This window comes from Caulobacter sp. DWP3-1-3b2, assembly GCF_049896325.1.
GTDB lineage: Bacteria > Pseudomonadota > Alphaproteobacteria > Caulobacterales > Caulobacteraceae > Caulobacter.
In genome coordinates, this window is sequence record NZ_JAFCUB010000006.1 from 1 (window position 1) to 44089 (window position 44089).

47 protein-coding genes and 3 pseudogenes are annotated in these 44089 nt (G+C 66.3%); 30 read left to right on the forward strand and 20 right to left on the reverse strand.

Annotated features, from left to right (window positions below):
• Nucleotides 1–201 precede the first annotated feature (201 nt).
• Complete coding sequence (locus tag ACP7AG_RS06055; RefSeq protein WP_426030158.1) at nucleotides 202–816, reverse strand: tyrosine-type recombinase/integrase; 615 nt, start codon at nucleotides 814–816, stop codon at nucleotides 202–204.
• Nucleotides 817–1127: 311 nt separating this feature from the next.
• Between ACP7AG_RS06055 and ACP7AG_RS06060 the strand changes: the two genes are divergently transcribed.
• Nucleotides 1128–1904, forward strand: a complete 777-nt coding sequence (locus ACP7AG_RS06060) for an alpha/beta fold hydrolase (RefSeq protein WP_426030159.1) — start codon at nucleotides 1128–1130, stop codon at nucleotides 1902–1904.
• 130 nt (nucleotides 1905–2034) lie between these two features.
• Here the strand turns inward: ACP7AG_RS06060 and ACP7AG_RS06065 are convergent.
• A pseudogene (locus ACP7AG_RS06065) lies at nucleotides 2035–2178 on the reverse strand (hypothetical protein); the annotation flags it as partial.
• A 17-nt stretch (nucleotides 2179–2195) separates the two neighbouring features.
• On the opposite strand from ACP7AG_RS06065, the gene ACP7AG_RS06070 reads away from it, so the two are divergent.
• From ACP7AG_RS06070 to ACP7AG_RS06105, 8 genes are all read left to right on the forward strand, one after another.
• Nucleotides 2196–2381 (forward strand): helix-turn-helix transcriptional regulator, encoded by a 186-nt coding sequence (locus tag ACP7AG_RS06070; protein WP_426030160.1) that lies wholly within the window; start codon nucleotides 2196–2198, stop codon nucleotides 2379–2381.
• A gap of 194 nt (nucleotides 2382–2575) precedes the next feature.
• Entirely contained in the window at nucleotides 2576–4408 is a 1833-nt protein-coding gene (locus tag ACP7AG_RS06075) for a copper resistance system multicopper oxidase (protein ID WP_426030161.1), read from the forward strand.
• Nucleotides 4405–5601, forward strand: coding sequence for a copper resistance protein B (locus tag ACP7AG_RS06080; protein ID WP_426030162.1), 1197 nt, complete (start codon nucleotides 4405–4407; stop codon nucleotides 5599–5601). Before ACP7AG_RS06075 ends, ACP7AG_RS06080 begins: the two co-directional genes overlap by 4 nt.
• 341 nt (nucleotides 5602–5942) lie before the next feature.
• A complete protein-coding gene (locus ACP7AG_RS06085; protein WP_426014974.1) occupies nucleotides 5943–6554 on the forward strand; it encodes a c-type cytochrome in 612 nt (203 codons plus the stop codon).
• A gap of 140 nt (nucleotides 6555–6694) precedes the next feature.
• Nucleotides 6695–7063, forward strand: coding sequence for a copper homeostasis periplasmic binding protein CopC (gene copC / locus ACP7AG_RS06090; RefSeq protein ID WP_426030163.1), 369 nt, complete (start codon nucleotides 6695–6697; stop codon nucleotides 7061–7063).
• A 4-nt stretch (nucleotides 7064–7067) separates the two neighbouring features.
• A complete protein-coding gene (gene copD / locus ACP7AG_RS06095; protein ID WP_426014978.1) occupies nucleotides 7068–7985 on the forward strand; it encodes a copper homeostasis membrane protein CopD in 918 nt (305 codons plus the stop codon).
• Between the two features lie 119 nt (nucleotides 7986–8104).
• Nucleotides 8105–9205: an acyltransferase family protein gene (locus ACP7AG_RS06100; protein ID WP_426030164.1), complete on the forward strand. Its 1101-nt coding sequence runs from the start codon at nucleotides 8105–8107 to the stop codon at nucleotides 9203–9205.
• Between the two features lie 187 nt (nucleotides 9206–9392).
• The gene (locus tag ACP7AG_RS06105; RefSeq protein WP_426030165.1) at nucleotides 9393–9860 is read left to right on the forward strand and encodes a hypothetical protein; all 468 of its coding nucleotides are present in this window, start codon (nucleotides 9393–9395) and stop codon (nucleotides 9858–9860) included.
• Between the two features lie 39 nt (nucleotides 9861–9899).
• Here the strand turns inward: ACP7AG_RS06105 and ACP7AG_RS06110 are convergent, their stop codons facing one another.
• Nucleotides 9900–10097 carry a heavy-metal-associated domain-containing protein gene (locus ACP7AG_RS06110; protein ID WP_426030166.1) on the reverse strand — a complete coding sequence of 66 codons (198 nt, stop codon included), beginning with the start codon at nucleotides 10095–10097 and terminating at the stop codon, nucleotides 9900–9902.
• Nucleotides 10098–10269: 172 nt separating this feature from the next.
• Between ACP7AG_RS06110 and ACP7AG_RS06115 the strand changes: the two genes are divergently transcribed.
• Nucleotides 10270–10611, forward strand: coding sequence for a copper-binding protein (locus ACP7AG_RS06115; RefSeq protein ID WP_426014984.1), 342 nt, complete (start codon nucleotides 10270–10272; stop codon nucleotides 10609–10611).
• Between the two features lie 90 nt (nucleotides 10612–10701).
• Here ACP7AG_RS06115 and ACP7AG_RS06120 read toward each other — a convergent pair whose 3' ends face one another.
• Genes ACP7AG_RS06120 through ACP7AG_RS06130 form a run of 3 tightly spaced genes read right to left on the reverse strand, consistent with a single transcriptional unit; the run spans nucleotide 10702 to nucleotide 13981 of the window.
• On the reverse strand, nucleotides 10702–11067 hold the full coding sequence (locus tag ACP7AG_RS06120; protein ID WP_426030167.1) for a hypothetical protein: 366 nt from the start codon (nucleotides 11065–11067) through the stop codon (nucleotides 10702–10704).
• A complete protein-coding gene (gene cueR, locus ACP7AG_RS06125; RefSeq protein WP_426014987.1) occupies nucleotides 11064–11495 on the reverse strand; it encodes a Cu(I)-responsive transcriptional regulator in 432 nt (143 codons plus the stop codon). Before cueR ends, ACP7AG_RS06120 begins: the two co-directional genes overlap by 4 nt.
• Nucleotides 11492–13981, reverse strand: coding sequence for a heavy metal translocating P-type ATPase (locus ACP7AG_RS06130; RefSeq protein WP_426030168.1), 2490 nt, complete (start codon nucleotides 13979–13981; stop codon nucleotides 11492–11494). Before ACP7AG_RS06130 ends, cueR begins: the two co-directional genes overlap by 4 nt.
• A 324-nt stretch (nucleotides 13982–14305) precedes the next feature.
• On the opposite strand from ACP7AG_RS06130, the gene ACP7AG_RS06135 reads away from it, so the two are divergent.
• The 4 genes from ACP7AG_RS06135 (at nucleotide 14306) to ACP7AG_RS06150 (ending at nucleotide 16239) form a co-directional block, all read left to right on the forward strand.
• On the forward strand, nucleotides 14306–14698 hold the full coding sequence (locus ACP7AG_RS06135) for a DUF305 domain-containing protein (protein ID WP_426030170.1): 393 nt from the start codon (nucleotides 14306–14308) through the stop codon (nucleotides 14696–14698).
• A gap of 238 nt (nucleotides 14699–14936) precedes the next feature.
• Nucleotides 14937–15230, forward strand: coding sequence for a hypothetical protein (locus ACP7AG_RS06140; RefSeq protein WP_426030172.1), 294 nt, complete (start codon nucleotides 14937–14939; stop codon nucleotides 15228–15230).
• The gene (locus ACP7AG_RS06145; protein WP_426030174.1) at nucleotides 15227–15667 is read left to right on the forward strand and encodes a Spy/CpxP family protein refolding chaperone; all 441 of its coding nucleotides are present in this window, start codon (nucleotides 15227–15229) and stop codon (nucleotides 15665–15667) included. The genes ACP7AG_RS06140 and ACP7AG_RS06145 overlap by 4 nt, the downstream gene beginning before the upstream one ends.
• Entirely contained in the window at nucleotides 15664–16239 is a 576-nt protein-coding gene (locus ACP7AG_RS06150; RefSeq protein ID WP_426014995.1) for an RNA polymerase sigma factor, read from the forward strand. Before ACP7AG_RS06145 ends, ACP7AG_RS06150 begins: the two co-directional genes overlap by 4 nt.
• A gap of 405 nt (nucleotides 16240–16644) precedes the next feature.
• On the opposite strand, the gene ACP7AG_RS06155 is transcribed toward ACP7AG_RS06150, so the two are convergent.
• On the reverse strand, nucleotides 16645–17586 hold the full coding sequence (locus ACP7AG_RS06155; RefSeq protein ID WP_426030176.1) for a class I SAM-dependent methyltransferase: 942 nt from the start codon (nucleotides 17584–17586) through the stop codon (nucleotides 16645–16647).
• Between the two features lie 191 nt (nucleotides 17587–17777).
• Here ACP7AG_RS06155 and ACP7AG_RS06160 point away from each other — a divergent pair, with 191 nt between their 5' ends.
• The 8 genes and pseudogenes from ACP7AG_RS06160 to ACP7AG_RS06195 all read left to right on the forward strand — a co-directional run bounded on the left by ACP7AG_RS06160 (nucleotide 17778) and on the right by ACP7AG_RS06195 (nucleotide 24586).
• On the forward strand, nucleotides 17778–18341 hold the full coding sequence (locus tag ACP7AG_RS06160; RefSeq protein WP_426030178.1) for a TetR/AcrR family transcriptional regulator: 564 nt from the start codon (nucleotides 17778–17780) through the stop codon (nucleotides 18339–18341).
• 74 nt (nucleotides 18342–18415) lie between these two features.
• Nucleotides 18416–18691 carry a metal-sensing transcriptional repressor gene (locus ACP7AG_RS06165; protein ID WP_426030180.1) on the forward strand — a complete coding sequence of 92 codons (276 nt, stop codon included), beginning with the start codon at nucleotides 18416–18418 and terminating at the stop codon, nucleotides 18689–18691.
• A gap of 7 nt (nucleotides 18692–18698) precedes the next feature.
• Entirely contained in the window at nucleotides 18699–19838 is a 1140-nt protein-coding gene (locus tag ACP7AG_RS06170; protein ID WP_426030182.1) for a nickel/cobalt efflux transporter, read from the forward strand.
• Nucleotides 19839–20228: 390 nt separating this feature from the next.
• Nucleotides 20229–21158, forward strand: a pseudogene (locus ACP7AG_RS06175) (histidinol dehydrogenase).
• Nucleotides 21159–21536: 378 nt separating this feature from the next.
• A complete protein-coding gene (locus ACP7AG_RS06180) occupies nucleotides 21537–21905 on the forward strand; it encodes a hypothetical protein (RefSeq protein ID WP_426030184.1) in 369 nt (122 codons plus the stop codon).
• Complete coding sequence (locus ACP7AG_RS06185; protein ID WP_426030186.1) at nucleotides 21902–22336, forward strand: hypothetical protein; 435 nt, start codon at nucleotides 21902–21904, stop codon at nucleotides 22334–22336. Before ACP7AG_RS06180 ends, ACP7AG_RS06185 begins: the two co-directional genes overlap by 4 nt.
• Nucleotides 22333–22692 (forward strand): efflux RND transporter permease subunit, encoded by a 360-nt coding sequence (locus ACP7AG_RS06190; RefSeq protein WP_426030188.1) that lies wholly within the window; start codon nucleotides 22333–22335, stop codon nucleotides 22690–22692. Before ACP7AG_RS06185 ends, ACP7AG_RS06190 begins: the two co-directional genes overlap by 4 nt.
• A 283-nt stretch (nucleotides 22693–22975) precedes the next feature.
• The gene (locus tag ACP7AG_RS06195; protein WP_426030190.1) at nucleotides 22976–24586 is read left to right on the forward strand and encodes an efflux RND transporter permease subunit; all 1611 of its coding nucleotides are present in this window, start codon (nucleotides 22976–22978) and stop codon (nucleotides 24584–24586) included.
• A 250-nt stretch (nucleotides 24587–24836) separates the two neighbouring features.
• Here the strand turns inward: ACP7AG_RS06195 and ACP7AG_RS06200 are convergent.
• The 7 genes and pseudogenes from ACP7AG_RS06200 to ACP7AG_RS06230 form a co-directional block, all read right to left on the reverse strand.
• A pseudogene (locus ACP7AG_RS06200) lies at nucleotides 24837–24998 on the reverse strand (HWE histidine kinase domain-containing protein); the annotation flags it as partial.
• Complete coding sequence (locus tag ACP7AG_RS06205; protein ID WP_426030192.1) at nucleotides 24995–25522, reverse strand: PAS domain S-box protein; 528 nt, start codon at nucleotides 25520–25522, stop codon at nucleotides 24995–24997. The pseudogene ACP7AG_RS06200 and the gene ACP7AG_RS06205, both read right to left, overlap by 4 nt.
• 481 nt (nucleotides 25523–26003) lie before the next feature.
• The gene (locus ACP7AG_RS06210) at nucleotides 26004–26663 is read right to left on the reverse strand and encodes a tetratricopeptide repeat protein (RefSeq protein ID WP_426015011.1); all 660 of its coding nucleotides are present in this window, start codon (nucleotides 26661–26663) and stop codon (nucleotides 26004–26006) included.
• Nucleotides 26664–26681: 18 nt separating this feature from the next.
• The gene (locus tag ACP7AG_RS06215) at nucleotides 26682–27434 is read right to left on the reverse strand and encodes an SDR family NAD(P)-dependent oxidoreductase (protein ID WP_426030193.1); all 753 of its coding nucleotides are present in this window, start codon (nucleotides 27432–27434) and stop codon (nucleotides 26682–26684) included.
• Nucleotides 27427–28089 carry a TenA family transcriptional regulator gene (locus ACP7AG_RS06220; protein WP_426030194.1) on the reverse strand — a complete coding sequence of 221 codons (663 nt, stop codon included), beginning with the start codon at nucleotides 28087–28089 and terminating at the stop codon, nucleotides 27427–27429. Before ACP7AG_RS06220 ends, ACP7AG_RS06215 begins: the two co-directional genes overlap by 8 nt.
• Before the next feature lie 15 nt (nucleotides 28090–28104).
• Nucleotides 28105–29553, reverse strand: a complete 1449-nt coding sequence (locus ACP7AG_RS06225; RefSeq protein WP_426030195.1) for an AMP-binding protein — start codon at nucleotides 29551–29553, stop codon at nucleotides 28105–28107.
• Complete coding sequence (locus tag ACP7AG_RS06230; protein ID WP_426030290.1) at nucleotides 29550–30263, reverse strand: thermostable hemolysin; 714 nt, start codon at nucleotides 30261–30263, stop codon at nucleotides 29550–29552. Before ACP7AG_RS06230 ends, ACP7AG_RS06225 begins: the two co-directional genes overlap by 4 nt.
• Before the next feature lie 187 nt (nucleotides 30264–30450).
• On the opposite strand from ACP7AG_RS06230, the gene ACP7AG_RS06235 reads away from it, so the two are divergent.
• From ACP7AG_RS06235 to ACP7AG_RS06250, 4 genes are all read left to right on the forward strand, one after another.
• Nucleotides 30451–30972, forward strand: a complete 522-nt coding sequence (locus ACP7AG_RS06235) for an RNA polymerase sigma factor (RefSeq protein ID WP_426030197.1) — start codon at nucleotides 30451–30453, stop codon at nucleotides 30970–30972.
• Nucleotides 30973–31072: 100 nt separating this feature from the next.
• Nucleotides 31073–32047, forward strand: a complete 975-nt coding sequence (locus ACP7AG_RS06240; protein WP_426030198.1) for a FecR family protein — start codon at nucleotides 31073–31075, stop codon at nucleotides 32045–32047.
• A 29-nt stretch (nucleotides 32048–32076) separates the two neighbouring features.
• Nucleotides 32077–34491, forward strand: a complete 2415-nt coding sequence (locus tag ACP7AG_RS06245) for a TonB-dependent receptor (RefSeq protein WP_426030199.1) — start codon at nucleotides 32077–32079, stop codon at nucleotides 34489–34491.
• Nucleotides 34492–34528: 37 nt separating this feature from the next.
• Nucleotides 34529–35230 carry a VIT1/CCC1 transporter family protein gene (locus ACP7AG_RS06250; RefSeq protein WP_426030200.1) on the forward strand — a complete coding sequence of 234 codons (702 nt, stop codon included), beginning with the start codon at nucleotides 34529–34531 and terminating at the stop codon, nucleotides 35228–35230.
• A gap of 623 nt (nucleotides 35231–35853) precedes the next feature.
• Here the strand turns inward: ACP7AG_RS06250 and ACP7AG_RS06255 are convergent.
• From ACP7AG_RS06255 to ACP7AG_RS06280, 6 genes are read right to left on the reverse strand one after another with little or no spacing between them, the layout of a single operon-like run.
• A complete protein-coding gene (locus ACP7AG_RS06255; protein ID WP_426015026.1) occupies nucleotides 35854–36477 on the reverse strand; it encodes a class I SAM-dependent methyltransferase in 624 nt (207 codons plus the stop codon).
• On the reverse strand, nucleotides 36474–36740 hold the full coding sequence (locus ACP7AG_RS06260; RefSeq protein ID WP_426030201.1) for an ArsR/SmtB family transcription factor: 267 nt from the start codon (nucleotides 36738–36740) through the stop codon (nucleotides 36474–36476). The genes ACP7AG_RS06255 and ACP7AG_RS06260 overlap by 4 nt, the downstream gene beginning before the upstream one ends.
• The gene (locus ACP7AG_RS06265; RefSeq protein ID WP_426030202.1) at nucleotides 36730–37986 is read right to left on the reverse strand and encodes a TolC family outer membrane protein; all 1257 of its coding nucleotides are present in this window, start codon (nucleotides 37984–37986) and stop codon (nucleotides 36730–36732) included. The genes ACP7AG_RS06260 and ACP7AG_RS06265 overlap by 11 nt, the downstream gene beginning before the upstream one ends.
• 5 nt (nucleotides 37987–37991) lie before the next feature.
• Nucleotides 37992–38195 (reverse strand): YgaP family membrane protein, encoded by a 204-nt coding sequence (locus ACP7AG_RS06270; RefSeq protein WP_426015031.1) that lies wholly within the window; start codon nucleotides 38193–38195, stop codon nucleotides 37992–37994.
• Between the two features lie 2 nt (nucleotides 38196–38197).
• Nucleotides 38198–38659 (reverse strand): thioredoxin domain-containing protein, encoded by a 462-nt coding sequence (locus tag ACP7AG_RS06275; RefSeq protein ID WP_426015034.1) that lies wholly within the window; start codon nucleotides 38657–38659, stop codon nucleotides 38198–38200.
• Nucleotides 38659–39957 (reverse strand): NAD(P)/FAD-dependent oxidoreductase, encoded by a 1299-nt coding sequence (locus ACP7AG_RS06280; RefSeq protein WP_426015036.1) that lies wholly within the window; start codon nucleotides 39955–39957, stop codon nucleotides 38659–38661. Before ACP7AG_RS06280 ends, ACP7AG_RS06275 begins: the two co-directional genes overlap by 1 nt.
• A gap of 157 nt (nucleotides 39958–40114) precedes the next feature.
• Here ACP7AG_RS06280 and ACP7AG_RS06285 point away from each other — a divergent pair, with 157 nt between their 5' ends.
• The 4 genes from ACP7AG_RS06285 to ACP7AG_RS06300 form a co-directional block, all read left to right on the forward strand.
• Complete coding sequence (locus ACP7AG_RS06285) at nucleotides 40115–40459, forward strand: ArsR/SmtB family transcription factor (RefSeq protein WP_426030204.1); 345 nt, start codon at nucleotides 40115–40117, stop codon at nucleotides 40457–40459.
• Entirely contained in the window at nucleotides 40459–40785 is a 327-nt protein-coding gene (locus tag ACP7AG_RS06290; RefSeq protein WP_426015040.1) for a rhodanese-like domain-containing protein, read from the forward strand. The genes ACP7AG_RS06285 and ACP7AG_RS06290 overlap by 1 nt, the downstream gene beginning before the upstream one ends.
• A 140-nt stretch (nucleotides 40786–40925) precedes the next feature.
• Entirely contained in the window at nucleotides 40926–41960 is a 1035-nt protein-coding gene (locus ACP7AG_RS06295; RefSeq protein ID WP_426030205.1) for an efflux RND transporter periplasmic adaptor subunit, read from the forward strand.
• Nucleotides 41957–44089 (forward strand): efflux RND transporter permease subunit (locus ACP7AG_RS06300; RefSeq protein ID WP_426030206.1); only part of this gene is annotated, 2133 nt, incomplete at its 3' end. The genes ACP7AG_RS06295 and ACP7AG_RS06300, both read left to right, overlap by 4 nt.

Consider the following 44089-nt stretch of genomic DNA (forward strand, 5'->3'; position numbering starts at 1 on the left):
CCGCTCCCGCAGATCCAAGGAATAACCACTCATGATGATCCACCTCCTGACCTAGGTGAATCATTATTCGCGCCCCCGGGGAATCCCTCGCGATTCACCTTTGGAGCGCGATGCTCTAGGCAGCGCTCCGCAGTGGTCAGAGCAACAGCCCCACGCACCCACGAACCTCATCCAAGCCGTGAAGGGACGTCAGAGGTCTATCTACTCTGACATCTCTAGCGCATCGTCCACCTCGATCCCAAGATAACGCACGGTACTTTCGAGCTTTCGATGGCCAAGCAGCAGTTGGCAAGCTCTGAGGTTTCCTGTCTTCTTGTAAATCAGCGCCACCTTGGTTCTGCGCAGGCTATGCGTGACGTAGGCGCAGGGCTCGAGGTCGATCACCGCCACCCAGTGATTTACAAGCCGAGCATATTGGCGGGTCGTGATGTGCTCGCCAGGCCGGGACCGGCTTGGAAAGAGCCAGTCGTCAGCTCGGCGACCGCGGCGCTGCAGCCAGGTGGCCAGAGAGTCTCGCGTCGGCTCGGTGATCTCGAACGGCACCGGCTGGCCCGCCTTCTGCTGGATGACCGTGGCGCGTGCGCGCAGCGAACCACCTGGGACCACATCGCAAATCCGCAGCTTGACCAGATCGCATCCGCGAAGCTTCGCATCGACCGCACAGTTGAATAGCGTAAGGTCACGAACACGCCCCGTGGTCTTCAATTGCTGCCTGATCCCCCAAACGTGCTTGGGCTGAAAAGGCGGCCTGGGGCCGATGAGCTTGCGATGGTTCCAAGGTTGCTTGGGCGAAAGAAAAAGGTCGAGCTGGGCCATGTCACGCCTCCAGCGCGCCAACGTCCCTCCTCTAAATTCTACACTCGTTTTCCGCGTTCAGTCAGCAGCGAAAGCTGTTACGCAAAAGTATTGCTGGTCACGGCCACGAGGCCTCCGGCAGTTGGAAGACGCTGTAGCGCTTTCGCCTCGCGAGAGGTGTGACATGATTAAACGTGTCCGGCTCACCTCAAAATCGAGGCGTGAAAACTCGGTTAGAAACACAGCGCCAAGAGAGGCCTATAGTTTCGCACATTTACTCAGAAGCCAGCGTGTTATGTTGAACCGCCGCAACCACGCGACGTTGTGTCAGCATGGCTTTGCATTTCGAGCGCATGGGCGTTGGCCCTCCCCTGCTGATGGTCCACGGCCTTGGCGGAAGCATACGGTCGTGGGACACCATCGCGCCGACGCTCAGCCTTTCGCGCGAGTTGATCCTGATCGACATGCCCGGACATGGTGAGTCGCCGCCGGTCCCGGGACGGCAAACCATGTCCGCCTTTGCCGACGCCCTGACAGACTTCATCGACCGTGAAAGACTTGGCGCGGTGGATCTGGTCGGCAGTTCTGTAGGCGCCCGCCTGGTCCTGGAGCTCTCGCGTCGGGGCGTCGGTCGCCACTGCGTCGCCTTGGACCCGGGCGGATTCTGGCGAGGCTGGGAGACGCGGTTCTTCCAGACCACCATCTTGGCATCTATTCGGCTTGTGCGAGGGCTCCAACCGGTGATGCCGTTCCTTTCGCGCCATTCTGGCACGCGGACACTCCTGCTGGCGCAGCTATCCGACCGACCGTGGGCGCTCGCGCCCGAGATCGTCCTGACTGAGATGCGGACCTTCGCCGCCACCCGGGTTTTCGACGAGGTGGTGCACGAGTTGGCAAGCGGCCCGTTACAAGCTGGAACGGCTTTCACGCCCGGACGCGTGACCATCGGCTGGGGCCGTCAGGATCGTCTTCTCCTACCCCGACAGGCCCACCGCGCTCAGGCCGCTTTCCCGAACGCCAAGCTGCACTTGTTTGACAGGTGCGGCCATTTTCCGCACTGGGATCAGCCCGAAGAAACAGCTCGGATCATAGTTCAGACCACTGACTAGAGCATTTCCCGACCTGACTGCGTCAGGCCGTGAGCTTTAATCTTCTGTCTTGACGCATTTTTCTTCACGCGAACCGAAACCACTTCGCTCGAAAAATGCTGCAATTGGCGGTCGGTATGAGGGTGCCTTCCATGATGCGCCTGCGCCGGGTCGCGTTGGTCTGGCGCTCGAGCATGTCCAAGCCGCCCGAGATCACCATCAGCAGGTTGTTGAAGTCATGCGCGACGCCGCCCGTCAACTGGTCGATCGCCTCGATCTTCTGGGCTTGTCGAAGCGTCTCATCAGACCGGTATGTCGCGCCACTTCAAATTTCCCCGCCGGTTTTCGCTGACCCGCCGCTGCGTCGTTTGGGATCTTGGCGAGATCGAAGCCTGGCTGGCGCAGCGCAAGCACGCCGCCCAAGACCCGTCGGCCAACCCCGCCGAAGGTCCCGATGTCCGGATCCGGCGGACGCGGCCGGTGCGGCGGCCTCGATAGGCGATCCTGCCCTCGTCCCGAGCGCCAAGTCGAACGATATTCGGCGTCGGCCCAGCGCCGCGCTGTCTCACGCGTTGTGCAATGAGACAAAAATTGGTCGGGGCGCCGAGGGCTAAGACAACCTCGGCACGTATTGCTCAGGACGAGATTGCTCTTGCAGCGTCTTGATCACCAGTCGTGCAGGATCGTGAACGATGAAGCAGTTTGACCGCCGGCAGCTCCTGCGGGGCGTAGCCGTCATCGGCGGAGGCTTGGCGACGGCCAGCCTCCTCCCGACCTGGGCGCAGAGCGCGACGCCGGGCCTGGTCTCGACCCTGCCCACGGTGTCCGGGCAGGACATCAAACTGACCATCGGCCATTCCGAGGTAACGATCGATGGCAAGATGAGCCACGCGGTGACCATCAACGGCACGGTGCCCGGGCCCCTGATCCGCCTGAAGGAAGGCCAGACCGTCCGGCTCTCGGTGACCAACACCCTGGACGAGGAGACCTCGATCCACTGGCACGGGCTGCTCGTGCCGTTCCAGATGGACGGCGTGCCGGGGGTCAGCTTCCCCGGCATTCCGCCTGGCGAAACCTTCGTCTACCAATTCCCGGTCAAACAGTCGGGCACTTACTGGTATCATAGCCATTCGGGCTTGCAGGAGGCCGAGGGCCACTACGGACCGCTCGTCATCGAGCCGGCCGAGCCCGATCCGATAGCCTATGATCGGGAGCATGTGATCGTGCTCTCCGATTTCGGCTTCATGCACCCCCACCTGATCTTCAAGCGCATGAAGCAGCAGGCCGGGGTGTTCAACTACCAGAAACAGACCCTCGCCAGCTTGATGGCGGGCAAGGACCAGACGCTCCGGGAACGGATGGACTGGGGCAAGATGCGGATGGACCCCACCGATATCTCCGACGTCACCGGCGCGGTCATGACCTTCCTGGTCAACGGCCATGGCCCGGCCGACAACTGGACCGGCCTGTTTACGCCGGGCGAGCGCGTGCGCCTGCGGTTCATCAACACCGCCGCCCAGATGATGTTCAACGTGCGGATTCCGGGGTTGAAGCTAACCGTGGTGGCGGCCGACGGCCAGACCGTGAAACCGGTCGAAGTCGACGAGTTCCAGATCGGCAACGCCGAGACCTACGACGTCATCGTCCAACCCACCGAAAACAAGGCCTTCACCTTGGTGGCCGAGGCGGTCGACCGCTCCGGCATGGCGCGCGCCACCCTGGCCCCACGGGCGGGCATGGTCGCGCCCGTTCCTCTGCTGCGCGAGCGGCCGCTGGCCACGATGAAGGACATGGGCATGGACATGGGAAACATGGACATGGGCGGCATGGACATGAGCCGCCCAGGCGCGATGCAGGGCATGGATCACGCCGCCATGGGTCACGACATGGCGGCCATGAGCCCGCCGCCTGGCATGGCCGCGCCCAAACCGCGCGGCTCGGACGCCATGGGCGACATGGGCGGCATGAAGATGTCGATGCGCGACGGCGCCAATGCGCCGCAGATCAAGCTGGGCCCAGGGGTTCAGACGATCGCGCCAATGCCGATGGATCGCACCGGGGAGCCGGGCCAGGGCCTGGAAAGCGTCGGCCATCGGGTGTTGGTTTATAAGGATCTCATCGCCCTGACGCCAAACTCGGACGTGCGCGCGCCAACCCGCGCCCTGGAAATCCGGCTGACCGGCAATATGGAACGCTTCATGTGGGGGTTCGATGGCCAGAAGTTCAGCGAAACCACCAAGCCCTACGCCTTCGAAAAGGGCGAACGGGTCAGGGTGACGCTGGTCAATGACACCATGATGGCCCACCCCATTCACCTGCACGGCCACTTCTTCGAACTGACCCACGCGCCGGTCGGCTTTGGCCCTCGAAAGCACACGGTCATCGTGCTGCCTGGAGGCAAGGTGTCCTGGGACTTCACCGCCGATCCGGGCGACTGGGCATTCCACTGCCACATGCTCTACCACATGCACGCGGGCATGTTTCAGGTGTTCAGCGTGCGGCCTCTCGAAGGAGCCGCAGCATGAAGCCCGCCGCTTTGATCAGTCTTTTGCCGTTGATGCTGGGCGCGCCCGTCCTGGCCCAAACCATGGACCATTCGATGATGCCGGGCATGCAGATGCCCGCGCCCTCGGCTAAGCCTGCAGCCAAGAACCCGCCAGCCACGAAGCCAGCCGTCAAGAAGAAAGCCGCCCGCAAGAAGGCGGCGGCGAAACCGATGACGGCCAACCCCGCCGCCAAGCCCGCCACGGACGTGATGGCAACGCCGTCGACGGCTAGCAGCGCAGCCGTGGACCCGCACGCAGGCCACGATATGGGCGCGATGACCATGCCCGCCACCTCGGCCGGCCAGGACCTGGGCGCGATGCCGATGCCCGCAACCTCCGTCGACCCGCATGCGGGTCACGACATGGGCTCAATGGCCATGCCGGGGATGAGCAAGGACCAGGCCACGGGCTCGATGACTGACATGGGCGAAATTCCCGACACACCGGCGCCGCCCGCGCCCACCGACCATGCAGCCGACAAGGTTTTCGATCGCGCCGGCATGGCCAGGGCGCGCGCGCAGTTGCGCAAGGAACACGGCGGCGGCGTCACCTCCATGGTGATGGCCAACATCGCTGAATGGGCGCCGCGATCGGGCGGGGACAGCTACCGCTGGGAGGGCGAAGCCTGGTTCGGGGGCGACATCAACCGCCTGACGTTCAAATCGGAAGGTGAAGGCGTCAGTGGCGATGGGTTGGACCGCGCCGAGCTTCAAGCCCTGTATTCGCGCAGCGTCGGGCCGTACTTCAATCTCCAGGCCGGCGTACGCCATGATTTCGAGCCCAGGCCTTCGCGGACCTATGCGACGATCGGTTTCGAAGGCCTTGCGCCCTATTGGTTCGAGGTCAGCGGCGCGGCGTTCCTGTCCAACAAAGGCGACATCTCGGCGCGTTTCGAAGGCTATTACGATCAGCGCCTAACCCAGCGCCTGATCCTCCAGCCGCGCGCCGAACTTAATCTCGCCGCTTCGAACGATCGAGCGACGGGCGTCGGCTCTGGCTTGTCGGACGTCGAGCTTGGCCTGCGCCTGCGATACGAGATCCGTCGCGAGTTCGCGCCCTACATCGGCGTCACCTATGACCGCAAGTTCGGCAAGACCGCCGACTACGCGCGCGCCGGCGGCGAGGATGTCGAAGACGTCCGTCTGGTGCTCGGCCTCCGCGCCTGGTTCTAGGGTTACCTCAAGGCCTCGTGGATTGGAGATTCCAATGAAACATTCCAGGTCGCTCTTGGCTGCGGCTTTGCTTCTCGCGGCCAGCGCACCGAGAGCAGCATGACCGGGACCTGTAACGGCAAGCCGGTGGACAGGCTGCCGGCTGAAACCATGGTGCTTCGGCATGGCCCCGGGGGACGGAAGATCGTTGACATCCATTGGTCCTCGCACGCCGCCAAGCCGAAATAGTTGGAAGCCGTCTCAGTGACGCCGAGGGATGGCCGGCAGCGGGCGCGTAGACGTACCGAGGATCAAATTCAAGATTGACGTCTTGGGCGTCGATCGGTTTGGGGCACTAAACAATGACCGAGAAAAAGCCTCTCGATTTCAAGCGGCACTTTCCGAGCCTGCCCTTTGTCGCGGTGGTGGCGCTGCTGGTCGGCGGGATCGTTGGGGCGGGTCTCTATGCCGGACTCTACAACATCGGCGCTGACATTCCGCACGCCAAGCCGACCTATTGGATGATCCAGAACCTTCGCGATCGCTCCATCGCCGTGCGCGCCGGAAACATCCAGGTCCCGGTCGATCTCAACGATCCCAAACGCATCGCCATCGGCGCGGGCCTCTACACCGGGATGTGCAGCGGCTGCCATCTGGGACCAGGGCTGGAAAAGACCGAGATCAGCCAGGGCCTCTACCCGCAAGCGCCCGAACTCTTCCGCACCTTGGGTCACACCCCGGCTCAGGAGTTCTGGATGATCAAGCATGGGGTGAAGATGACCGCCATGCCGGCCTGGGGCCGCACGCACAGCGACGATCTGATGTGGGACATGGTGGCCTTCGTGCGGCAACTGCCCTCGATGTCTCCCGAGCAGTACCAGGCGGCCATCAAGAGCGCTCCGGAAGATCACGACGCGATGATGCGTGACATGCCTGGGATGGCGAACATGCCGATGCCGGCCGAAAAGCCATAGGTAAAGGGGCGACGCGCGGCTTCGCCCGCCGTGGCTAGCCGATTTTGCGTTCGAGAATTCTCGCGCCGCGGCGAGGGCTTCGACGACAGCGGCGCGTATCATCAGCAGCGACCGGGGCGTCGCTTCCCGGAGAACTCGTCATGACCACCAAGACCACCTCGGACCTGCTAGCGACCATCGCCGCCAGCGCCATGCTCCTGGGCGCATCCCAGTCGCTCGCCCACGCCAAGCTGGTGACCGCCAATCCCGCGCCGAACGCCACGGTCGCCGCCCCAAAGGCGCTGAACCTGAAGTTCAACGAGAAGCTGGAGCCGAAATTCTCCGGCTTCGAGGTCGCCAACGCCGCCGGCGCCGCTGTCTCCGTCAAAACCAAGGTCGCAGCGGACGGCAGGGGCCTGGACGGCGCCTTGGCCGGCCCTTTGGCGCCTGGCGCCTATAAGGTCACCTGGCACGCGGTCACGGCCGATGCGCACCGCATGAACGGCGCCTACACCTTCACGGTGCGCTAGAACCATGATCGAACTGGCCGTCGTTCTGTCGCGTCTGGTCCAGTACATCGGAGCGGCGGTTCTGTTCGGATCGCCGCTCTTTTGTCTCTATGGCCTGGCCAGCGGAGGGCTCGCGGGGACCTGGCAGCGGCGCCTGGCCCTGTTCGGCGGCGTGATCGTGGTGGTCGGATCGGCTCTGGCGCTGCTGGCCCAGACCGCGATGATGGCCGGAAGCGCGGCCGACGCCTTCGTCCCAGCCACCCTGACCATGGTCGCCACCGGCACGCAATTTGGCCTGTCGCTGGTAGTCCGCCTGGCCGCAGGTCTTGTCGCGGTCATCGTCGTCGTGACCACTCGGCCTTCACCGCCGCTCTGGTGGGCGGCTTCGGGCCTGGGCGCCGTCGCCCTTGGCAGTTTCGCCTGGAGCGGACATGGCGCCGACGGCGCCGGGGTCATTGGCGCCTTCAAGCTTCTCGCCGACATTGTTCACCTGTTGGCGGCCGGCCTCTGGCTTGGCGCCCTGGCGGCGCTGGCCGCCCTGGTCTTTGGCGCGCGGGCGACGACCGAGGCGCAGCTGCGTCAATTGCACCAAGCGCTTGAGGGGTTTTCCGGCGTTGGCTCCCTGGTGGTCGCCCTGCTGGTGCTGACCGGCTTGGTCAATGTCTGGTTTCTCGTCGGACCGAGCCGATTTGGCTCAGCGGCCTCGACGGTTTGGGGCGAGGCGCTCGTAGCCAAGATCGTCGTGTTCGGCTTGATGCTCAGCTTGGCCGCGCTCAACCGTTTCATGCTGACGCCGCGACTGCGGCGGGACATGGCGAGCGGCAGGACGAGTTCCGCGCTCGCCGCCCTGCAGCGCAGCCTGGCGCTGGAGTCCGCCGCAGGATTCACCGTGCTGGCGCTGGTGAGCTGGCTGGGTACGCTGGTCCCGCCCGCCGCGCTGTAGAAACCTTCCCATGATGGATAAGGTCTTGAAACCGAAGGCGATTTGCGAGCCGTTAGGATATCGCGCGCTAGTCTTTCGACGATCATCGGCCTTGGGCCGCGACACCGGGCGATAAGACCATGCCGCTGAACCTCAAATCCCTCACCAGTCTTAGGTTCTTCGCCGCCATGTGGGTTGTGGCCTATCATTTCTGGCCCAACCTTGGCTTGCCCATGCCCGCCGTGATCGCCAAGGGCTATCTGGGCGTGGAGCTGTTCTTCGTGCTCTCCGGGTTCATCCTTTGCCACGTCTATCTGGAGGGCTTTGGCCAAGGCCGGTTTAACTACCGCGCGTTCCTCTGGGCCCGCTTGGCGCGGATCTATCCGGTTCACCTGGCGGTGCTGCTGGGCTTGATGCTGCTGATCGCGGCGGCCGCTCTGGTCGGGATTTCGGCCGGCGATAAAATGCTTGTCTGGTCCTCCCTGCCGGCCCAACTGACCCTCACCCAGGCTTGGGGCTTGTCGCCCCTGGGCGGTTGGAACCATCCCTCCTGGTCAATCTCGGCTGAATGGTTCGCCTATCTGACCTTCCCGATCTTCGCTTTCGTAGCCTGGCGTTTGGTCAATCGCCCAAGGATGGCCCTGGTCTTGGCGCTGGGCCTGGTCGTCGCGCTCAATATCGGTTTCCAGCACGCCGCTGGCTTCTCCCTGACGCAGGCGACCATCCTGTGGGGCGCCTTGCGGATCGTGCCGTGCTTCGCGCTCGGCTGCGCCGTCTGGCTGTCCTGGCGCGCCGATCTGATCGGCGGCAAGGTCGCGGGTCTGGGCCTTGCCCTCATGGCACTGGTCGGCGTTGTGGCCGCAGCGCTTCTGCACGCCCCCGACTATGTCGCGGTGGCGCTGTTTGGCGCCCTGATCTTGGGCCTCGCGGCGATCTCCACCTCAGGGTCGTCCTTACTGGCCCAGCCCCTGCTGGTCTATCTCGGCGAGGTCAGCTTCGCGGTCTACATGGTCTGCATCCCGTGGGAGTCGGTGTTCACCCAGGGCCTGGGCAAGGTCTTGGCCCTAGAGGCGAAACACATGCCCATCACCCTGTGGCTGGCTCTCTATATCGGGGTCATTCCCGTGGCCATGGTGCTGCACCACGCTGTCGAGCGGCCGATGCGCACGTTGATGCGCCGCCATGGTCCGCCGTTTGGCCGCGTCGAGGCCGCGCCGGCCCCCGCACCGGCCAATGCCTGATGACGCCGATCCGCGATCAGCCTGGTTCGTTAGGGTGAGCCGCAGTGATCTGTAGCCTGCGCAAAGCGAAACCCCTTGCGTTGTAGGCTCGACATGAACAGCGGCTGACGGCCGCTCTCATCCCACGCTCAGGGGCAGGTGATCTACTGGTGACGCGCTTTAAGGCGTTTCAGCAATGGATAGGTAGATGAAAAAGCTCTTTGGTGTTCTGCTGATGGCAGCCGCAATCGGCGCTGTCTCCAGTCCCGCCCTGGCCCACCCCGACGACGATGACAACGACAACGACAACGACGCTTACAGCCAGTATCTTGGCGGCTACCAGAACTTCGACGCCCTCTATCGGCATGACATCGAAGGCATACAACACAGCTTGAGCGACGGCTCCTATAGCCGAAGCGAGGCCCGCGATTTCGTCGTGCAACTGCGCGGCATCCGCCAACGCGAAGCCTATTTCCGCTCCCGAGACGGCTGGCTGAGCCCTCAGGAGGGTCGCGACATCCAGTTACGCTTAAAACGCTTGCACGAGGTGATGCACGAGGCTCACGAGGACGGCCATATCGCGCAAGACGATTGGAACGAGAACGGTTCGGCGTATCGCCGCTACAATGGCTACGATCAAGGCAGTGGCTATGGTGGCTACTATCGTCGGCACTAAGCCCGGCGGTGGGCGGACCGACGGGTCCGCCCACCGGCCCTAGACCGGCGTCAACCGGTAACCCGCCGCCGCGACGGCGGCGCGGATGGCCTCGGAGCTCGCGTTGGTGTCGATCTCCAAGCCTTGGCCTGGCACGTCGGCGCGAACGACCGCGCCGGCGTCAACCCCCTGGACGGCTTTGGTGACGGTCGTGACGCAATGGCCGCAGGTCATGTTTTCGATGGTGTAGCGAAGCATTTGACTCTTCCTTGTTCGACTTCGCTGCAACAGATGGGGCTTCCCATCATGGCAAGGTCAAGGGGCCGCAAGCGGGAAATCACGGCTGAGGGATTGGCCTGGGCTGGCGCGTATCTTCGTGGCGCAGGACGGCCCTCCCCCGGCCGATCCGCTCCGCCAGGAGAAAAAATCAATGAAGATCTTCCTCGCCGCCGGCGCCTTGGCCCTGGCGCTCACGGGGCCTGCCCTGGCTCAAGCCGATATGAAAATGGGCGAGATGGCGGGTATGAAGCATGACGCTCCCGTCGCGGCCAAGACGGCCGATGGCCAAGGGGTAATCAAGGGCATCGACGCGGCTGGCGGCACGGTCACCCTGCAGCACCAGCCGATCCCGGCGCTGAAGTGGCCAGCCATGACCATGAAGTTCAAGGCCGCTCCCGCCCTTCTGAAGCCCTTCAAGGTCGGTCAGGCGGTCACGTTCAAGCTCAAGCCGATGGGCGCTTCGGCCGAAGTCGTGGCGATGTCTGCAAAGTAAGCTTCAAACCCGTGCGGCCGCTCATCATCGCGGCGGGCGAACGGGTCCGTTGACCTTCGCCGGCGACGAGGTCCGCGCGGGATCGACGACCTAGAGGTTGACGATTGCGGCCTTGGTCGGTTCACCGGCGGGCAGAAGGGTGAAGGCCAGGACCCAGTCGCCGGTGGTGGGCAAATCGGCTCTAAATCGCAGCAAGCCATAATCGAGCGACGGCTTGAAAAAGGCCGGAAGCCGCGCCGCGGCGCGCCCCGAGGCGGGGCTTAAGGTGGCGTTGCGCGCCGAGAGCGAGGGCATGATGCGTCCCGGCTCTACGGGGCTGACCTTCACCAGAATAGTTGTCGCCACCCAGCGAGCCGGGCTCGGCGAAGCGGCCTTGAACCTGTAGTCGGCGGCCTGGACGGCGAGCGGCGCCGCGATCAGACAAACGCCCAACTGCAACACCGGCCGCCACCTCATCGAAAGCCCCGCGCCGGGGCCGGCTCGCGTCGGGGCGGTTGGCCGGAGCCAAGGTCGGCCAGGATCGGGCAGTCGGGCCGCTCGTCGCCCGCGCAGTCGCGCGACAACGCGCGCAATGTGTCGGCCATGGCCTGCATCTCCACGATCTTGGCCTCCAGGGTCTGGACATGCCCGTCCGCGATCGCTTTGACCTCGCGGCTGGGACGGACGCGGTCGCGCCACAGCGACAGCAGATGGGCGATCTCCTCGACCGAAAACCCGAGCGAACGCGCCCGACGGATAAACCGCAGCTCATTGACCTCGCGCTCGCTGAAGCTGCGATAGTTGCTGTCTGTGCGGCCAGCCGGCGTGATCAGTTTGATCTGCTCATAGTAGCGGATCATCTTGGCCGAGACCCCAGACGCCTTGGCCGCCTGCCCGATGTTCATGGGTGGGACATCCTTGGCTTGGCTGCGGGCAGAGGCGAGGTGAAGGCGCGCAGGCGCAGGGCGTTGAACAGCACGCTGACGCTGGACAAGGCCATCGCGCCGGCCGCCACCATCGGCGAGAGCGACAGGCCAAGGGCGGGCGCCAGCGCCCCCGCCGCCACCGGGATCAGGATCACATTGTAGCCAAAGGCCCAGACCAGATTCTGGCGGATGTTGCGCATGGTCGCGCGGCTGAGCGCCAGGGCGTTGACGACGCCGCGCAGGTCCCCGCCCATCAGCACGACGTCGGCGCTCTCGATGGCGATGTCGGTCCCTTGCCCCATGGCCAGGCCGACGTCGGCGCTGGCCAGGGCCGGCGCGTCGTTGACGCCATCGCCGACGAACGCCGTCGGGCCATACCGAGCGCGCAAGGCGGCGATCGCTTCGATCTTGCCCTGAGGCAGCACTTCGGCCACCACCTCGTCGATTCCCAGGATCCTGGCGACCGCGTCGGCGGTCCGCCGGTTGTCGCCGGTGATCATCGCCACCTTCAGGCCTTGGGCGTGCAGGGCGGCGATGGCGGCGGGCGCGGTGTCGCGAATGGGATCGGCCACCGCCAGGACCGCCGCCAGGCGCCCGTCGATCGCTACATAGAGCGGGCTCTCGCCGGCGTCGCCCAAACGGGCGGCTTCCTCGGCGAAGGGCTCGACGTCCAGCGCCAGGCGCAGCATGTAGCGATCCGCGCCGACCTCGACGCGGCGCCCCGCCACGATCCCTTGCGCGCCGAACCCCGGCGTCGAGGCAAAGTCACGCAACGCGCCAGGCGACACCCCTTCTGCCTTGGCCGCGCTGACGATGGCCTGAGCGATCGGATGCTCCGAGCGCGCCTCAACCGCCGCGGCCAGGCTCAAAACCTCGCCGCGGTCAAATCCGTCCGCGACGATCAGGTCGGTCAGTTCCGGACGCCCCTTGGTCAAGGTCCCGGTCTTGTCGAGCGCCACGACCTTCGCCTCCTGCAGGGCCTGCAGGGCTTCGCCACGGCGGAACAGGACGCCCAGTTCGGCGGCCCTGCCGGTCCCGACCATGATCGAGGTCGGCGTGGCCAGGCCCATGGCGCACGGACAGGCGATGATCAGCACCGCCACCGCATGGACCAGCGCCAGGCCCAGGGCGGGCGGTGAGCCGAACGCCAGCCAGGCCAGGAAGGTCGCGACGGCCACGGCGATGACTGCGGGCACGAACCAGGCCGTGATCTTATCGACGAGGGCCTGGATCGGGAGTTTGGAGCCCTGCGCGGCCTGCACCATGCGCACGATCTGGGCCAGCAGGGTGTCGCCGCCGACCTTGGTGGCCTTGAACTGCAAGGCGCCGGTGGTGTTCACCGTGCCGCCGACCACGCTCGCGCCGACCGTCTTTTCCACTGGGATCGGCTCGCCGGTAATCATCGCCTCATCGACGAACGAGATGCCTTCCTCGACGATCCCATCGACGGGGATCCGCTCGCCGGGACGGATCAGCACCAGGTCGCCGGGGACGACCTCGCCGATCGCGATCTCGACCGCCTGCCCGTCGCGTTCGACCCGCGCGGTCTTGGCTTGCAGGGTCATCAATCGCTTGATGGCCTGGCTCGTCGCGCCCTTGGCCCGGGCTTCGAACCAGCGCCCCACCAGGATCAAGGTGACGATGACGGCCGCGGCCTCGTAATAGACGCCGTCCGTGCCGGCCGGCAGCGCGCCGGGCGCGAAGGTGGCGACCAGCGAATAGGCGAAGGCGGCGCTCGCGCCGAGCACGACCAGGCTGTTCATGTCGGGTGTCAGGCGCAGCAGATTTGGAACGCCCTTGCGATAGAAGCGCAGGCCAGGCCCGAACAGGACGACGCCGGCCAGCACCAGGCTGATGAGCCTCCAGGCCTGTTCACCCAGCGTCGCGGCCAACAGATGGTGGGCCCCGGGAATGAAGTGACGGGCCATCTCGACCAGGAAGAGCGGCGAGGTGGTCACGGCGGCGATCACGACCGCAAGCTTGAGGTAGGCGACCTCCGCCCCGCGCGCCTGGGCCTCCTCGTCGACGGCGTCGGCGCCGGCTTCTTGCGCCAGGCTTGCCGCGTACCCCGCCTCGGCGACCGCTCTGATCAGCGCGTCGGGATCAAGCGTTCCGCGCGCGCCGCTGACGCTGGCTCGCTCGGTGGCCAGATTGACCACGGCGCGCTCGACGCCAGCGACCTTGAGCATGGCTTTTTCGACACGCGAGACGCAGGACGCGCAGGTCATGCCGTCGATGCGAAGTTCGATCGTCTGCGGGGCGAGATCATAACCGGCCTGGCGGATCGCCGCGCCGATTGCGAGGGGATCGCCGCCTTCGACATGGACGCGTTGCGTCGCGAGATTGACGGTGGCGGCGCGCACGCCCGGCGTCGCCAAGACCGCCTGTTCGACCCGACGCACGCACGACGCGCAGGTCATTCCGAGCACGGGCAGGTCGAGTGTCTTGAGAATTTGGTCGGGCATCGGCGTTCTCCTCCTGTCGATGCCCGGCCTTTTGCGGCTTCCCATCATGGCAAGGTCAAGGCTTTGTCGGCGGTCTCGTCGGAAAATACGCGCGGACCCAAGCCTTCCCCTCATCGGAAGGTTTTCGCCTGACACAGAGACATTTCGCGAAACAAATGATGAGTCACGTCAATTTTCAAGCCGTCATCGTTACAATGATTGGAACGCTGCTTGACCACACACCAATACGAAAGACGCAACGAATACGCGTGACTGCTGTTCTAGTCGGGCGACGAGCGTCACTTCTGGCGCGCAAGGTCGTCAACAATCTGAAGGGCAATAGAGATGCGCAAGATTTTGATCGCGGTGTGCGCGGTGACCCTGTTGAGCGCCGCCGGCGTCACGGGCGCTTCGGCTCAGTCCATGACCGGGCACGACATGAAGGGCATGGACATGTCCAAGAGCGACATGAACGGCCACGCCCAGATGGGCCGTGACGCCCTGAAGATGGACGAGATGCGAATGAGCAAGGCGATGATGGCGGCTAAGGCCTCCGACTTCGACGTGCTGTGGGCAAGGAAGATGATCGCACACCACCAAGGGGCCATCGATATGAGCCAATCGCTGCTCAAGCACGGCGGCGACGCAGACGCCAAACGCCTGGCGCAGATGACGATCGACGAGAACACCAAAGCCAAAGCCGATCTGGAGGCCTTTATTCGCAAGCACGGCGGCTAGAGCATTTCCCGACCTGACTGCGTCAGGCCGTGAGCTCTAATCTTCTGTTTTGACGCATTTTTCTTCTCGCGAACCGAAACCACTTCGCTCGAAAAACGCTCTAGCGCCGCAGCTGGCGAAAACCGGCGTCGACGCGCTTGGCGTCGCGCGTCGTTTTCGCGCGCGGTCCATACTTGCGGGATAAAGGGGTTCTGCCGCGTATAGTCAGCGGGACACCTCCGGGGGCGAAGGACCGAACATGACTTTGAACATCGACGATCTCATCGAGCGGCTGGCGTCTCAGCCGCTCGACCGTTCGTTGGAGGGTCTGGAATGGGACGTGGCGCGCGGCATCGCGCGCCGGAGCGCCGACTTGAAGACCGGAGCCGCCTTGGCGCCCGTCCGCGTCGCCTCGATCGGTCTGGCCCTGGCAATCGGCGTCACCGCCGGCGGCCTGGCGGCAGCCAGCACGGTGTCGGCTCCACAGCAGCTCAGCACCTTCTCGGTCTCGGCCCACCTCGCGCCATCGACGTTGATCGAGGGCTCCCGGTGAGCATCACTCGCGGCATCGTCCTGACGCTGGTGCTATCGACCCTGGCCGCCGCGATCGGCGCTTGGGGCGGTGGACAATATGTCGTTCGCCGTATGCAACACGCCACGCCACTGCACCAGATGGTGCACGAGAAGCTCGATCTGACCCCTGACCAGGAGCAGCGCGTCGACCGGTTGGAGCGGCAGTACGCGGCAAGGCGCAAGGCGCTGGAAGCCGAGATGCGGGCCGCCAACGTCGAGTTGGCCCAGGCCATCCAGGAACAGCACAGCTATACGCCCAAGGTCCAGGCGGCGATCGATCGCTTCCACATGGCGATGGGCGCGTTGCAGAAGGAAAGCATCCAGCATGTGATCGCCATGCGCGCGGTGCTGACGCCGCAGCAAGCCGCGCGTTTCGACGATACGGTCGTCAAGAACCTCACCGAACAGGCGCAGTGACCGGAGGCGATCCAACCGATGAGGCGCTCGCGGCCCTTGCCGGGAGGGGGGACGAGCGCGCGTTCTCGCAACTGGTGGTTCGCCACAAGGAGAGCCTCTATCGACTGCTTCGCCGCTATACCGGTGACCGCGACGAGGCCTATGAGGCCGTCCATGAAACCTTCATCGCCGCCTGGGCCGCGCTAGGCCGATATGACGCGGCGAGGGCGTTCGGTCCCTGGCTTCGAACCATCGCCATCAACAAGGCCCGCGATCGCGGTCGGCGGATGGCCGTTCGCCGCTTCTTCTTCGGCGGCGGCGAGGACGATCTGGCCTCGGCGGTGGACCCGGGCCTGGCGGCCGACGATACACTGCAGCAACGCCAAGTGATGGAGCTGCTTGACCAGGCGGTGGCCCGGCTTCCCGAGGCCCTGAAGGCGCCGCTGCTGCTGACTGCCTTCGAGGGTCTGTCCCAACACGAGGCCGCCGCGATCCTCGGCGTCTCAGCCAAGTCGATCGAGACGCGGGTCTATCGCGCCCGCAAGGCGCTGGCCATGAGCCTCGACCCCGCTGTCCTCCGCATCGACGCCTAGTTTTTGAATGAGCACTGAGATGACCCGCGCCGAGGGGCCCAAGCTCATCAAAACCTGGTCTTCGCCTTCATCTACAATCAAGCGGGTGTCCCTATCGCGGCGGGCGCTCTCTATACCATGTTCGGCTGGCTGCTTTTGCCGCAGATCGCTGCGGCGGCCATGGCCCTGTCGTCCGTCAGCGTGATCAGCAACGCCCTGCGGCTTCGGGTCGTGAAGCTCTGAGCCATCGTGGACAGGGTCAGGGCTCCGGGCGCAAACCCGCCAGGGTGACGGCGACGCGCCGTTGAACTGCGACTTTGGACGCAAGACGACTGGCCGCCGTCAGGGCGTGCAGGCAATAGGTCGCTATTTAATCCGGCGCGACGTCGTCACGCAGCGCCGCTCCTCGCGCTTTCGATCCCCCGACTACACCCGCGGCTTAGCCAACACGACGAACCAAGCGTGGTTGAAGACACCTTCGTCGAGAATCTCAAACCCTGCGGCGGTCGCCAATCGCCGCCAGCCGCCCTTGGAGGTGAGAAGCAGCGACAGCACGTTGGCCACCGCGAACATCGACCAGCCTGGTGTCCAGACCGCCATCAAGAAACGGCCGCCCGGCTTGAGCACCCGGAGCGTTTCAGAGAGCGCGCGCGCCTTCTCGCGCCCCAAATGATCGTAGACGTGGGTGCTGACCGCGGCATCGAACGTAGCGTCGCCAAACGGCATCGCCGTCAGGTCGCCGATCTCAACCGCGACCTTGTCCAACAGGCCAGCCAGGCCCAGGTTCCTATCCAGCAAGGCACGACCCCCGTCGTCGATATAGGCCGCATCGAAACGATCCAGGCCGATCACCCGCCCAGCCTTCAATACGCGAGCCAGGGCGATGCTGGTGCGGCCGCTGCCGCAGCCGGCGTCCAGGACAAGGTCGTGGTCTCCCGAAAGAAGATCGACCATCGGCAGCACGACCTGATCGAGGCGCCGGAACCCTCTCATGATGGTGTTGCCCGCCACTAGCAGCACGGCCATCCCGACCAGCAAGAACGCGACCGGCCACAATCCCGGTAGGGTCAGGATCGCCAGGATCGCGCCAGCCAAGCAGACCAGGGCCGCGATGGCTAAGCCGTTCATCCAGCCCGGCCCCCAACCGAAATCAAAGGTCTCATCGCGCGGGGCGCTGGCCTTGCGGCGCGTCCAGCGACGCAGAAGGTCTCGCCCGCCGGACACGTAGAGCGAGGAGGCCAGCACCAGACCCCCGATCACGTGGAAGCCCGCCAGCAGAAGCAGGGAGCGGGAAATCACGGCAAGCGAGGGCGCGTAGAGAAAGAGGCTCGCGCCGGCGGCAACGCCTACCACGCCCATGATCCACATGTGGCTATGGGCCGAGCGGCGGGAACGAGATGTATGGTGAGGCATGGCCTGGCTTTCCTGAGCTGCGATCGAAGGGGCGGTTGGCTGGGCCTTGCCGCGCCCGCCGCCGTCGCTAACCTCTAGCGGCCCGCGGCGAGCCTCCGCCCGGACAAGACCAGGGAGGCGTCCGGTTTCCGGACGAAGGGCCGCAGATGTCCGCCAACGCCAAAACTTCAATCGACCTGGCCGACAGCCGTCCCGTGCAGCGCACCAAAGCCGCGTTGTTCGAGACCTTCCTTGGCCTGGTGCTGACCCGCCGCTACGACCGCATCACCGTGGCCGATATCATCGGCCCAGCCGGGATCGGCCGCTCGACCTTCTATGAACACTACCGATGCAAGGATGACCTGCTGAAGGAGGGCCTGGCGGGTCCGTTCGGCGTCCTAGCCGACACGGTTCTGGCCGGGCACGCCGACGATCCGCGCCTGGAGGAGACCCTGGCCCATTTCTGGGAGAACCGCCGGACTGGCAATGTCCTGTTCGCTGGCACAACGAGGACCCTACTGACTCGCGCCTTGGCCGACCTGCTCGAACGGAGACTAGCGACGCGGCGCATATTGTCATCGCTTCCGCCCGCCTTGCTGGCCGCCCAGATGGCGGGCGGCCAGATAGCGCTCCTCACCGCCTGGCTGTCGGGCTTGGCCCCTGCCAACCCGAAGTCGATCGCCGACGCGCTGCGCGCCTCCGCCAGAGCCGCTGTCCTAGACCTCCTTTGATCTCCCCTGGAGGCCACTCGGTCCGCAAGCTGTCGATTGCCATATCCCCTCCTAGGGGATAGGACTCACCCGCCATGGCCCATGTCGTTCACGAAACCCATCCCGAGATCATCAATCGTCTCAAGCGCGCCGAAGGGCACCTACGCAAGACGATCGCTATGATCGAGGCGGGCCGCACCTGCCTGGACCTGGCCCAGCAGCTGCACGCCATCGAAAAGGCCGTCGCCGCCGCCAAGAAGACCCTGATCCTCGATCACATTGACCATTGTCTGGCTCACGCCGCCGTGGACGAGCCGCGCGACGCGGCCGCGGCGATGAACGAGCTCAAAACCATCACCAAATACCTCTGAGGCGCCGATGACTTCCCTTGCCGATCTTCTCGCTCAAGGCGCGGGGCACGCCTGGCTGTTCATTCCCTCGGCTCTGCTGTTGGGGGCGCTTCACGGCCTCGAGCCGGGCCACTCCAAGACGATGATGGCCGCCTTCATCGTCGCTGTACGGGGCACGGTGTGGCAGGCGATCCTGCTGGGCCTGTCGGCGACCGCCTCCCATACCCTGATCGTCTGGGTGATCGGTCTGGCGGGCCTCTATTTCGGGCGCAATCTGGATCTCGACACCGCCGAGCCCTGGTTCCAGCTGGCCTCGGCGGCGATCATTATCGCCGTGGCCCTATGGATGGTCTGGCGCACCTGGCGCGAAGGCCAGACGCAGGCCAACGAACATGACCATGACGACCACGACGATCACGGCGATGAGGACGAGGTCCGGCGGATCGACACCGGCCATGGTCTGGTCGCCCTGGCAATCTTCGAGGATGGCGCGCCACCCTGCTTCAGGGTCACCACCGAGCGCGGCCACGCACCGCGCGCCAGCGAACTGACCGTCACCACCACGCGCCCGGACGGCGCGGTGCAAACCTTCGCCTTCGTCGACAAGGGCGCCTTCCTGGAATCGTCCGATGCGATCCCCGAGCCGCATGCCTTCGAGGCGCGACTGTCGATCGCCCACGGCTCGCATGGCCACGACTTCGATGTCGTCTTCGCCGAACATGACCACGGGCACGGGCACGACCATGGCCATGATCACGGCGGCCCGGACGTTTTGGACCCCGGTTACCAGGACGCCCACGAGCGTGCTCACGCCAACGACATCAAGAAGCGCTTCGCCGGCCGCGACGTGACCACGGGCCAGATCATTCTGTTCGGCCTCACCGGCGGCCTGATCCCCTGCCCGGCCGCGATCACGGTGCTGCTGCTGTGCCTGCAGCTCAAGCAGGTCGCTCTGGGGGCCACGCTGGTGCTGTGTTTCTCGATTGGCTTGGCCGTCACCATGGTCACCGTTGGGGTCGTGGCCGCCATCGGGGTGCGTCACGCCGAGAAGCGTTTCGCCGGATCGTTCGCGACCTTCGCCCGCCGGGCGCCCTACGCGTCAGGCGCGCTGATCACCATCGTCGGCCTGATCCTCGCCACTCAGGCGGTTCGCGCCATTTTCGCCTGACCCGGTGCCCTGCGGAACGATACGTCGGCCTGTGCTGCACAAGCCGACGCCGGGGCCGCGCACGAAAGTCGCGTGAGCGCGCGGGTGGGCGCCCTCGGCTGCGTAGAATCCAGCGTGAGGTTTAACGCTTGCCGCCTCGTGTGAAACGCACCGGGCCCGATCGTCGCCTTGGTTGCGGCGTGAAGTCGCCCGAACAATCCAGCGGGGATCGCCGCCTGGCGCGTTGAGCAAGCATCGACAGAGTGGAGATTTGCCGTGGTTCGACACTTGGCCCTCGATGACCCCGGTTTCCAGGCCGCTTTCGCCGCGCTGGTCGAGGAGCGTAGACAGACCTCACCGACCGTCGAAGCCAGGGTTTAAGAGATTCTCGGCCAGGTTCGGACCGAAGGCTTGCCGGCGCTGCTTCGCATCTCCCAACAACTCGACGGCGCGCGGATCGACGGCGCCGATCTTCGGGTCAGCGCCGAGGAAATCGCCGCCGGCGCGACCCAGTGCTCCCAGGAAGTCCGCGACGCCCTGGACCCGACCGCCCGCCGGATCGGCGACTATCACGCACGCCAGAGGCCGGCCGACGCCTGATTCAAGGACGAGGCCGGATTGGAACTGGGCTGGCGATGGACACCGCTTGACGCGGTCGGGATCTACGTACCCGGCGGGCGTGCGGCCTATCCGTCCAGCCTGCTGATGAACGCCGTCCCCGCCAAGATCGCCGGCGTTTCGCGCATCGCCATGACCACGCCGCCGGGCCACCTGTCGCCGGCCGTGCTGGCGGCCGCGCAGATCGTCGGCGTTTCAGAGATCTGGCGCGTCGGCGGCGCCCAGGCCGTGGCCGCCTGTACGAGCCTGGGTGCCAGTCTCCTGACCGCGCCGCCTCCCCCGCCACGGCCGAAGGCGTGCCGCCGTCCGACATGCCCGCCCTGCAGGTCGCCCGCGCCGAACGCGAGGCCGCCAGCCGCCAGCCGCCAGGCCAACGTCGGGCGTCGCCGCGCCGGTCCCGACGTCACCGCCTCGTTCGGCGTCCGCCGTCTGAATGGCGACGACGCCACCACCGTGATGGCCAGCATGTCGGCGCCGTTCCCCTGTTCGACCAGAACCGCGACAATGTCGCCGCCGCTTCCGCCCGCGCCAACGCCGCCTCCGCCCGGTTCGAGGACACGCGCCTGCGGGCCGAAGCCGACTGGCGCTCGGCCCGCGCCCAGGCCGACGCCGCCGTCGGCCGCGTCGTCGCATAGAAACAGTCCGAGGCCGCCGCCCAGGAGGCCTATCGTCTCGGCCGCCTCGGCTACGAGTCCGGTAAGACCCCCCTCGTCGAGGTCCTGAGCGCCTAGCGCGCGCTGACCGACGCTCGCCGCACCACCCTTGATGCGCGTGTGGCGCGGGTTCGCGCCCAGGCCACCCTGGCCCGTCTGACCGGCCGCGCCTCCTTCGGAGAATAGGTCCATGGCAACCCCTTCCGCAGCCAGCCCGCGCGCCCTCATGCTTGGTGTCGCCGCCGTCGCCCTCCTCGGGGCCGGCTATGGTCTGGCCAAGCTGACCACCAAGCCGGCGCCAGCGCCGTAAGCCGCCGCCGCCGCCGCCGCGCCCGAAGGCGCACCGTCCGAGGTCAAGGTCGAGGCGTCCTACCTCAAGGTCTCCAACATCAGCCTGCAGACCGTTACCGCCGGCGATTTCGGCGGCCAGGTCCAGGGCTCGGGCAGCGTGGTCGCCTCTCTCGGCGGCGAGGCGGTGTTGACCGCTCACGCCGCCGGCACGGTGGTGCGCGTCTTCAGGCGCTTGGGCGAACCGGCGCGGGCCGGCGAGACCCTGGCCCTGGTCGAGAGCCGCGAGACGGCGCTGGCCACGTCCATCCTCGCCCGCGAGAAGCGCCTGTTCGAACAAGGCGTCACCGCCCGCCAGGATTACGAGACCGCCAAGGCCGAAGCCGAGGCGGCCGCAGCGTGGCGGTCGTCAGCCCGACCGGCGGCAAGATCACCGCAGCCACGGCCACCCTGGGCGCCTTCGTCTAGCTTGAAAGCGAGCTCTTCCGCGTCGCCGATGCGCGTGAGGTTCAGATCGAGGTGGCGGTGAGCCCGCAGGACGCCGCCCGCATCTTCCCAGGGGCAGTCGCCAGCGTGCGCAACGCCGCCGGTGTGGAGGTCGCCGCAACGGTCCGCTCCGTAACGCCGACCCTGAAACCCGAAACGCGCTCGGCAACGGTCGTGTTGTCAGGCGCCGGTGCGGGCTTGGTTCCTGGCGAAGCAGTACAGGCCCGGATCACCGCGAGAGGGTCTGGCCAGCCCGGCTTCATCCTGCCGGAAGAAGCCGTGCAATCACTCAAAGGCAGGGATGTGGTGTTCGTTCGCACCTCCACCGGCTTTGCGGTTCGTCCGGTCGTGGCGTCCACCCGCAGCGGTGGCCAGGCGCTGGTCGTCTCGGGCCTGAAGGTCGGCGAGCGCGTCGCCGCGCGCTACGCCTTCCTGCTGAAGGCCGAGATCGCCAAGGGCGATGAGGAAGAATGATCGACCGCATTCTCGCCTTTTCGGTCCGCGCACGATGGCTGGTCCTCGTGCTCGTCGCCATCATCTCGGCGTTCGGGGCCTGGCAGCTCTTCCAGCTGCCAATCGACGTCACCCCCGACATCACCAACAAGCAGGTGCAGATCAATACCGTCATTCCAAGCTTGGGACCGGTCGAGGTTGAAAAGCGCGTTACCTTCCTGATCGAGACCGCCTTGTCAGGCTTGGCCGGCGTGGAGAGCACCCGTTCGTTCTCGCAGAACGGCTTTAGTCAGGTGACAGCGGTCTTCAAGGAGAGCACCGACCTCTATTTCATGCGCCAGCAAATCTCCGAACGCCTAGAGCATTTCCCGACCTGACTGCGTCAGGCCGTGAGCTTTAATCTTCTGTTTTGACGCATTTTTCTTCACGCGAACCGGAACCACTTCGCTCGAAAAATGCTCTAGCGCAGGCGCGGCCCAGCCTTCCGGATGGCGCCGAGCCGCGGATGGGCCCGGTCTCCACCGGCCTTGGCGAGATTGTCCACTACGCCGTCGACTTCAAGGACCCTGACGGCAAGGCTGGCAAAGCGACGGCGCGTTTCTAACCGAGGACGGCGAGCGTCTGACCGACGAGACCGCACGCCTGGCTTACCTGCGGACCGTGCAGAACTGGATCGTGCGTCCGCAGTTGCGCACCGTGCCCGGCGTCGCCGACGTCGACTCCCCGGGCGGCTACGTGAAGCAGTACGTGGTCGAGCCCGACCCGGCCAAGTTGACCGCCTATGGCATTTCCTACGGCGAGCTAGGCGAGGCGCTTGAAAAGGCCAACCTCTCGGTCGGCGCCGATTTCATCCAACGTTCGGGCGAGTCCTACATGGTGCGCGGCGACGCCCGCATCCGTTCGGCCGACGAGATCTTGCGCGCCGTCATCGCCACGGTGGCGCGCAACCTGACCGAGGGCGCGCTGTTGGTGATCGCCATTCTGTTCTTAATGCTAGGCAACTGGCGCGCGGCCCTGATCGCTACCCTGGTGATCCCGCTGCCGCTCCTCTTCAGCGCCAGCGGCATGAACGTCTTCAAGATCTCCGGCAACCTGATGAGCCTGGGGGCGCTGGACTTTGGCCTGATCATCGACGGCGCGGTCACCATCGTCGACAACACGCTGCGTCGCATGGCCGAGCGTCAGCAGCATGAGGGCCGGATCCTGAACCTGCAGGAGCGGTTGGAAGTTGCGCTGCGCTCGACCCAGGAAATGGTTTGTCCGACCGTCTACGGCCAGATCGTCATCCTCTTGGTCTTCCTGCCGTGCCTGACTTTCCAGGGCGTCGAGGGCAAGATGTTCTCGCCGATGGTCATTACCCTGATGCTGGCCCTGGCCTCGGCCTTCGTGCTTTCGCTGACCTTTGTGCCGGCGATGACGGCGCTGATGATCCACGGTCATATCTCGGAAAAGGAAGTTCCCGCCGTCGCCAAGACCAAGGAGGCCTACAACCCGTGGCTTTATCGCGCGGTCGCTCGTCCGTGGCCGTTCATCGGTGCGGCGGTCGGCGTCTTCGTTCTGTGCATGGTGGCGTTCAACTTCGTCGGACGCGAGTTCATGCCCATGCTCGACGAGCAGAACTTGAACCTGTCCTCGGTGCGCATTCTTTCAACCTCGATCGATAAGTCCGGAGAGCTGGACCTGCTGATCGAACGGGCGATCCTGACCCTGCCAGAGGTTAAGACCGTCTACTCGAAGGCCGGCACCGCCAGTCTCTCGGCCGACCCCATGCCCCCGAACGCCTCGGACAACTACGTCATTCTCAAGCCGAAAAAGGACTGGCCCGATGGCGTGAAGACCAAGGAGCAGGTGATCCAGCGGATTCGCAAGGCCACCGACCCGGTCGTCGGCAACTTCCATGACGCCACCCAGCCTATCGAGATGCGCTTCAATGAGCTGATCGGCGGGGTCCGTTCCGATGTGGCGGTCAAGCTCTATGGCGAGGACCTGGGGCAGATGACCGCGACGGCCGACCAGATCGTCAAGGTGCTGCGCAGCGTGCCGGGCGCTTCGGACGCCCGCGTGGCCCAAACCGAGGGCTTCCCAACCTTCGACATCAAGTTTCGATCGGGACGCCATCGGCCGCGGCGAGCGCCCGTAGCACAGCCAGGGGGCTGTCGAGTTGGTACACGATCCCGGCGGGATCATATCGCACTTGAACCTCACCATGAAGTTGCCCGGCCAGGGCGCCGAGCAGACGCGTGCCAAAGCCTCGTCGGGTGGGCTCGATGACCACCGGTCCGCCGCTTTCCGTCCATCTCAGGCTGAAGAGCTGGGCGTGCTCATCGACCACGGACGTGATCTCAATGCGCCCCGTTGCGTTGGACAAGGCGCCATATTTGACCGCGTTCGTGCAGAGTTCGTTGAGGATCAAGGTGAGAGGCAGGATCGACGTGGGGCCGATTTCGACAAGCGTGGATCGGACCACAAAGCGCGGATTTTCCCTATTCTCGAAGGGTTCGACGGCCGAAGCGACGAGGTCGATCAATTTCGCTCCGGCTTCGTTAGCCTGGAGCATCAGATCCTGGGCTCGGCCCATCGCGGTCAGGCGGCTGGCGATGGCTTCGCCAGCCTCGTCCAGATTTCCCGCCGACCGCAAGCTTTGCGAGGTGATCGCCATGACCGTCGCCAGCATGTTCTTCATGCGGTGGTGCAATTCCTCAAACAGGAGGCGCTGCAGGCGCCTTGCGCCCTCACGTTCGGTGCGTCGATTCCGGCCGCCGCCACGAGGCGCGCTGAATCGCGTTTCGCGACCCGCAGCAATCCCCGCAGGTCGGAATTCTCCAACTCGAGCAGATCTCTGTTGGAGGTGTTTGTGATCTCCCGCATCGCGACGATCACAACGAGCCCGTCGGTGGATTGATACGGACTTAAGCTGATCTCCACCCGAATTTCAGTACCGTCCTTGCGTCGCGCGGCGAGGTCCAATCCCGCGCCCATCATCCGCGGACTCGGATCCCGCACGAACCGATCCATATGGCCCGAATGCAGGCTTCTGTAGCGATCCGGTACAAACACGTTCGCCGATTTGCCAAGGAGCTCACTGGAGCTGTAGCCCAACAGGGCTTCGACCCGACCATTGGCGAAGTTGATACGGCCAGCCTGGTCTACGACGACCACCGCATCCGGGTTGGACTCTGAGAACTCGCGATAGACACGCTGCGTCATGCGCGGCACAACAGGGCTTTAATGGGATTGGCAGCTAACTTGTGGCGCACGCGCGCGGCGTCCGACAAACAGCAGTCCAAGCGCCACGGGACGCTATCTTGGCATCGCCTGCCGTCACTCAGTGAAGCCGAACAGGTCAACCCGGGCACATCCTTACCTGGACTACACGCGTCCTCGTTCCACCCTAGCGCGTTATTCGATAAGTCTCGCCATCCTGAGTTCAGCCCGTGCGTTGCGCCAAGACGACCGACTGCGCTTCGCGCCAAGCCCCAGGCGCCGGCAATCGCTAAATCTTGGCCTGTCTGGAAGACGTTTGCGACGCACGGGCTTGTCGACGTCCAACAAGGGTAGCGGCGCCACGCCGATCGCCAGCCCGATCATCGGTTCCGACCACTCAAGCAAGTGGGCGCCGAGATAGACCCAGGACAGACCTATCGCGGCGCCCCTCGAAGCCGCCAATCGCTTACGAAGGCCATCAGGTCTAACCGTGAGCCTTTTTTCGCGCGGTCGCCAAAAGCTCCGCCGCCTGCGCCTTGCGCCCACGATCGGCCACCTCGCGCCCCGGACGGGCCGGCGCGTTGAGCGCCCGCTGCAAGGCGACCTCGGCGCCGACGTAGTCGCCCTGACGAATCAGGAAGTCGCCATAGAAGAAGTTGGAATCCACGCCGCTCGGATTGGCGGCCAGGGCCTTGGTCAGATAGGCGCGCGCCTTGCCCGCGTCGCCGAACCCGATCGGGAAGCCTGGCACTTGGGCATAGAGCGATCCCAAGCTGGTGTAGACCGAGCCGTCGCCCAGGGCGGCGGGATTGATCCTTTCGGCCCGCTCCAGCATGCCCCGCGCGCTCTTGGCCAGAGCCAGGCCGCCCATGCCGCCCTTGGCTCCAGCCTCGGTGGCCGTGGAGATCGCCTCCCAGACCAACGGCTCGGCGCGATTGGGATACTGCTTGGCCAGAGCGTCGGCGTCGGCCGCCAGCTTGGCTGCTTCAGTCGCTTGGGCCGACTTGTCGCGCACCTCGTAGTTCACATGGGCCCAGGTTCGGGCCAGGCCGTTGATGCGGCCGTCGAAAGCTGGGTCGGCGGCCAGAACAGGCGCGCCGACGAGCGAAACGGCCGCGATCACGGCCAACATGGAAAGTTTCATGGTCGAGGCTCCGAAAGATCAGTGGGAAAACAGCCGCGCGGCCTTGCGGTCGTTGGCCGAGAGGGCGTTGTCGACGAGGCGTGGGAAGAGGGCGTTGATCCGGACGAACAGGCTTTCGGGAAAGCCGAAATAGACGTCACGCTTGCGGCCCCGGATGGCCTCGACGATACGCGCGGCGATCTGCTCGGGCGGGTCCATGTTCATCTGGGTGAGCTTGGCGAACTCCATGACCGCGGGCGAGTTGAGCGCGGTCTTGACGGCGCGGGGCGCCACGTAGGTCACGTCGATCCCCGTACCCGACAGCTCGCGGCGCAGCGCCTGACTGAAGCCGCGCAAGCCGGCCTTGGCGCTGGAATAGGTGACGAAGTGGGCGAAGTTGATCGAGCCGAAGATCGAGCCGACATTGACGATCTGTCCGCCCCCCGCCGCCTTCATCCTCGGCAACGCGGCCTGGGCCAGCCGCACCGGCGCGATCAGATTGACCAGGTAACTGGCCATCAGGTGCTCGGGCGTCTGGCGTTCGAACGGCCCAAAATGCTGAATTCCCGCCAGGTTGATGACGATGTCCCAGTCGCTGCGCGCCACCGCCGCGGCGGCGGCCTCGATCCCCTCGGGGGTCGAGATGTCGTGCTTGAGGAAGGCCACGCCATTGACGGGTTCGGCGCGATCCAGCACCACGACCTTCGCCCCCTCCGCCATGAGCTGTGATGAGATCAGCGATCCCAAACCGCCGGCGCCGCCGGTCAGCAGAATGGTTTTGTCTCTAAACATAGACCACCCGATCATGAGGGATTGAGCGGAAGACGTCGGCGAAGCGGTCGAAGATCGCCTTGGCGACCTCGATGATCGCGGCCTGGTCGTCGGGGTCGGTCACCTCGTCCATCAGCTTCTGGAAGAAAACGAGGTGCTCCATGTCCAGCGAGCCATGCGAGGTCAGGTAGCTGAAGCACTCCGGCCCCAGGTTCAGGTTCTTGGCCACCGCCTCGGCGCCCTGGGTCGCCAGGCGCACGCTGGTCCCCTCCAGCACGAAGACCATGCCGAAGAAGCCCATCGGGTTGACCTTGGCGATGTAGTCGTAGGCGAAGGCGACCATGCGACGGGTCGCCTCGCGGGGCTCGCCCAGCCGCACCGCCTCGGGATCGCCGCCGCAATGGCGAATGTCGTTGAGGATCCAGGCTTCGTGCCCCGTCTCCTCGGCGATGTACTCGTCGAGCGCATGGCGGAAACGGTCGCGGGCGTCATCCAACCCGGCCCGCGCCGCCTGCATCAGCGGCACGGTGTGCTTCACGTGGTGATAGGCCTCGGTCAGATAGGCGATATAGGTCTCGCGCGAGATGCGGCCGGTCAGACCGTCCTGGATCTGCGGCACGCTGGCCAGGGTCTGCTGACCCTCGGCGGTTTCGGCGACCAGTCTCTGGAAGAACATCAAGTCGGGCTCCTGTTACGAGGCTTGGATGAAGTCGCTGTGACGCGACAGCAGGACCGCCCGACGCGGGCGGCCATTGTTGGTGAGTTCGCCGGCGGCTAGGTCGAACGGTGCACGGATCTGCCAGCGCTTGATCTGGGCGTAGTCGGGCAAGGCCTGGTTGGCGCGGGCCACCGCCCTGGCGATGGCCGCCTCGTCCATGTCCGGCAGCAGCGGCACGATCAGCGCGCCGAGCGCGGCCTGGGCCTCGCCGAACACCACCGCCTGGCGAATCTCGGGTTGGGCCAGCAGTTCGCTCTCGACCCATTCGGGCGCGACGTTGCGACCGAAGGCGGTGATGATGGTGTTACTGCGACGCCCCTCGATGCGCAGGAAGCCGTCGGCGTCCAAGCCGCCCAGGTCCCCGGTGCGGACTTCGCCGGTGTTTAGCGCGCCGCCGGCGTAGCCGAGGAAGGGATGCGGCCCGACGACGATCTCGCCATCCGGGGCGATCTCGACTCTGAGGTGTGACAGGGGCCGCCCCACGGCGCCGGCCTTGCGGGCGGCGGGCGTGTTCAGCGCCACGACCGAAGCGCATTCGCTCAGGCCGTAGCCTTCGTAAACCGGCAGACCCAGGGCGTCGGCCTGGCTCAGCAGTTGCGACGACACCTTGGCCCCGCCGACCGCCACCAGGTTCAGCTGTGGAAAGCGCGCGCCGGAGAAGGTCATCACCATCAGCAGGGCCCGCAGCAGTTCAGGCACGACGATCAGGCTGGTCGCTTCCTCGGCGGCGATGGCGCCGGCCAGGGCCGGCAGATCGGGCCGGAATGGATTGTCCAGGCCCAACATCGCCGCCGGCAGCACATGGTAGCGCCCGCCGGCCAGCAGGGTCGTGTAGAGACCCGCCACGTTCTCCAGCAGGATCGACAGCGGCAGCAGCGGCAGGTGACGTCCGGCATAGTCAGCGCCAATCGCCTCGACCAGCGAGCCGGCCACCATCTCCATCTGGGCTTGCGACAAACAGACGCCCTTCGGTTGGCCCGTCGAGCCGGAGGTGTAGGTGATCTTGGCCGTGCCCGTCGGCAAGGGAACCTGGGCCGTGCGACGCGGCTTCACGTCGATCGGCGCGCCCGCCACGACCATCTGGCCGCCCGCCTCGGCCGCCTCGATCAGCAGGGTCGCGCCGGCGTCGGCCAAGGCGTGATCGCGCTGGGCCAGGGTGAAGAATCCCGGCAGCGGCAGGCTGGGCCAACCCAGGCGGATCAAGGCCAGGTCCAGAATCACCCAGGCCGGCCCGTTGGCCAGCTGGATGGCGACCGGCGCGCCGGGGCGCACCAGCGGCGCGAAGGCGAACAAGGCCGTGGCCGCGTGGCGCACCGCCTCGCCCAGCTTGGCGTAGGTCCAGGTCGCCGATGGCGTGCTCAGCGCGATCGCATCGGGCGAGGCGCAAGCGTGGGCGTCGATCGCCCGCAGGACGCTGCTCATCGGCCGATCTCCGGGCAGGCCGGATGGAGGCGAGGCCGGATGTCTTGGATCTCGACGGGCTGGGCGACCAGCATCTGGCTCAGGGGCCGCAAGGCCGGACCGATCGCGCCGGCCAGCAGCTCCGGATCGCGCTCGTAATAGGCGCCCCACTCGGTGGCGGCCTCGCCCAGGCGGGAGGGCTCGGCGCGGGTCAGGACCTGGGTCTCGAAGCCGACACGGCCGAAACTGCGGCGCAGTTGGCGCGTGGCCGTGGCCACGGCGTGGGTGCAGCCGTGCTGATCGAGGTGGCGCGCCAGGGCCAGGAACAGGAACATCGAGGCGCCGACGCTGCCCGAGCCCAGATTGCCGATCTCGGCGACCCCGCAACGCGTCACCGGCTGGGCCAGCTTGCGGGTGATCGCGGCCTCGACGGGTTCGTTCAGATATTGCTCCAGGAACAGCGGTTCGGCGGCCGCAAACCGGAAGCCGACAGCGGCGTGGATACGCCCCTCGCCATCTTGGACGCTCATCAGCGTGGGGTAGTGCCGGCTGATCACGCCATTGAACGCCGTGGCGTAGGCGGCCTCGAGATAGGCCTCCACGCGCAGCCGCTCGGGCCGCATCAGGTGATGGATCGAGATCACCTTCGGCGTCAGGCCGGTGAAGCGCCGCATGCGCGATTCGTCGAACCGCAAGCTGCCGCGCAGGGCGCCGTCGTCGATCATCATCACTTCCAACAAGGCCGGTCTCCACGTCCTGGCGGGCGTCGTGACGCCCTTCGATGAGCCATGACGACGTGCTGTCCAAACCGCCTCAAAGGGATTGCGATTGCGCCAGGAGGCGGCATCGGAAAGACTGGAGCGGTCGTCGGATTCCCGCCGACGCGCCGCGACCCCGGCCGGAGCTTGGATCGAGTCCTTGGACGACAGCGACGTCCATCCCCTGCTCGCCTGCTACCTCGAACGGCGGGAAGAGCTGGTGCGCTACTTTCGTGTCCGGCTGCGGTCCGAGGAAGCCGCCCAGGACCTGGTGCAGGACATCTATCTGAAGATCACACCGCCGCCGGCCGCGCCGGTCGACAATCCCGCCGCCTATCTCTACCGGCTGGGCACGAATCTGATGCTGGACCGGATCAAGGTCCAACGACGAGCGGGCCAGCGCGACGCCCAGTGGCGCGGCGCGGGCGGTCCCAGCGCCACGGACTGGGAGGCTGCCGACGAGCCCCGCGCCGACGACGCCCTGGCCGCCCGCCAGCGCCTGGCCCAGATCGTCGCGGTCGTGAACGGCCTGCCGCCCGCCGTGCAGGAGGCGTTCCGCTTGCACAAGCTGGAAGGCCTCAACCACGCCGAGACGGCGGCGGCCATGGGCGTATCGCGCTCCAGCGTCGAGAAGTACATCATGACCAGCCTCAAGCGCATCCTCGCAAAGGTCGGCCGATGATGTCCGGAAACCTTCTGAAGAAAGTTTGGAGGCACCTGGGCGTTTGTGGCGTCATTGGGGCGAGCAACGAGGCTTGGGCCTCAGGGAATGGTGAGCACCGATGAGCGGCGCGGACGACATGACGGCGACCAACGCCCTGCGCGACGACGCCGTAGCGTGGCTGGTTCGCGTCCAGTCGGATCAGGCCGGCGCCGACGACTGGGCCGCGTTGACCGCCTGGTTGGAAGCCTCGGACGACCATCTCGTGGCCTTCGAACAGGTCGAAGCGGTCGCGGCGGAATTGTCCGAGCGCGCGCCCGAGATTTCTCCGGCCCTGAAGCCGGCGACGTCGCGGGTCGTTCCCCTGCGGCGCCGTGCCGCCCTGCCCGTCTGGTCCGCTGCGGCGGCCGCCGCAGTGATCGCCCTCGTCGTCGGCCAGATGGCCTGGCGCGGTTATCAGGGGACGCCGACGGTCTACCAGACCCGCCCGGGCGAGACCCGCGAAGTGGCCTTGGCCGACGGCACCCACATCCGCATGGACGCCGCCTCGACCCTGACCGTCCGGCTCGGCTGGCGCGCACGGCGCGTCGAGATGGCCGAGGCCCAAGCGACCTTCGACGTCGCCAAGGACCCCGGCCGCGCCTTCCTGATCTCGGTGGGCGACCAGCAGGTACGGGTCGTCGGCACCGAATTCAACATCCGCCACTACGACAAGTCCGTTCGGGTGACCGTGCGTCGTGGGATCGTCGAGGTGCGCCAGCTCGCCCTGGGCCAAACGCCCGTCGCGCGCCTGGTGGCCGGCCAGAGTTTGAGCCATGTCGAAGGCGCGCCGAGATCGGTCCAAACCGCGACCGACCCCAACCCCGCCTTCGCCTGGACTGAAGGCCGGATGGTCTGCGACGACGAGACCCTGGGCGACATGATCGCCTATCTGAACCGCCGCTATCCCGTGCCGATCAAGATTTCGCCCGCCCTCGCCGGCAAACGCTTCTCGGGCGTCCTGGAGCTGGGCGACGAGAATCTCGTGATCAAACGCCTCGCCAGCTACTTTTCGCTGTCCGTGCATCGCATCGACAGCACAATCGAACTACGGTAGCGCCGTCCTGAACATCGGAGGGTGTTTCGTTGCGAGCTGACGCATGGCGGCGCTGGGCGCTGGCTTCCAGCTTCGCGTGCGTGGCCGGATGGAGCAGCTATGCTTCGGCGGCCCAGCCCCGCTTGGCGTTCGACATCCCCGGCAAGCCCTTGAACGCCGCCCTGGTCGATTTCGCCATCCAGGCGAAGATCTCGATCAGCACGCAGGCCGCCGCCGGCTGCGCCCCGACCAGCCAGCCGCTTCGGGGTCGCTTCACCCTCCACGCCGGATTGACCAAGCTGCTGGCGGGAACCAACTGCGGCTTTCGGCTGATCGACGCTGGCGCCGTCGAGATCGTCCGCCTGCCACCCGCCAAGCCCGTCGCTCGAAAGGCCCTCCAAAGCGCGTCCGATCCTGCCACCTCACTCGGCGAGCTGGTCGTGGTGGCGACACGCCGCCTAACCCCCGCCGATCGCCTCGCCTACGCCGTCAGCGCGGTCGAGAGCTCGGCGATCATGGGGCAAGCCCTACGCGACGCCAACGACCTGGCGCTGGCCGTTCCGGCCATGACGGTCACCAATCTGGGTCCAGGGCGCGACAAGATCATGCTGCGGGGTTTGTCGGACGGACCGCTGACCGGCCGCACCCAGTCGATGGTCGGGCTCTATCTCGACGACACCCGGCTGACCTACAACGCCCCCGACCCCGACCTGCTGCTGATCGACATGGCCCAGGTCGAGGTCCTGCGCGGGCCGCAGGGCGCGCTCTATGGATCGGGGTCCCTGGGCGGCGTCCTGCACCTGGTCAGCGAGCAACCCTACGCGGATCGCTTCGAGGCCTGGGTCGCGACCAACCTCGGCGCCACGCACGGCGGCGACGCCTCCGACGGCCTGTCCGGCATGGTCAACCTGCCAATCCTCAACGGTCGCGGCGCGGTCCGCGTTGTGCTCTATCGCGATCAGCAGGGCGGCTATATCGACGACGCCGGGCTCGGCCTGAAGAACGTCAACCGCACGCTTCGCTCTGGGGGGCGGGTGAATGTGAAAGTCGACCTGGGCGATGGCTGGACCCTCACGGGCGGCGGCGGCGCCCAATTCATCAACTCGGACGACACTCAGTACGGGCTGGCGACCGAAGCGCCCTATACGCGTCGCAACCACGTGCGCGAGCCGCACGACAACGACTTCGCCGAGGCGCACCTGAATCTGAAGGGCCAGATCGGCGCCGTCCAGGCGCGTTGGACGATCTCGGCGGTCGACCACGACATCACCAGTCGCTATGACGCCACCGCCGCGCCGCCCATCTCCCCGGCTCCCGGCCCTGCGGCCTATGACGACGACGATCGCACCCACAGCCTGGTCACTGAGGGCTCGCTCGCGGCGGCCGATGACGCCCGCTTGCAATGGCTGGTCGGCGCCTTCCTGGCCCGCACTCAGCAGGACATCGATCTAGCGCTGACGCGTCTTGCCGACCTACCGGCCGAGGCCTTCGCGGAAAAGCGACGTGACACGCTTGACGAGGCGGCGCTCTACGGCGAGGCGACCTTGCCCATCGGCCGATCCCTGAGCGTGACGCTCGGCGGTCGGGTTTTCACCTCCAAGACCCGCGTGAACAGCCACAGCACGGCCCTGACCGGAACGATCGCGCCGTTCTCGGGCAGCTTGGACCAGTCCGGATTCGCGCCCAAGGTAGTGCTATCCTATGCCCTTTCCCCAAGCGCCTTGATCTATGTCCAAGCGACCGAGGGCTACCGAGCAGGCGGGTTCAACACGACCGGGCCGTCCGGCCAGGTCTTCTCCGCCAGCGGCCAGGCCGAGCCACGCCGCCTTTATGACAGCGACGAACTCTGGAACCTGGAGGCCGGCGGCAAGGTTTCCCTGCTCAACGGCCGCCTGCGCCTGCGGGCAACGGTCTTTCAGGCCAGTTGGAAGGACATCCAGAGCGACGAGCTGCTGCCCTCGGGCCTGCCATACACCGCCAACATCGGCGACGGGCGCAACCTGGGTCTGGAGTTCGAAGGTGCCTACCGCGTGGCCGGACTGCGGTTGAACGCCAACCTGCTCTTCAACGCCCCCGAACTGGAGAAGGCCAACCCCGCCTTCCCCGCGCGCAAAGACGTCAGCTTGGCCGGCGTGCCCCATTCCGCCGGGGGGGTGACGGCCCACTATGACTGGTCGCTGGGTTCGGACCTGACCTTGGAGCTGGACGGTCGTTACGCCTATGTCGGCCATTCCCACCTGACGTTCGACGCGACGACCGCGCCCTTGATGGGCGGTTACGCGACCGGCCGCCTGGCCGTCGGTCTCGCCACCCGGCGCTGGCGAACGACCCTGGCCTTGGACAACCCGACCGACACGCGCGGCGACACCTTCGCCTATGGCAATCCGTTTTCTCTGCGATCGACCGATCAGATCACCCCGCTCCGCCCTCGCACCGTCTCTCTCAGCGTCCGCGTCGCCTATTAAGGCGCCAAGGTCGCGGCATTCATCAAGGAACGCCGCCATGCCCAGATCCTATCGCCACGCTGAAGCCCATCTGGTCTCTCGGATTGGATGGCTGCGCGCCGCCGTGTTGGGCGCCAACGACGGCTTGGTCTCCACCGCCAGCCTGATCGTCGGCGTCGCGGCCGCCTCGGCCAAGCCGAGCGAGGTGCTGGTCGCCGGCGCCGCCGCGCTGGCGGCGGGCGCCATGTCGATGGCGGCAGGGGAATATGTCTCGGTCAGCTCGCAAGCCGACACCGAAAAAGCCGACATCGCGCGCGAGACCCAGGAGCTGAAAAACGACGGCGAAGCCGAGCACGCCGAGCTGGCTCAAATCTACGTTGAACGCGGTCTTGAACCCGAGACGGCCAGGATCGTCGCCCAGCAATTGATGGCCAAGGACGCACTGGACGCTCACGCCCGCGATGAACTGGGCATCTCGTTGGCGACGGCGGCCCGCCCGGTGCAGGCCGCCCTCGCCTCGGCGGCGAGCTTCACGGTCGGCGCGGCCGCGCCTCTGATCGTCGTTGCGGTGGCGCGGGTGCCGATGATGGCGCCTGGCGTTGTGATGGTGACCCTAGCTTGCCTGGTGCTGCTCGGCGTGGCCGGCGCCAAAGCTGGCGGCGCGCCGCCTTGGCGCGCGGCGGCGCGGGTCACCTTCTGGGGAGCCCTCGCCATGATCGTGACGGCGGGTATCGGCCGGCTGGTCGGCACGGTCATCTAATGTGAGGGCGGCGCTTGGCGCCGCCCGCCGCAGCCGGTCCATCAAGTCGCCCAGCGTTTCGCAGCGGGCCAGGTCGCTGTCGGGCAAGACAGCGCCGCATTGGTCCTCCAAGGCGGCCACGAGGCCCAGGAATTCGTAGGCTGAGACATCGAGTTGGTCGAGCAAGTGCGATCGACCTAAGCGCCTCGGCATTTGACCGAGCGATCGGTTCGGCAAGGCCAGCAGAGCCGTTTCAGAAGCAGGATCGAAGAAAAGAGCCATGGTGACGTCCTCCTCCCGCAAGGACGACGGGCTTTCGCGCCTCCCTCGAAGGGTTCGTATGATCGCGACATTTTCCAAGTCCCGCGCGCTGAACTCACCTCAGAACTCGTCCCGCCAAGGTCGCGCGTGCTGCCGCAAGCAAACGGTCCGATGTCAAGAATGGCCCAGGTTCGGACGATTGGTTGAGGACCGAACACGCCGGCAGCATAGCGTTCGCAAAGGCGCGTCGAGGCTCGTGGCGCCAAGAGTCAAATTCGCCAATTGCAAGGGTCGCTTGTAGCGCTGGCGCGCACCCGCGGGACACCCTGCCTTACGATGCGCCCAATTGTCTGACGGCTACCGCTCGGGTGGAAGGGGTCGCCTCAGCCTCGCTGCGCAACGCCGAGCTCACACCAGCCCAACGGCTTGGGGGCCTTCGGGATATAGAACGCCTGATGGGTCTCGATCACGAACCCCGCCGCGATGATCGCCCCGCCGACCGGACGGGTCAGGCGGCAGCCGCCGGCCAGCGGCGTCCAGAACGGTTCGATGCGCCTCTGCCAGGCCACGACCTCCGGGTCGGGCGCCAGGCCATGCTCACAGAAGATAAATCGGCCGCCGGGCTTCAGAACCCGCCGCGCCTCGGCCAGCACGGCCCCTGGCGTATGAACCGAACACAGGGTGAAGGTGCAGACGACAGTGTCGAAGATTTGGTCATCAAACAGCAGTTGCTCGGCCGCCCCCGCCAGGACCTCGACCTTGAGGCCTTTGGGACGCGGCGCCGCCAGGGCCCGATCCCTCAGGCCCTCCGACGGATCAACCCCGGTGACGCTGCTAACCAGCATCGGATCATAGAAGGCCAGGTTCAGTCCGCCCCCGATCCCCAGTTCCAGAACCCGCCCTTGCGCCTGGGGAACGACCTTGGCGCGCAGCTTGGCGATCGCCCTCGCCCCGCAAGCGCAGCCAATGAGGCGCGGTAGGATATGGCGATCATAGAAGGACATCATGGCCGCTGCTCACCCTGCCGTTCCACTACTTTTAGGAGCGCCCTGGCCAGGGTCAAGGCCCCGTCGTCGACGATCCTGTAGTCGATCTCCGCATCGCGAAGGCGCGTCAGATGTTGCGACAGCGCCGATCGAGGGAGCGGCAGGTGGGCCTGCGGATCGCTGACCCGCAAGGCTCCGTCGCCTAGAGCCCGGAGAATTCGCAAGCGATGGATATTGGCCAACGCCCGCAGGATGTCGTCCGGCGGCGCCGGTTCATTGACCATGCAGCATCGCGTTGAGGCGGTAGGTCGAGACCGTAACGTCACCGCGTGCGGCGACCAGTGCGCTTGCGGCCGCCAGGGCCTCGCGTTGGGCGTCGAGAAGATCCAAGATAGGCTTTTGGCCAACCCGCACCTCGTTGCGCACGCTGTCCAGCGCGCTGGTCGCGGCTACGGCCTGGTCGGTGGCGGCGAGCATCACCGCGCGCGCGGTGGCGACATCGCCCCAGGCGCCGATCACCGTTTCGCGAACCTGGGCCCGCGCCGCATCGAGACGCGCCCGGGCGCCCCGAAGCTCCGCGCCGGCCTCCTCGATACGCCCGCTCGCCGCGCCCCCCGAAAACAGGGTCCAGCGCCCCTGGACGCCGACCGTCACGCCATCGGCGCTGTATCCGGGAAAGAACTGGTCGCGCGCCGTGCTGGCGGTTGCGGTGAGGGCCAAGCTCGGCAGACGCTCGGCCTTGGCATAGCGAACGCCGGCCCCAGCCGCGCGCTCGGTCGCCTGGGCGGCCAGCAGCATCGGGCTGGATTGAGAGGCCGTTGCGATCGCCTCATCGAGCGATGCGGGCGCCGCGGGAGGCGTGACCACCGTCTCCAAGTCGTCCGGCTCCGCCCCGACGACGGAGACGAAGTGGGCCCGACTGCGGGCCAGTTGACCCTCGGCCCGAGCCAGACCCGAGCGGCTCTCCGCCTGCCGGGCGGTGGCTTGGTCAAGGTCGGTGCGAGGAATTTCGCCGCCGTTGAAGCGTAACCTGGCTTGGCTTGTGATCGTCTCCATCTGCAGGACCTGGCTATGGCTCAGGGCCAGCATGTCTTGAGCGCCGAGAACCCCGACATAGGCTGCGGCCACGTCGGCGCTCAGCAGGGCCGTCGCGCCGCCGACCTGGGCCTGAGCCACGGCCCTGCCCTCCCCGGCTCGAGCGATGGCGGCGCTGACGCCGCCGCCTGAGAACAACGGCTGGCGCAGTTGCAGCGAGGCCGCGCGGGGCGACACATCGCTCTGACCAAAGCCGAAGAAGCCGCCAAGGTCCGTTGTCCCGCTGGCGCTTTCGGCCGACAGGGTCAGACTGGGGAGGCGACCGGCGCGGGCCTGGGCCAAGCGCGCCGAGGCCGCCTCCGACTGGGCCTGGACCTGGGCCAAGCCAGGATTGGAGCGCCGCGCCAGGGCGATAGCCTCGGGCAGGGTCATGGCCGCAGCGCCCTGAGGCGCGGCGGCGCAGGCCAGCAAGGTTAGGGCGAGCACGGCGCGCATCGGGCTCACCGGAACGCGACGCCCGGCTTGACGCCGAGCTTCTTGAACACCATCGCGGCGGGGCAAAAGCCAGTGAAGGCGGCCTGCATCATGTTGAGGCCAGCAAAGATCGGAAGGGCGATCCACCAGGGATGAACGAAGTGGGCCAAGGCGACGCCCACCAGAACGACCAAGCCGGCGAAGGCCAGAACCATACGGTCGATCGTCATGATCAACCTCCCTTTTCGGCCGAGGCGTTCGCCTGGGCCAGAGCCTGGTGCGTCCAGGCGACGATCTGGGCCGCGCTCATCAGGCCGGCGGACCGCGCGATGACGACCCCGTCTCGATAAAGCAGCAGGGCCGGAATGCCCGAGACGCCCAGCGCACCGGCGGCCTGCGGTTCGGCTTCGGAATTGAGCTTCAGCAATCGGACCTCCGGCTCGAGCCGAACGGCCGCAGCGGCGTACTGGGGCGCCATCGACCGGCAAGGTCCGCACCAAGGCGCCCAGACATCGACGAGCACTGCGCCGCCGCGGGTCTTGCCGGTGTGCGCGGCCAGTTGCGCGCCGCTCACCTCGACCGGAACGCCGGAGAACAGACGCTCGCCGCAGCGGCCGCACTTGGCCGCCAAGGCGTTTTTGTCTTCCGGGGCGCGATTGGTCGCGCCACAGGCGGGACACACAAGCTGGCGCATCACGACGCCCTTTGCGTCCCGGGCTTGATCTTCCGGATGCCCATCACGTCCAGGGCGAGCTTCTCATAGAACGGTTCGCTCTCGCCGCGCTTGACCTTGGCCAGGAAGTATTTCTCGAACCCGACCTTGGCCAAATGGACCCACTTGCCGCTGGCCGACCAGTTGACGTTGCGCGGCGGGATTTGGGGCTGGGCGACGAAAACCACGCCGCCGTCGCCGAAGTCCGCCAGGCAGATGGCGTTCCAGGTCGCCTCGTGCGTTGCGGGCTTGCCATCCAGGATCTCTTTGAAGTTGTGAGCGATGGCCGTGACCATGCTCTCGATCATGAAGCCGGTCTTGGGCACGCCGACCGGCACAGGGGTCTTGCCGGTCGGGGCGATGGCCACGCAGACACCCAGGGCCATAACGTTTTGGAACGTCGGATTGCGCTGGTGCTTGTCGACCAGAATAAAGCCACGCGGATTGGTCAGGCCCATGACGCCATGCACGGCGGCAACACCCCTGAAGGCCGGCAGCATCATCGAATAGGCAAACGGCAGGTCGTGGGTCGCCTTGACGGCGCCGTCATCGGCCACCTCTTCCACGTGCATCAGGCCCGCTTCGACCGAGGTCACGCGGGCGTTGGTGACCCACTTGATGTGCCGCTGGCGCATCTCGCTCTCCAGCAGGCCCTTCGTGTCGCCCACCCCGTCCAAGCCCAGGTGACCGACATAGGGCTCGGAGGTGACGAAGGTCATCGGCACCCTGTCGCGGATTTTGCGGCGCTTGAGCTCGGTGTCGAGGATCATCGCGAACTCGTAGGCCGGGCCAAAGCACGAAGCGCCCTGCACCGCGCCGACGATGATCGGACCGGGATTTTCCACGAAGCGGTCAAAGGCGGCGGCGGCGGTCTCGGCATGATCGACGTGACAGACCGACTGGGTGAAGCCGCCATGCGGCCCAAGGCCCGCAATCTCGTCGAAGGCCAGCTCCGGCCCGGTGGCGATCACCAGATAGTCGTAGTCGAGCAGCACGCCGTCGGTCAGTTCGAGTTGGTTACGCTCGGGCATGACCTTGGCGGCGCCGACGCCCCGGAAGGCGATGCCCTTTTTTTTGAACACCGGCGGCAGTACGACCTCGATGGCTTCGCGCTTGCGCCAATGGACGGCGACCCACGGGTTGGACGGCACGAAGTGGAAGGTGTCGCCCTGCGAGACCACCTCGACTTCCGCCTTTTCGCCGACGGCCTGCTTGATCTCGAAGGCGGCGATGGCGCCGCCTAGTCCGGCGCCCAGAATGACGATGCGCGGCTTGGCCATGAGTTCATTCCTCCCTGAGCCGTCGGCTTGGAGCGGCAAGGTCCGCTAGATCCGATAGCCCGGCGTTGATTCAGATCACTTCGGACGGTGATGACCGGCTCTAGGGTGATCGCGACAATCCTTGACTGAATATTTGAATAGACGCATATACGCAACTATGAAATTAGAGCCTCACGCCCTCAAGGCCTCTGCGGACGACGCCTGCGCCCTGCTCAAGGCGCTGGCCAATCCGCATCGGCTGATGATCGTCTGCGCGTTGATTGACGGCGAGCAGTCAGTTGGCGCGCTGGCCCATCTCTTGGGGGTCCGCGAGACCCTGGCCTCGCAACATCTGGGTCTGCTGCGTCGCGATGGCGTTGTCGGCGCCCGGCGCGATGGCCAGACCATCTATTACGATCTTCGCGGCGGTCAGGCCCGCGCCCTGGTCGAGACCCTGTCGCGCCTGTTCTGCGCGGTACCCGAAGCCGCCGCCTACCCCGCCCCTCTCAAGGAGATGCATTGATGTTTGGATCGCCCAAGACCAAGGACCTCACCGCCCATCAGGTGAAGACCGCCCTCGACGCCCAGGAGATCCTGTTGGTCGATGTGCGCGAGCCGGCCGAGTTCGCCGCCGAGCGCATTCCTGGCGCGGTCAATATTCCGCTCTCGAGCTTTGATCCCAAGGCTCTGCCGGACGCCGGCGGCAAGTCCGTGGTGTTCAGTTGCGGTTCGGGCAAGCGCTCGGCCACTGCCGTGGAGTACTGCCAGAAGGCCGGCCATGCGCTGGACACCCACCTGACCGGCGGGATCACAGCCTGGAAGGCCGCCGGCCTCCCCACCGTCCGCTAGAGCATTTTTCGAGCGAAGTGGTTCCGGTTCGCGTGAAGAAAAATGCGTCAAAACAAAAGATTAGAGCTCACGGCCTGACGCAGTCAGGTCGGGAAATGCTCTAGCCGACAATCACAAGACCAACCCCTGGAGCGGACGCCATGATGGCACGGCCCTATCTGATCAGCGCCTTGGGAGTCGCCTTGCTGCTCAGCGCCTGCGGCGTATCCAAGGAAGCTCCGGCGCCGGCCGCCAAGACAGCTCCAGCGGCCGACCGTCTGACCATCCGCGCCCAGACCGTAGCCGACCTCAAGCCGGTTCCCGCCACCCTGACCACACGCGACATGGCCGACGCCCGGGCGCGGATCGCCGGAACCTTGGTGGCGCTGAGCGTCAAGGAAGGCGATGTCGTCCGTCAGGGTCAATTGATTGGCCGGATCAAGGATGACCGGCTGGCGCTGCAGACCGGGGCGTTCGACGCCCAGGTCGCCGCCGCCGCCGCCGAAGCGGCCCGCGCCCGGGCCGACCTGGCCCGCACCCGTGATCTCTTTTCACATGGGGTCTATGCCCAGGCCCGCCTGGATCAGGTGGAGGCCCAAGCCAAGGCCGCCAGCGCCAACCTGACAGCCGCCCGCGCCCAGCGCGGGGCCAGCGCCGAACTTGGCGCCCAGGGCGCGATCCTGGCGCCGGCCTCGGGTCGGGTCCTGGTGGCCAATGTCCCGGTAGGCTCGGTGGTGATGCCCGGCCAATCGGTCGCCAGGATCACCGCGGGTCCTCTGGTCGTGCGCATCGAACTGCCGGAGGGCCAGGCGCGGGCCCTGAAGGTCGGCGACCCCGTGGACCTGGCCGCCGACGACCTCCGCGGCGTCGCCGGGCGCGGATCCATCACCCAGATCTATCCTTCGATCACCAGCGGCCAGGTTACCGCCGACGTCACCGCGCCCAACCTGCCCAGCGACCTGATCGGCCAGCGCGTGCGCGCTGCCGTCAAGATCGGCGAGCGTAAGGCGATCATCATTCCCCGGCGTTATGTCGCCACCCGTTTCGGCGTCGACTATGCGCGGCTGGTCGGGGCTGATGGCGTGATCTCGGAATCACCCATCCAGACCCGCGGTGCCGCCTCACCCGACGCCGTCGAGATCCTGTCGGGCCTGCGCCTCGGCGACATCCTGACCCCGGCAGAGGCCGCCCGATGAACCTGGGCCTCTCGGGTCGCCTGACCAAGGCGTCGATCAAGTCGCCGCTGACGCCGCTGATCCTGCTGGCGGCGATCGCCGTGGGCCTGCTGGCCCTGATTTCGATCCCCCGCGAGGAGGAGCCGCAGATCAGCGTGCCCATGGTCGACATCATGGTCGCCGCGCCCGGCCTGCGCGCCCCCGACGCCATCGAACTGGTTGGCAAGCCGCTGGAGACCATCGTCAAGAGCGTCGCCGAGGTCGAACACGTCTATACTTTTGCCGACGACAATCAGGTGATGGTCACAGCCCGCTTCAAGGTCGGAGTCGATCCTGACGCCGCGGCCGTGCGCATCCACGAGAAGATCCGCGCCAACTATGACCGCATTCCCGCTGGCATAGCAGAACCCCTGATCCAGACGCGCGGCATCAACGACGTGCCCAGCCTGGTGCTGACCCTGTCGCCCAAGCCTGGCACCGCCGGCCAATGGACCGATCAGGCGCTGTATGAGCTGGCCGGCAAGCTGAGGACCGAGGTGGCCAAGGTCGACGACGTCGGCCTGACCTTCATCGTCGGCGGACGGCCCGAGGAGATCCGCATCGCGCCCGATCCGGCGCGCCTGGCCCAGCACGGCGTGTCGCTTGGCGCTTTGATGGACACCGTGCGTCAGGCCACCCGCGCCTTCCCAGCCGGCCAGATCCGGGGCGGCGGCCAGACGATCGACGTCACGGCCGGCCGCAGCATGACCAGCACGGTTGATATTGGCCTTCTGGCCCTGCCGTCCGCGAGCGGCCAGGCGGTCTTTGTCCGAGACGTCGCCGATGTCATCCAGGGTCCTCGCGAGGATCAGGCCCGCGCCTGGCGCTATGCCCGCGTCGATGGCGGCTGGAGCCAGGCGCCAACGGTCAGCCTGGCCATCGCCAAGCGCAAGGGCGCCAACGCGGTCGTCGTTTCGCAGGCGGTGCTGGCGCGGGTCGAAGCCCTGAAGGGGTCTTTGCTCCCCGATAGCCTGGATGTCGCCGTGACCCGCGACTATGGCGCCACGGCCAACGAGAAGGCCAACGAGCTGCTGTTTCACCTGGGCTTGGCCACCCTGTCGATCGTGGTCTTGATCGGCCTGGCCATCGGCTGGCGCGAGGCGGCGGTGACCGCCGTGGTCATCCCGACCACCATCCTGCTGACCCTCTTCGCCTCCAACCTGATGGGCTACACCATCAATCGGGTCAGCCTGTTTGCCTTGATCTTCTCGATCGGCATCCTGGTCGACGACGCCATCGTCATGATCGAGAACATTGCGCGACATTGGGCGATGGCCGACGGCCGAAGCCGGATCGATGCGGCGGTCGACGCGGTGGCGGAGGTCGGCAATCCGACCGTGGTCGCCACCCTGACGGTGGTCTCGGCCCTGCTGCCGATGCTTTTCGTCTCGGGCCTCATGGGCCCCTACATGGCTCCGATCCCGGTCAACGCCTCGGCGGCCATGGTGTTCTCATTCTTCGTCGCCGTGGTCATCGCGCCCTGGCTGATGGTGCGTTTCGCCCGCAAGACGCTAAACGCCGACGGCCATGGCGCCAAGGGCGGCCACGACGGCGGCGGCAAGCTTGGCGGACTCTATCGCCAGGTCGCGGGCCGGGTCATCGCCACACGCAAGAGCGCCTGGACCTTCCTGATCGGCGTGGGCCTAGCCACCCTGCTGGCCTGCGCCATGTTCGCCACCAAGACCGTGACGGTGAAACTGCTGCCGTTCGACAACAAGTCGGAGCTGCAGGTGGTGTTGGACATGCCGGAGGGAACCTCGCTGGAGGCCACGGCCCGAGCCTTGTCCGACGCGGCGGTGATCACCCGCGCCCTGCCCGAGGTCACGGCGATCGACGCCTATGCGGGCACGGCCTCGCCTTTCAATTTCAACGGCCTGGTGCGCCACTACTATCTGCGCAATCGCCCCGACCAGGGCGATCTATCGGTCGCCTTGGCCGAAAAGGGCGGGCGCAAGCGCTCCAGCCACGCCGTGGCGCTGGACCTGCGCGAGCGGCTGGCCAAGGTTGTGCTGCCGGGCGGGGGCGCGATCAAGGTGGTCGGGGCCCCGCCCCGCCCGCCGGGGGTGGCCACCCTGCGGGCCGCGATATATGGTCCCGACGCCCACACGCGG

Bases quoted from the DNA above. Each gene is read 5' to 3' on its own strand.
- ACP7AG_RS06055 (WP_426030158.1), bottom strand. From the start codon at position 816: ATGGCCCAGCTCGACCTTTTTCTTTCGCCCAAGCAACCTTGGAACCAT.
- ACP7AG_RS06060 (WP_426030159.1), top strand. From the start codon at position 1,128: ATGGCTTTGCATTTCGAGCGCATGGGCGTTGGCCCTCCCCTGCTGATG.
- ACP7AG_RS06070 (WP_426030160.1), top strand. From the start codon at position 2,196: ATGTCGCGCCACTTCAAATTTCCCCGCCGGTTTTCGCTGACCCGCCGC.
- ACP7AG_RS06075 (WP_426030161.1), top strand. From the start codon at position 2,576: ATGAAGCAGTTTGACCGCCGGCAGCTCCTGCGGGGCGTAGCCGTCATC.
- ACP7AG_RS06080 (WP_426030162.1), top strand. From the start codon at position 4,405: ATGAAGCCCGCCGCTTTGATCAGTCTTTTGCCGTTGATGCTGGGCGCG.
- ACP7AG_RS06085 (WP_426014974.1), top strand. From the start codon at position 5,943: ATGACCGAGAAAAAGCCTCTCGATTTCAAGCGGCACTTTCCGAGCCTG.
- copC (WP_426030163.1), top strand. From the start codon at position 6,695: ATGACCACCAAGACCACCTCGGACCTGCTAGCGACCATCGCCGCCAGC.
- copD (WP_426014978.1), top strand. From the start codon at position 7,068: ATGATCGAACTGGCCGTCGTTCTGTCGCGTCTGGTCCAGTACATCGGA.
- ACP7AG_RS06100 (WP_426030164.1), top strand. From the start codon at position 8,105: ATGCCGCTGAACCTCAAATCCCTCACCAGTCTTAGGTTCTTCGCCGCC.
- ACP7AG_RS06105 (WP_426030165.1), top strand. From the start codon at position 9,393: ATGAAAAAGCTCTTTGGTGTTCTGCTGATGGCAGCCGCAATCGGCGCT.
- ACP7AG_RS06110 (WP_426030166.1), bottom strand. From the start codon at position 10,097: ATGCTTCGCTACACCATCGAAAACATGACCTGCGGCCATTGCGTCACG.
- ACP7AG_RS06115 (WP_426014984.1), top strand. From the start codon at position 10,270: ATGAAGATCTTCCTCGCCGCCGGCGCCTTGGCCCTGGCGCTCACGGGG.
- ACP7AG_RS06120 (WP_426030167.1), bottom strand. From the start codon at position 11,067: ATGAGGTGGCGGCCGGTGTTGCAGTTGGGCGTTTGTCTGATCGCGGCG.
- cueR (WP_426014987.1), bottom strand. From the start codon at position 11,495: ATGAACATCGGGCAGGCGGCCAAGGCGTCTGGGGTCTCGGCCAAGATG.
- ACP7AG_RS06130 (WP_426030168.1), bottom strand. From the start codon at position 13,981: ATGCCCGACCAAATTCTCAAGACACTCGACCTGCCCGTGCTCGGAATG.
- ACP7AG_RS06135 (WP_426030170.1), top strand. From the start codon at position 14,306: ATGCGCAAGATTTTGATCGCGGTGTGCGCGGTGACCCTGTTGAGCGCC.
- ACP7AG_RS06140 (WP_426030172.1), top strand. From the start codon at position 14,937: ATGACTTTGAACATCGACGATCTCATCGAGCGGCTGGCGTCTCAGCCG.
- ACP7AG_RS06155 (WP_426030176.1), bottom strand. From the start codon at position 17,586: ATGTGGATCATGGGCGTGGTAGGCGTTGCCGCCGGCGCGAGCCTCTTT.
- ACP7AG_RS06160 (WP_426030178.1), top strand. From the start codon at position 17,778: ATGTCCGCCAACGCCAAAACTTCAATCGACCTGGCCGACAGCCGTCCC.
- ACP7AG_RS06165 (WP_426030180.1), top strand. From the start codon at position 18,416: ATGGCCCATGTCGTTCACGAAACCCATCCCGAGATCATCAATCGTCTC.
- ACP7AG_RS06170 (WP_426030182.1), top strand. From the start codon at position 18,699: ATGACTTCCCTTGCCGATCTTCTCGCTCAAGGCGCGGGGCACGCCTGG.
- ACP7AG_RS06190 (WP_426030188.1), top strand. From the start codon at position 22,333: ATGATCGACCGCATTCTCGCCTTTTCGGTCCGCGCACGATGGCTGGTC.
- ACP7AG_RS06205 (WP_426030192.1), bottom strand. From the start codon at position 25,522: ATGACGCAGCGTGTCTATCGCGAGTTCTCAGAGTCCAACCCGGATGCG.
- ACP7AG_RS06210 (WP_426015011.1), bottom strand. From the start codon at position 26,663: ATGAAACTTTCCATGTTGGCCGTGATCGCGGCCGTTTCGCTCGTCGGC.
- ACP7AG_RS06215 (WP_426030193.1), bottom strand. From the start codon at position 27,434: ATGTTTAGAGACAAAACCATTCTGCTGACCGGCGGCGCCGGCGGTTTG.
- ACP7AG_RS06220 (WP_426030194.1), bottom strand. From the start codon at position 28,089: ATGTTCTTCCAGAGACTGGTCGCCGAAACCGCCGAGGGTCAGCAGACC.
- ACP7AG_RS06225 (WP_426030195.1), bottom strand. From the start codon at position 29,553: ATGAGCAGCGTCCTGCGGGCGATCGACGCCCACGCTTGCGCCTCGCCC.
- ACP7AG_RS06240 (WP_426030198.1), top strand. From the start codon at position 31,073: ATGAGCGGCGCGGACGACATGACGGCGACCAACGCCCTGCGCGACGAC.
- ACP7AG_RS06250 (WP_426030200.1), top strand. From the start codon at position 34,529: ATGCCCAGATCCTATCGCCACGCTGAAGCCCATCTGGTCTCTCGGATT.
- ACP7AG_RS06255 (WP_426015026.1), bottom strand. From the start codon at position 36,477: ATGATGTCCTTCTATGATCGCCATATCCTACCGCGCCTCATTGGCTGC.
- ACP7AG_RS06260 (WP_426030201.1), bottom strand. From the start codon at position 36,740: ATGGTCAATGAACCGGCGCCGCCGGACGACATCCTGCGGGCGTTGGCC.
- ACP7AG_RS06265 (WP_426030202.1), bottom strand. From the start codon at position 37,986: ATGCGCGCCGTGCTCGCCCTAACCTTGCTGGCCTGCGCCGCCGCGCCT.
- ACP7AG_RS06270 (WP_426015031.1), bottom strand. From the start codon at position 38,195: ATGACGATCGACCGTATGGTTCTGGCCTTCGCCGGCTTGGTCGTTCTG.
- ACP7AG_RS06275 (WP_426015034.1), bottom strand. From the start codon at position 38,659: ATGCGCCAGCTTGTGTGTCCCGCCTGTGGCGCGACCAATCGCGCCCCG.
- ACP7AG_RS06280 (WP_426015036.1), bottom strand. From the start codon at position 39,957: ATGGCCAAGCCGCGCATCGTCATTCTGGGCGCCGGACTAGGCGGCGCC.
- ACP7AG_RS06285 (WP_426030204.1), top strand. From the start codon at position 40,115: ATGAAATTAGAGCCTCACGCCCTCAAGGCCTCTGCGGACGACGCCTGC.
- ACP7AG_RS06290 (WP_426015040.1), top strand. From the start codon at position 40,459: ATGTTTGGATCGCCCAAGACCAAGGACCTCACCGCCCATCAGGTGAAG.
- ACP7AG_RS06295 (WP_426030205.1), top strand. From the start codon at position 40,926: ATGATGGCACGGCCCTATCTGATCAGCGCCTTGGGAGTCGCCTTGCTG.